Origin of the sequence: Escherichia sp. WS3063, from assembly GCF_046486595.1 — a bacterium.
GTDB classification, from domain to species: domain Bacteria; phylum Pseudomonadota; class Gammaproteobacteria; order Enterobacterales; family Enterobacteriaceae; genus Escherichia; species Escherichia coli.
This window is the reverse complement of record NZ_JBJQKY010000030.1, coordinates 1-57492: the sequence shown is the minus strand read 5'-3', so window position 1 is coordinate 57492 and position 57492 is coordinate 1. Positions and strand designations below refer to the sequence as shown.

The 57492-nt window shown below is 49.5% G+C and carries 55 protein-coding genes, 2 tRNA genes, 1 other RNA gene and 2 pseudogenes (1 of these 60 only partly in view); 36 read left to right on the top strand and 24 right to left on the bottom strand.

What is annotated here, in order from left to right; genetic code table 11:
• Positions 1-956, bottom strand: partial view of a 3-deoxy-7-phosphoheptulonate synthase AroF gene (aroF, locus tag ACJHYW_RS21660; RefSeq protein WP_001168045.1) — the 5' portion only. It extends 115 nt beyond the left edge of the window; only the first 956 of its 1071 coding nucleotides appear in the window; the start codon lies at positions 954-956; the stop codon falls past the left edge of the window.
• Positions 957-1165: 209 nt separating this feature from the next.
• On the opposite strand from aroF, the gene ACJHYW_RS21655 reads away from it, so the two are divergent.
• The 4 genes from ACJHYW_RS21655 to ACJHYW_RS21640 all read left to right on the top strand — a co-directional run bounded on the left by ACJHYW_RS21655 (position 1166) and on the right by ACJHYW_RS21640 (position 3913).
• Complete coding sequence (locus ACJHYW_RS21655; RefSeq protein ID WP_001353010.1) at positions 1166-1531, top strand: DUF2799 domain-containing protein; 366 nt, start codon at positions 1166-1168, stop codon at positions 1529-1531.
• 149 nt (positions 1532-1680) lie between these two features.
• Positions 1681-2199 carry a YfiR family protein gene (locus ACJHYW_RS21650; RefSeq protein ID WP_001212385.1) on the top strand — a complete coding sequence of 173 codons (519 nt, stop codon included), beginning with the start codon at positions 1681-1683 and terminating at the stop codon, positions 2197-2199.
• Positions 2189-3415 carry a diguanylate cyclase DgcN gene (gene dgcN / locus ACJHYW_RS21645; RefSeq protein ID WP_000969022.1) on the top strand — a complete coding sequence of 409 codons (1227 nt, stop codon included), beginning with the start codon at positions 2189-2191 and terminating at the stop codon, positions 3413-3415. Before ACJHYW_RS21650 ends, dgcN begins: the two co-directional genes overlap by 11 nt.
• A gap of 15 nt (positions 3416-3430) precedes the next feature.
• Positions 3431-3913, top strand: coding sequence for an OmpA family protein (locus ACJHYW_RS21640; RefSeq protein WP_000589828.1), 483 nt, complete (start codon positions 3431-3433; stop codon positions 3911-3913).
• Between the two features lie 75 nt (positions 3914-3988).
• Here the strand turns inward: ACJHYW_RS21640 and rplS are convergent, their stop codons facing one another.
• From rplS to ffh, 5 genes are all read right to left on the bottom strand, one after another.
• Entirely contained in the window at positions 3989-4336 is a 348-nt protein-coding gene (gene rplS, locus ACJHYW_RS21635; RefSeq protein WP_000065253.1) for a 50S ribosomal protein L19, read from the bottom strand.
• 41 nt (positions 4337-4377) lie between these two features.
• Positions 4378-5145, bottom strand: coding sequence for a tRNA (guanosine(37)-N1)-methyltransferase TrmD (gene trmD / locus ACJHYW_RS21630; protein WP_000264781.1), 768 nt, complete (start codon positions 5143-5145; stop codon positions 4378-4380).
• Positions 5146-5175: 30 nt separating this feature from the next.
• Positions 5176-5724, bottom strand: a complete 549-nt coding sequence (gene rimM, locus ACJHYW_RS21625) for a ribosome maturation factor RimM (protein WP_000043335.1) — start codon at positions 5722-5724, stop codon at positions 5176-5178.
• 18 nt (positions 5725-5742) lie between these two features.
• Complete coding sequence (rpsP, locus tag ACJHYW_RS21620) at positions 5743-5991, bottom strand: 30S ribosomal protein S16 (RefSeq protein ID WP_000256450.1); 249 nt, start codon at positions 5989-5991, stop codon at positions 5743-5745.
• A gap of 136 nt (positions 5992-6127) precedes the next feature.
• Entirely contained in the window at positions 6128-7489 is a 1362-nt protein-coding gene (gene ffh, locus ACJHYW_RS21615) for a signal recognition particle protein (RefSeq protein ID WP_000460035.1), read from the bottom strand.
• A 166-nt stretch (positions 7490-7655) separates the two neighbouring features.
• Between ffh and ACJHYW_RS21610 the strand changes: the two genes are divergently transcribed.
• Positions 7656-8447 (top strand): inner membrane protein YpjD, encoded by a 792-nt coding sequence (locus ACJHYW_RS21610; protein WP_001338897.1) that lies wholly within the window; start codon positions 7656-7658, stop codon positions 8445-8447.
• Between the two features lie 20 nt (positions 8448-8467).
• Positions 8468-9754: an HlyC/CorC family transporter gene (locus ACJHYW_RS21605; RefSeq protein WP_010723175.1), complete on the top strand. Its 1287-nt coding sequence runs from the start codon at positions 8468-8470 to the stop codon at positions 9752-9754.
• Positions 9755-9807: 53 nt separating this feature from the next.
• On the opposite strand, the gene grpE is transcribed toward ACJHYW_RS21605, so the two are convergent.
• Positions 9808-10401 (bottom strand): nucleotide exchange factor GrpE, encoded by a 594-nt coding sequence (gene grpE / locus ACJHYW_RS21600; RefSeq protein WP_001296310.1) that lies wholly within the window; start codon positions 10399-10401, stop codon positions 9808-9810.
• 122 nt (positions 10402-10523) lie between these two features.
• On the opposite strand from grpE, the gene nadK reads away from it, so the two are divergent.
• The 3 genes from nadK (at position 10524) to bamE (ending at position 13639) form a co-directional block, all read left to right on the top strand.
• Positions 10524-11402 (top strand): NAD(+) kinase, encoded by an 879-nt coding sequence (nadK, locus tag ACJHYW_RS21595; protein ID WP_094314816.1) that lies wholly within the window; start codon positions 10524-10526, stop codon positions 11400-11402.
• Positions 11403-11487: 85 nt separating this feature from the next.
• Positions 11488-13149, top strand: coding sequence for a DNA repair protein RecN (gene recN / locus ACJHYW_RS21590; protein ID WP_000880914.1), 1662 nt, complete (start codon positions 11488-11490; stop codon positions 13147-13149).
• A gap of 148 nt (positions 13150-13297) precedes the next feature.
• Positions 13298-13639: an outer membrane protein assembly factor BamE gene (gene bamE / locus ACJHYW_RS21585; protein WP_001203437.1), complete on the top strand. Its 342-nt coding sequence runs from the start codon at positions 13298-13300 to the stop codon at positions 13637-13639.
• 61 nt (positions 13640-13700) lie between these two features.
• Here the strand turns inward: bamE and ACJHYW_RS21580 are convergent, their stop codons facing one another.
• Positions 13701-13991, bottom strand: coding sequence for an RnfH family protein (locus ACJHYW_RS21580; RefSeq protein ID WP_001117840.1), 291 nt, complete (start codon positions 13989-13991; stop codon positions 13701-13703).
• The gene (ratA, locus tag ACJHYW_RS21575; RefSeq protein WP_001300750.1) at positions 13981-14418 is read right to left on the bottom strand and encodes a type II toxin-antitoxin system toxin RatA; all 438 of its coding nucleotides are present in this window, start codon (positions 14416-14418) and stop codon (positions 13981-13983) included. The genes ACJHYW_RS21580 and ratA overlap by 11 nt, the downstream gene beginning before the upstream one ends.
• Positions 14419-14588: 170 nt before the next feature.
• On the opposite strand from ratA, the gene smpB reads away from it, so the two are divergent.
• Positions 14589-15071: an SsrA-binding protein SmpB gene (gene smpB, locus ACJHYW_RS21570; protein ID WP_000162574.1), complete on the top strand. Its 483-nt coding sequence runs from the start codon at positions 14589-14591 to the stop codon at positions 15069-15071.
• Positions 15072-15285: 214 nt separating this feature from the next.
• Positions 15286-15648, top strand: a transfer-messenger RNA (tmRNA) gene (gene ssrA, locus ACJHYW_RS21565).
• Positions 15649-15808: 160 nt separating this feature from the next.
• Here ssrA and ypjA read toward each other — a convergent pair.
• The 5 genes and pseudogenes from ypjA to ACJHYW_RS21540 form a co-directional block, all read right to left on the bottom strand.
• Positions 15809-20377, bottom strand: coding sequence for an adhesin-like autotransporter YpjA/EhaD (gene ypjA / locus ACJHYW_RS21560; RefSeq protein WP_410233378.1), 4569 nt, complete (start codon positions 20375-20377; stop codon positions 15809-15811).
• 64 nt (positions 20378-20441) lie between these two features.
• On the bottom strand, positions 20442-20561 hold the full coding sequence (locus ACJHYW_RS21555) for a hypothetical protein (protein ID WP_001120794.1): 120 nt from the start codon (positions 20559-20561) through the stop codon (positions 20442-20444).
• A gap of 223 nt (positions 20562-20784) precedes the next feature.
• Positions 20785-20952 (bottom strand): annotated as a pseudogene (locus ACJHYW_RS21550) (recombinase family protein); the annotation flags it as partial.
• A gap of 359 nt (positions 20953-21311) precedes the next feature.
• Positions 21312-22751, bottom strand: a pseudogene (locus ACJHYW_RS21545) (DUF5507 domain-containing protein).
• A 756-nt stretch (positions 22752-23507) separates the two neighbouring features.
• A tRNA-Ile gene (locus ACJHYW_RS21540) sits at positions 23508-23583 on the bottom strand.
• A gap of 556 nt (positions 23584-24139) precedes the next feature.
• Between ACJHYW_RS21540 and ACJHYW_RS21535 the strand changes: the two genes are divergently transcribed.
• From ACJHYW_RS21535 to csiR, 7 genes are all read left to right on the top strand, one after another.
• Positions 24140-26392 (top strand): alpha-amylase family glycosyl hydrolase, encoded by a 2253-nt coding sequence (locus ACJHYW_RS21535; RefSeq protein ID WP_000491414.1) that lies wholly within the window; start codon positions 24140-24142, stop codon positions 26390-26392.
• A gap of 336 nt (positions 26393-26728) precedes the next feature.
• Positions 26729-27706, top strand: coding sequence for a glutarate dioxygenase GlaH (glaH, locus tag ACJHYW_RS21530; RefSeq protein ID WP_001361302.1), 978 nt, complete (start codon positions 26729-26731; stop codon positions 27704-27706).
• 19 nt (positions 27707-27725) lie between these two features.
• Positions 27726-28994 (top strand): L-2-hydroxyglutarate oxidase, encoded by a 1269-nt coding sequence (gene lhgO / locus ACJHYW_RS21525; protein WP_000272001.1) that lies wholly within the window; start codon positions 27726-27728, stop codon positions 28992-28994.
• A gap of 22 nt (positions 28995-29016) precedes the next feature.
• Positions 29017-30465, top strand: a complete 1449-nt coding sequence (gabD, locus tag ACJHYW_RS21520) for an NADP-dependent succinate-semialdehyde dehydrogenase (RefSeq protein ID WP_000772863.1) — start codon at positions 29017-29019, stop codon at positions 30463-30465.
• 13 nt (positions 30466-30478) lie between these two features.
• Positions 30479-31759 (top strand): 4-aminobutyrate--2-oxoglutarate transaminase, encoded by a 1281-nt coding sequence (gene gabT, locus ACJHYW_RS21515; RefSeq protein WP_000097676.1) that lies wholly within the window; start codon positions 30479-30481, stop codon positions 31757-31759.
• A gap of 236 nt (positions 31760-31995) precedes the next feature.
• On the top strand, positions 31996-33396 hold the full coding sequence (gene gabP, locus ACJHYW_RS21510) for a GABA permease (protein WP_001295173.1): 1401 nt from the start codon (positions 31996-31998) through the stop codon (positions 33394-33396).
• Positions 33397-33416: 20 nt separating this feature from the next.
• Positions 33417-34079 carry a DNA-binding transcriptional regulator CsiR gene (csiR, locus tag ACJHYW_RS21505; protein WP_000156811.1) on the top strand — a complete coding sequence of 221 codons (663 nt, stop codon included), beginning with the start codon at positions 33417-33419 and terminating at the stop codon, positions 34077-34079.
• Here csiR and kbp read toward each other — a convergent pair whose 3' ends face one another.
• Positions 34080-34529, bottom strand: coding sequence for a potassium binding protein Kbp (kbp, locus tag ACJHYW_RS21500; RefSeq protein ID WP_000522416.1), 450 nt, complete (start codon positions 34527-34529; stop codon positions 34080-34082). It abuts the gene before it with no gap.
• A gap of 83 nt (positions 34530-34612) precedes the next feature.
• The gene (locus ACJHYW_RS21495; protein WP_000508177.1) at positions 34613-34771 is read right to left on the bottom strand and encodes a YqaE/Pmp3 family membrane protein; all 159 of its coding nucleotides are present in this window, start codon (positions 34769-34771) and stop codon (positions 34613-34615) included.
• Between the two features lie 182 nt (positions 34772-34953).
• Between ACJHYW_RS21495 and ACJHYW_RS21490 the strand changes: the two genes are divergently transcribed.
• Both ACJHYW_RS21490 and ygaP read left to right on the top strand, forming a co-directional pair.
• Positions 34954-35253, top strand: coding sequence for an ArsR/SmtB family transcription factor (locus tag ACJHYW_RS21490; RefSeq protein ID WP_000137291.1), 300 nt, complete (start codon positions 34954-34956; stop codon positions 35251-35253).
• A gap of 9 nt (positions 35254-35262) precedes the next feature.
• Positions 35263-35787 (top strand): thiosulfate sulfurtransferase YgaP, encoded by a 525-nt coding sequence (ygaP, locus tag ACJHYW_RS21485; protein ID WP_001229455.1) that lies wholly within the window; start codon positions 35263-35265, stop codon positions 35785-35787.
• Between the two features lie 46 nt (positions 35788-35833).
• Here ygaP and stpA read toward each other — a convergent pair whose 3' ends face one another.
• Positions 35834-36238, bottom strand: a complete 405-nt coding sequence (gene stpA / locus ACJHYW_RS21480) for a DNA-binding protein StpA (RefSeq protein ID WP_000115379.1) — start codon at positions 36236-36238, stop codon at positions 35834-35836.
• A 666-nt stretch (positions 36239-36904) separates the two neighbouring features.
• Between stpA and alaE the strand changes: the two genes are divergently transcribed.
• Positions 36905-37354 (top strand): L-alanine exporter AlaE, encoded by a 450-nt coding sequence (alaE, locus tag ACJHYW_RS21475; protein WP_000492658.1) that lies wholly within the window; start codon positions 36905-36907, stop codon positions 37352-37354.
• 36 nt (positions 37355-37390) lie between these two features.
• Here alaE and ACJHYW_RS21470 read toward each other — a convergent pair whose 3' ends face one another.
• Positions 37391-37735: a DUF2002 family protein gene (locus ACJHYW_RS21470; protein ID WP_000281320.1), complete on the bottom strand. Its 345-nt coding sequence runs from the start codon at positions 37733-37735 to the stop codon at positions 37391-37393.
• Positions 37736-37886: 151 nt separating this feature from the next.
• On the opposite strand from ACJHYW_RS21470, the gene ACJHYW_RS21465 reads away from it, so the two are divergent.
• Positions 37887-38216: a DUF883 domain-containing protein gene (locus ACJHYW_RS21465; protein WP_001295174.1), complete on the top strand. Its 330-nt coding sequence runs from the start codon at positions 37887-37889 to the stop codon at positions 38214-38216.
• A gap of 56 nt (positions 38217-38272) precedes the next feature.
• On the opposite strand, the gene ACJHYW_RS21460 is transcribed toward ACJHYW_RS21465, so the two are convergent.
• Positions 38273-39607, bottom strand: coding sequence for a PLP-dependent aminotransferase family protein (locus tag ACJHYW_RS21460; protein ID WP_001138436.1), 1335 nt, complete (start codon positions 39605-39607; stop codon positions 38273-38275).
• A gap of 87 nt (positions 39608-39694) precedes the next feature.
• On the opposite strand from ACJHYW_RS21460, the gene ACJHYW_RS21455 reads away from it, so the two are divergent.
• The 14 genes from ACJHYW_RS21455 (at position 39695) to emrB (ending at position 53775) form a co-directional block, all read left to right on the top strand.
• On the top strand, positions 39695-40126 hold the full coding sequence (locus tag ACJHYW_RS21455; protein ID WP_000209794.1) for a carboxymuconolactone decarboxylase family protein: 432 nt from the start codon (positions 39695-39697) through the stop codon (positions 40124-40126).
• A 208-nt stretch (positions 40127-40334) separates the two neighbouring features.
• Positions 40335-40580: a glutaredoxin-like protein NrdH gene (gene nrdH / locus ACJHYW_RS21450; RefSeq protein ID WP_001223233.1), complete on the top strand. Its 246-nt coding sequence runs from the start codon at positions 40335-40337 to the stop codon at positions 40578-40580.
• A complete protein-coding gene (gene nrdI, locus ACJHYW_RS21445) occupies positions 40577-40987 on the top strand; it encodes a class Ib ribonucleoside-diphosphate reductase assembly flavoprotein NrdI (RefSeq protein WP_000080947.1) in 411 nt (136 codons plus the stop codon). Before nrdH ends, nrdI begins: the two co-directional genes overlap by 4 nt.
• Positions 40960-43104, top strand: coding sequence for a class 1b ribonucleoside-diphosphate reductase subunit alpha (nrdE, locus tag ACJHYW_RS21440; RefSeq protein ID WP_000246579.1), 2145 nt, complete (start codon positions 40960-40962; stop codon positions 43102-43104). Before nrdI ends, nrdE begins: the two co-directional genes overlap by 28 nt.
• Positions 43105-43113: 9 nt before the next feature.
• A complete protein-coding gene (nrdF, locus tag ACJHYW_RS21435; RefSeq protein ID WP_000777955.1) occupies positions 43114-44073 on the top strand; it encodes a class 1b ribonucleoside-diphosphate reductase subunit beta in 960 nt (319 codons plus the stop codon).
• A 355-nt stretch (positions 44074-44428) separates the two neighbouring features.
• Positions 44429-45631 (top strand): glycine betaine/L-proline ABC transporter ATP-binding protein ProV, encoded by a 1203-nt coding sequence (gene proV, locus ACJHYW_RS21430; RefSeq protein WP_000985486.1) that lies wholly within the window; start codon positions 44429-44431, stop codon positions 45629-45631.
• On the top strand, positions 45624-46688 hold the full coding sequence (gene proW, locus ACJHYW_RS21425; RefSeq protein ID WP_000774965.1) for a glycine betaine/L-proline ABC transporter permease ProW: 1065 nt from the start codon (positions 45624-45626) through the stop codon (positions 46686-46688). Before proV ends, proW begins: the two co-directional genes overlap by 8 nt.
• 57 nt (positions 46689-46745) lie before the next feature.
• Entirely contained in the window at positions 46746-47738 is a 993-nt protein-coding gene (proX, locus tag ACJHYW_RS21420; RefSeq protein ID WP_001216531.1) for a glycine betaine/L-proline ABC transporter substrate-binding protein ProX, read from the top strand.
• A gap of 191 nt (positions 47739-47929) precedes the next feature.
• On the top strand, positions 47930-49114 hold the full coding sequence (locus ACJHYW_RS21415; protein WP_000165718.1) for an MFS transporter: 1185 nt from the start codon (positions 47930-47932) through the stop codon (positions 49112-49114).
• 123 nt (positions 49115-49237) lie between these two features.
• On the top strand, positions 49238-49975 hold the full coding sequence (gene ygaZ, locus ACJHYW_RS21410) for an L-valine exporter subunit YgaZ (protein ID WP_000445648.1): 738 nt from the start codon (positions 49238-49240) through the stop codon (positions 49973-49975).
• The gene (gene ygaH, locus ACJHYW_RS21405) at positions 49965-50300 is read left to right on the top strand and encodes an L-valine transporter subunit YgaH (RefSeq protein ID WP_000119745.1); all 336 of its coding nucleotides are present in this window, start codon (positions 49965-49967) and stop codon (positions 50298-50300) included. The genes ygaZ and ygaH overlap by 11 nt, the downstream gene beginning before the upstream one ends.
• Before the next feature lie 90 nt (positions 50301-50390).
• The gene (gene emrR / locus ACJHYW_RS21400; RefSeq protein ID WP_000378442.1) at positions 50391-50921 is read left to right on the top strand and encodes a multidrug efflux transporter EmrAB transcriptional repressor EmrR; all 531 of its coding nucleotides are present in this window, start codon (positions 50391-50393) and stop codon (positions 50919-50921) included.
• Positions 50922-51047: 126 nt separating this feature from the next.
• Positions 51048-52220, top strand: a complete 1173-nt coding sequence (gene emrA, locus ACJHYW_RS21395; RefSeq protein ID WP_001295175.1) for a multidrug efflux MFS transporter periplasmic adaptor subunit EmrA — start codon at positions 51048-51050, stop codon at positions 52218-52220.
• A gap of 16 nt (positions 52221-52236) precedes the next feature.
• A complete protein-coding gene (gene emrB, locus ACJHYW_RS21390; RefSeq protein ID WP_001295176.1) occupies positions 52237-53775 on the top strand; it encodes a multidrug efflux MFS transporter permease subunit EmrB in 1539 nt (512 codons plus the stop codon).
• Between the two features lie 63 nt (positions 53776-53838).
• Here emrB and luxS read toward each other — a convergent pair whose 3' ends face one another.
• The 5 genes from luxS to ACJHYW_RS21365 form a co-directional block, all read right to left on the bottom strand.
• Positions 53839-54354: an S-ribosylhomocysteine lyase gene (gene luxS / locus ACJHYW_RS21385; protein WP_001130208.1), complete on the bottom strand. Its 516-nt coding sequence runs from the start codon at positions 54352-54354 to the stop codon at positions 53839-53841.
• Between the two features lie 149 nt (positions 54355-54503).
• Positions 54504-56060, bottom strand: a complete 1557-nt coding sequence (gshA, locus tag ACJHYW_RS21380) for a glutamate--cysteine ligase (RefSeq protein WP_000611781.1) — start codon at positions 56058-56060, stop codon at positions 54504-54506.
• Between the two features lie 72 nt (positions 56061-56132).
• Positions 56133-56561, bottom strand: coding sequence for a YqaA family protein (locus ACJHYW_RS21375; RefSeq protein WP_001287454.1), 429 nt, complete (start codon positions 56559-56561; stop codon positions 56133-56135).
• On the bottom strand, positions 56558-57124 hold the full coding sequence (gene yqaB / locus ACJHYW_RS21370; protein ID WP_000273309.1) for a fructose-1-phosphate/6-phosphogluconate phosphatase: 567 nt from the start codon (positions 57122-57124) through the stop codon (positions 56558-56560). Before yqaB ends, ACJHYW_RS21375 begins: the two co-directional genes overlap by 4 nt.
• 258 nt (positions 57125-57382) lie before the next feature.
• Positions 57383-57459: transfer RNA gene (locus ACJHYW_RS21365), tRNA-Arg, on the bottom strand.
• Positions 57460-57492: the final 33 nt, after the last annotated feature.

Below are 57492 nucleotides of genomic sequence, written 5' to 3'. Positions count from 1 at the left end.
TCACTGCGCGGTTGCTCGGAAGACTGATTGCCCTCGTGGATATTACTTTCAATCATCAGACCAATAATTGAGCGATTGCCATCTTTGATTTGAGCAACCACGGATTCTGCCACCGCAGGCTGACGGCGATAATCTTTATTGGAATTACCGTGGCTGCAATCTACCATCAGAGACGGGCGCAGTCCCGCCTGTTCCATCTCTTTTTCACATTGCGCAACATCCGCAGGGCTATAGTTCGGCGCTTTACCACCGCGCAGGATCACATGCCCGTCCGGATTCCCCTGAGTTTGTAGCAACGCCACCTGCCCTGCCTGGTTAATGCCAACAAAACGGTGCGGCTGGGCGGCGGCACGCATAGCGTTAATAGCCGTTGCAAGGCTGCCGTCGGTGCCGTTTTTAAAACCAACCGGCATGGAAAGCCCGGAGGCCATTTCACGGTGTGTTTGCGATTCCGTTGTACGAGCACCAATTGCTGACCAGCTAAACAGATCGCCCAGGTATTGCGGGCTATTAGGATCTAACGCTTCCGTCGCCAGTGGCAGTCCCATATTCACCAGCTCAAGCAGCAATTTACGCGCGATCTGCAGCCCGGCTTCTACATCAAAAGAGCCATCCATATGGGGATCGTTAATCAACCCTTTCCAACCGACAGTGGTACGGGGTTTTTCAAAATAGACGCGCATTACCAGATAGAGGCTATCGCTGACCTCTGCGGCAAGGGCTTTAAATCGGCGAGCATATTCCAGAGCAGTTTCCGGATCATGAATGGAACAAGGACCACATACTACCAACAGACGAGGATCGCGCCCGGCGATAATATCTGAAATGGTTTTACGCGAGTCAGCAATCTGGGCTTCCTGTTGCAGGCTTAATGGAAAAGCGGCCTTCAGTTGTTCCGGAGTCATTAAAACTTGTTCGTCGGTAATATGTACGTTATTCAGCGCGTCTTTTTGCATGATGGCGATCCTGTTTATGCTCGTTTGCGATAGTTGATCCTCAGCGAGGATGACGTAACGATAACACATAAAGTAAAGTTTTCAATCCATATTTCGTACATTTTTATTTACACAAGCAATTTATCCGCGCTTTTAACCCTTGTTTATGTATAAATAAATTTACACCGCCTTTGAAAACAATCCGCTATGCTTTGAAAAAGGAGAAAGAAATGATGAAAAAGTTTATCGCCCCCTTGTTGGCTTTACTGGTTAGCGGATGTCAGATTGATCCTTATACTCACGCGCCAACCTTGACCAGCACCGACTGGTATGATGTTGGTATGGAAGATGCGATATCGGGCAACGCCATAAAAGATGACGATGCATTTAGCGATTCACAGGCGGATCGCGGTCTATACCTTAAAGGATATGCCGAAGGACAAAAGAAAACTTGCCAGACCGATTTTACTTATGCCCGAGGACTTTCCGGTAAAAGCTTTCCTGCCAGCTGCAACAATGTTGAAAATGCCAGCCAACTGCATGAAGTATGGCAAAAAGGGGCTGATGAAAATGCCAGCACAATACGATTAAATTAATTAAACCCCCACAAATAAATTAAACATGAGATTCTACTCATTGTGTTTTATTTCTCACATTGATGACGACCGCATGAAAGAATGATATTTTAATGAGCATTCTGAAAAAATATCGATGCATTTCGAGCGAAGATGGTGAGGATCCCTGAATGCGTTTTTCTCACCGACTGTTCTTACTGCTGATTCTCCTGCTGACGGGAGCACCAATACTCGCTCAGGAACCTTCTGACGTTGCGAAAAACGTGCGTATGATGGTTTCCGGTATTGTCAGTTACACCCGCTGGCCTGCGCTATCAGGGCCACCAAAGTTATGTATCTTTTCATCTTCACATTTTAGTAACGCCCTACAAGAGAATGGCACGACATCTTTGCCTTATCTACCTGTCATCATTCACACTCAACAAGAGGCGATGATTTCAGGCTGCAATGGTTTTTATTTTGGCAACGAGTCACCGACATTCCAGATGGAATTAACCGAACATTATCCGTCAAAGGCGTTATTATTAATTGCCGAACAAAATACCGAGTGCATTATTGGTAGCGCCTTTTGTCTGATCATCCACAATAATGACGTCAGATTTGCCGTAAACCTGGATGCCTTATCGCGTAGCGGTGTAAAGGTCAACCCGGATGTCTTAATGCTCGCACGGAAGAAAAATGATGGATAACGATAATTCTCTTAATAAGCGCCCCACGTTTAAAAGAGCATTACGCAACATCAGTATGACCAGCATATTTATCACTATGATGCTGATCTGGTTGCTGCTTTCCGTGACCTCGGTGCTGACCCTGAAACAGTACGCGCAAAAAAACCTGGCACTGACAGCAGCAACAATGACTTACAGTCTGGAAGCAGCGGTCGTTTTTGCCGATGGCCCTGCAGCAACTGAAACACTGGCAGCGCTGGGGCAGCAAGGCCAATTTTCAACTGCAGAAGTGCGTGATAAGCAGCAAAATATTCTGGCATCCTGGCATTACACCCGTAAGGATCCAGGCGATACTTTCAGTAATTTCATAAGCCACTGGCTCTTCCCTGCCCCCATCATTCAGCCGATTCGTCACAATGGTGAAACCATTGGCGAAGTACGCTTAACCGCTCGCGACAGCTCGATCAGCCATTTTATCTGGTTTTCGCTCGCTGTCCTGACCGGTTGTATTCTGCTGGCATCAGGCATCGCAATTACCCTCACCCGCCATTTGCACAATGGTCTGGTTGAAGCGTTAAAAAACATCACCGATGTCGTACATGATGTGCGTTCCAACCGCAATTTTTCCCGACGAGTTTCGGAAGAACGTATCGCAGAGTTTCACCGCTTCGCTCTCGACTTCAACAGTCTGCTGGATGAAATGGAAGAGTGGCAGATTCGTTTACAGGCCAAAAATGCGCAGCTTCTACGTACCGCACTACATGACCCATTAACCGGGCTGGCTAACCGCGCAGCGTTTCGTAGCGGTATCAACACGTTGATGAACAGTTCCGATGCCCGAAAAACGTCGGCGTTACTATTTCTTGATGGCGATAATTTCAAATATATCAATGATACCTGGGGTCATGCGACGGGCGATAGAGTCTTGATTGAAATCGCAAAACGGTTAGCTGAATTTGGCGGGCTGCGACATAAAGCATACCGCCTGGGCGGCGATGAATTCGCGATGGTGCTCTATGATGTACAGTCGGAATCTGAAGTGCAGCAGATATGCTCAGCACTGACACAAATCTTTAATCGCCCGTTTGATCTTCATAATGGTCATCAGACCACCATGACATTAAGCATTGGTTACGCGATGACCATTGAGCATGCCTCTGCGGAAAAATTACAAGAGCTGGCCGATCACAATATGTATCAGGCCAAACACCAGCGTGCCGAAAAGCTGGTGAGATAACAAGGATATATCGATATGATAAAGCACCTGGTAGCACCCCTGATTTTCACCTCACTAATACTGACTGGCTGCCAGTCCCCTCAGGGAAAGTTTACTCCTGAGCAAGTCGCCGCTATGCAATCTTATGGATTTACTGAATCCGCCGGCGACTGGTCGCTGGGCTTATCAGATGCCATTCTGTTCGCAAAAAATGACTACAAATTGCTCCCGGAAAGCCAGCAACAGATCCAAACCATGGCAGCCAAATTGGCCTCGACAGGGCTAACGCATGCCCGTATGGATGGACACACCGATAACTATGGTGAAGATAGTTACAACGAAGGCTTATCATTGAAAAGGGCGAATGTCGTGGCCGATGCATGGGCTATGGGTGGACAAATTCCGCGCAGCAATCTCACCACACAGGGTTTAGGAAAAAAATATCCCATAGCCAGTAACAAGACCGCCCAGGGCCGCGCCGAGAACCGCCGCGTCGCAGTGGTGATTACTACCCCTTAAACACGAGCAAACAGATAAAAAAAGGGCCAGCCAATTGGCCAGCCCTTCTTAACAGGATGTCGCTTAAGCGAAATCTTAGTTAAGACGCTCTTTGATACGAGCAGCCTTACCAGTACGCTCACGCAGGTAGTACAGTTTAGCTTTACGAACAGCACCACGACGTTTGACAGAAATGCTGTCAACTACCGGAGAGTGAGTCTGGAAGACACGCTCAACGCCTTCGCCGTTGGAAATTTTACGAACAGTGAATGCAGAGTGCAGACCGCGGTTACGAATAGCGATAACCACGCCCTCGAATGCCTGCAGACGTTTTTTGGAACCTTCAACAACCCATACTTTCACTTCCACGGTATCACCCGGACGGAAGGAAGGTACGTCCTGCTTCATCTGCTCTTGTTCAAGTTGCTTAATAATGTTGCTCATAATTTAATCTCTTATCCTGGGTAAACTGATATCTCGGGGGCTTACGCCATCCCATCATGTTTATGTTGCTGTTGTGCGTGTTCCGTTTTGAACTCCGCCAGCAACCTTGCTTGCTCTTCAGTCAGAGCCAGGTTTTCCAGAAGTTCAGGTCTTCTAAGCCAGGTACGGCCCAGCGACTGTTTCAAACGCCAGCGACGTATCTCGGCATGGTTGCCCGACAGTAACACTGACGGAACTTCCATCCCTTCTAACACCTCAGGCCGCGTATAGTGCGGGCAATCCAGCAATCCTTCAGCAAAGGAATCTTCCGTTGCCGAAGCTTCATGTCCCAGTACTCCCGGAATAAACCGGGAAACGGAGTCAATCAGCGTCATTGCTGGTAACTCACCACCACTGAGAACGTAATCGCCGATTGACCATTCTTCGTCAATTTCGGTTTGGATCACGCGCTCATCTATACCTTCGTAGCGACCGCACACCAGAATCAATTTTTGATTCGTTGCCAGTTCGCTGACGCCCGCTTGATCAAGCTTGCGTCCCTGTGGTGAAAGATAAATCACCTTTGCGCCTTCACCCGCCGCGGCTTTTGCTGCATGAATGGCGTCCCGCAAGGGTTGCACCATCATTAACATCCCCGGTCCGCCGCCGTAAGGACGATCGTCCACGGTACGGTGCCGGTCATGCGTGAAGTCGCGAGGACTCCAGCTCTGGATGCTCAGCAGGCCATTTTTAACTGCCCGGCCAGTTACCCCGTAATCGGTAATTGCGCGGAACATTTCAGGAAACAGGCTAATTATGCCAATCCACATAGCGCCGTCTTTTACCGTTTATCCGGTGGTTTAAAAACCAGGATCCCAATCTACTTCGATTGAACGAGTAGTGAGATCGACTTTCTTGATAACCTGCCCATCGAGGAACGGTACGAGACGTTCCTTGATACCAAACGCATCTTTCAGGTTTGCCTTAATGACGAGAACGTCATTAGATCCGGTTTCCATCATATCGACGACTTTACCGAGATCGTAGCCTTCAGTGGTTACTACCTGGCAGCCCATCAGGTCTTTCCAGTAGTAGTCACCCTCTTCAAGCTGAGGCAACTGCGATGAATCCACGACAATTTCACAATTCGTCAGCAGGTTCGCCGCATCACGATCGTCAACGCCTTTCAGCTTGATGATCATGTCCTGATTGTGGTGCTTCCAGCTTTCCAGCTGGACTTGCTGCCACTGACCCGCCTTCTGGATAAACCAGGGCTGATAGTCAAAAATGCTTTCGGCGTCTTCGGTGGAAGAAAACACTCTGAGCCACCCACGAATACCGTAAGACGAACCCATTTTTCCCAAAACGATGGGATCAACAGGTGCTTGCGCGGTGAGTTGTTTGCTCATCATGACCACCGTGACAGATTAAGCTGCTTTGTTTACTTCTTTGATCAGCGCAGCAACGCGATCAGAAATAGTTGCGCCCTGGCCAACCCAGTGAGCGATGCGATCCAGATCCAGGCGAGTGCCTTCTTCTTTTTCGCTAGCGATTGGGTTGAAGAAACCAACGCGCTCGATGAAGCGACCGTTGCGTGCATTACGGCTGTCAGCGACAACAACCTGGTAGAACGGACGCTTTTTAGCGCCGTGACGTGCTAAACGAATAGTTACCATAACATCCTCTTGTGTGAATAAAACAACCGGACCCCATCGAGGAACGGAGTCCGGTGTCATATTAAAAGCCCGAAAATTTTACTGATTTCTGGAGAAAATGCAATCAGCAGTTAATAACTCTGTCGCATAAGGTCATTTAGCGACCAGGAAATCCCGGCGGCATCATCCCCTTCATGCTTCTCATCATCTTCGCCATTCCGCCCTTCTTCATTTTCTTCATCATGCGCTGCATGTCGTCGAACTGTTTCAGAAGACGGTTAACGTCCTGCACCTGCATACCGCAACCGGCGGCGATACGACGCTTACGCGAACCTTTGATGATTTCTGGCTTAGCGCGCTCTTTCATCGTCATCGAGTTGATGATGGCTTCCATACGCACCAGCACTTTATCGTCCATCTGCGACTTGACGTTATCCGGGATCTGCCCCATGCCCGGCAGTTTGCCCATCAGGCTGGCCATGCCGCCCATATTTTTCATCTGGCGCAGTTGCTCAAGGAAGTCATTGAGATCGAAGCCGTCGCCTTTTTTCAGCTTGCTGGCTAATTTCTCAGCTTGCGCGCGGTCAACTTTGCTTTCGATATCTTCGATCAGCGACAGTACGTCGCCCATGCCGAGAATACGGGAAGCGATGCGGTCCGGATGGAACGGCTCCAGCGCCTCGGTTTTCTCGCCAACACCGAGGAACTTGATCGGTTTGCCAGTGATGTGACGAATAGAGAGCGCCGCACCGCCACGAGCATCGCCGTCGACTTTAGTCAGTACCACACCGGTCAGCGGTAACGCTTCATTGAATGCTTTTGCCGTATTGGCCGCATCCTGACCAGTCATGGCATCAACCACAAACAGGGTTTCAACCGGATTAATCGATGCATGGACTTGTTTGATCTCGTCCATCATCGCTTCGTCAACGTGCAGACGACCGGCAGTATCCACCAGCAGCACGTCGTAGAATTTCAGTTTGGCTTCTTTCAGCGCCGCGTTAACGATATCTACCGGCTTCTGACCAACATCAGAAGGGAAGAAATCAACGCCCACCTGCTCTGCCAGCGTCTCAAGCTGTTTGATTGCCGCCGGACGATAAACGTCGGCAGAAACCACCAGCACTTTCTTCTTGTGCTTCTCGCGCAGGAACTTACCGAGTTTACCAACGCTGGTTGTTTTACCGGCACCTTGCAGGCCCGCCATCAGCACGACCGCAGGCGGTTGCGCAGCCAGGTTCAGGGTCTGGTTCTCTTCGCCCATCGCCGCAACCAGTTCGTTACGGACAATTTTGACGAACTCCTGCCCCGGCGTCAGGCTCTTATTAACTTCATGACCAACCGCTTTCTCTTTTACGCGATTGATAAACTCACGCACTACCGGCAGAGCGACGTCCGCCTCCAGCAGCGCCATGCGCACTTCGCGCAGCGTATCTTTTACGTTGTCTTCAGTGAGGCGTCCACGGCCACTGATATTGCGCAGCGTGCGCGACAAACGATCGGTTAAATTATCAAACATTGTCTCTCGCCTGGGGTGGAAACGGTTGGCCGCAATCGCGACACATCATCAGTATTTTGCCGCAGTATAACATGAAGGCGTCTTTGTTGTTATGCAACGGTTGGAGCAGCGTTCACCTGACGCTATACTGCTTCTCTTTCTTATTGCTCAAACTGTCGACATCACTATGCCCGTTTTTGCTCTGCTCGCGCTTGTCGCCTACTCCGTCAGTCTTGCGCTGATTGTTCCCGGTCTGCTGCAAAAAAACGGCGGCTGGCGGCGCATGGCTATTATTTCTGCGGTCATTGCGCTGGTCTGCCACGCAATCGCTCTGGAAGCCCGCATCCTGCCCGACGGTGATAGCGGACAAAACCTCAGCCTGCTGAACGTTGGTTCATTGGTCAGTTTGATGATCTGTACGGTAATGACCATTGTGGCTTCTCGCAATCGTGGCTGGTTGCTGCTACCCATTGTCTATGCCTTTGCGCTTATCAACCTGGCGCTGGCAACCTTCATGCCCAATGAATACATCACCCATCTGGAAGCTACGCCTGGGATGCTGGTGCACATTGGCTTATCGCTCTTTTCCTATGCCACGCTGATTATCGCCGCCCTGTACGCGCTGCAACTGGCGTGGATTGATTACCAACTGAAGAACAAGAAGCTGGCGTTTAACCAGGAAATGCCGCCATTGATGAGTATCGAGCGTAAAATGTTCCACATCACGCAGATTGGCGTGGTGCTGCTAACGCTCACGCTTTGCACTGGCCTGTTCTACATGCACAACTTATTTAGCATGGAAAATATCGACAAGGCCGTGCTCTCTATCGTGGCGTGGTTTGTCTATATTGTGCTGCTGTGGGGACATTATCATGAAGGATGGCGTGGACGCCGCGTCGTCTGGTTTAACGTTGCGGGTGCAGTCATCCTGACACTGGCCTACTTCGGCAGCCGAATTGTCCAGCAGTTAATCAGCTAAACCCAGAAAAGGAGTTTCCCCTGGAACACATTTCTACTACTACGTTGATCATTATTCTGATCATCATGGTGGTCATTTCAGCCTATTTTTCCGGGTCCGAAACCGGAATGATGACCCTCAACCGCTATCGTCTGCGACATATGGCGAAACAGGGTAATCGCTCGGCCAAACGCGTCGAAAAATTGCTGCGTAAGCCAGACCGCCTGATTAGCCTGGTGTTAATCGGCAATAACCTGGTCAATATTCTTGCCTCCGCGCTCGGCACTATTGTTGGGATGCGTTTGTACGGCGATGCGGGCGTGGCAATTGCAACTGGTGTGCTGACTTTTGTCGTACTGGTATTTGCTGAGGTATTGCCGAAAACCATTGCCGCGCTGTACCCGGAAAAAGTCGCTTATCCGAGTAGTTTTCTGCTGGCTCCGCTGCAAATTTTGATGATGCCGCTGGTCTGGTTGCTGAATGCTATCACCCGTATGCTGATGCGCATGATGGGTATCAAAACCGATATCGTGGTTAGCGGCTCTTTGAGCAAAGAAGAGTTGCGCACCATCGTGCACGAATCGCGCTCACAAATTTCCCGTCGCAATCAGGATATGCTGCTTTCGGTACTCGATCTGGAAAAGATGACCGTCGATGACATCATGGTGCCGCGCAGTGAAATTATCGGTATTGATATCAACGATGACTGGAAATCGATTCTGCGCCAACTCTCCCACTCACCTCACGGGCGCATCGTGCTCTACCGTGATTCGCTGGACGACGCCATCAGTATGCTGCGTGTGCGTGAAGCCTGGCGACTCATGTCGGAGAAAAAAGAGTTCACCAAAGAAACCATGCTACGCGCCGCGGACGAGATCTATTTTGTCCCGGAAGGTACGCCGCTCAGCACGCAGTTGGTGAAGTTTCAGCGCAACAAAAAGAAAGTCGGCCTGGTCGTCAACGAGTATGGAGACATTCAGGGGCTGGTGACGGTTGAAGATATTCTGGAAGAGATTGTCGGCGATTTCACTACCTCGATGTCGCCAACACTTGCCGAAGAGGTCACGCCGCAAAACGACGGTTCGGTGATTATCGATGGCACCGCCAACGTGCGAGAAATCAACAAAGCCTTTAACTGGCATCTACCTGAAGACGATGCCCGCACGGTTAATGGCGTCATTCTTGAAGCTCTGGAAGAGATCCCTGTCGCTGGCACCCGCGTGCGTATTGGCGAGTACGATATCGATATTCTCGACGTACAGGATAATATGATTAAGCAGGTAAAAGTTTTTCCTGTGAAACCGCTGCGCGAGAGTGTGGCGGAGTAAAAAAACGGCCCGGCATTCGCATGCTGGGCCGTGATTTATTACGAAAGCAGAAATTAAGCTTTTGCCTTCGCTACAGTCACCATCGCCGCACGAATCGTACGACCGTTCAGCGTATAACCTTTCTGCATAATGCCCAGTACGTTACCTGGCGCAACGTCATCAGATTCCACCATTGCGATGGCCTGATGCACATTTGGGTCCAGTGGGACGTTGGTTTCGGCGATCACTTCAACGCCAAACTTACGCACAACATCCAGCATCGACTTCAGCGTCAGCTCAATACCTTCAACCATCGCGGACATATCCGGGTTAGCTTTATCAGCCACTTCCAGCGCACGATCCAGGCTATCAATCACCGGCAGCAATTCGTTGATGAATTTCTCCAGCGCGAATTTGTGAGCTTTTTCAATATCCAGTTCAGTACGACGACGCAGGTTTTCCATTTCGGCTTTTACGCGCAAAATGCCGTCACGTTCACGGGTCTGGGCTTCAGCCAGCTGAGCTTCGAGATTCGCAATTTTTTCATCGCGCGGATCCACCTGCTCAGCAGAAGCTTCTGGCTCAACTGCCTCAATCTCTTCGTGCTGATCCATGATAATTTCTTCCGGGGCTTGCCCCTCAGGCGTTTTCTGTTCTTTACTACTCATGAATTTCTCCGCGTTTTTTTCGCATTCATCTCGCTAACTTCGCTTATTATGGGGATCAGTTTCAGGGTTTCAAGGGAAGCACTCACATTGTCATCAATCTTCGCAACAAGGACCTCGGAAAAATGAATAATCATTTCAAGTGTATTGGCATTGTGGGACACCCACGGCACCCCACTGCACTGACAACACATGAAATGCTCTACCGCTGGCTGTGCACAAAAGGTTACGAGGTCATCGTTGAGCAACAAATCGCTCACGAACTGCAACTGAAGAATGTGAAAACTGGCACGCTCGCGGAGATTGGGCAACTGGCAGATCTCGCGGTAGTCGTTGGTGGCGACGGTAATATGCTGGGCGCGGCGCGCACACTCGCCCGTTACGATATTAAAGTTATTGGAATCAACCGTGGCAACCTGGGTTTCCTGACTGACCTTGACCCCGATAACGCCCAGCAACAATTAGCCGATGTGCTGGAAGGCCACTACATCAGCGAGAAACGTTTTTTGCTGGAAGCGCAAGTTTGTCAGCAAGATTGCCAGAAACGCATCAGCACCGCGATTAACGAAGTGGTACTTCATCCTGGCAAAGTGGCGCATATGATTGAGTTCGAAGTGTATATCGACGAGATCTTTGCGTTTTCTCAGCGTTCCGATGGACTGATTATTTCGACGCCAACAGGCTCCACCGCCTATTCCCTCTCTGCGGGCGGTCCTATTCTCACACCCTCTCTGGATGCGATTACCCTGGTGCCCATGTTCCCGCATACGTTGTCAGCACGACCACTGGTCATAAACAGCAGCAGCACGATCCGTCTGCGTTTTTCGCATCGCCGTAACGACCTGGAAATCAGTTGCGACAGCCAGATAGCACTGCCGATTCAGGAAGGTGAAGATGTCCTGATTCGTCGCTGTGATTACCATCTGAATCTGATTCATCCGAAAGATTACAGTTATTTCAATACATTAAGCACCAAGCTCAGCTGGTCAAAAAAATTATTCTAATTTTACGCCAGCCTCTTTACTGTATATAAAACCAGTTTATACTGTACACAATAACAGTAATGGTTTTTCATACAGGAAAACAACTATGTTGGCACAACTGACCATCAGCAACTTTGCTATCGTTCGTGAGCTTGAGATTGATTTTCATAGCGGCATGACCGTAATAACTGGCGAGACCGGCGCGGGTAAATCTATTGCAATAGATGCCCTCGGCCTTTGTCTCGGTGGTCGCGCTGAAGCCGACATGGTGCGTACCGGCGCTGCTCGTGCCGACCTGTGCGCCCGTTTTTCTCTGAAAGATACGCCAGCGGCCCTGCGCTGGCTGGAAGAAAACCAGCTTGAAGACGGGCATGAATGTTTGCTTCGTCGCGTAATCAGCAGCGATGGTCGCTCCCGTGGTTTCATCAACGGTACAGCGGTTCCTCTGTCACAACTGCGCGAACTGGGTCAGTTGCTGATTCAGATCCATGGTCAGCACGCTCATCAATTACTCACCAAACCTGAGCACCAAAAATTCCTGCTTGATGGCTATGCCAATGAAACCTCTCTACTTCAGGAAATGACCGCACGTTATCAGTTGTGGCATCAAAGCTGCCGTGACCTCGCGCATCATCAACAGTTAAGTCAGGAACGTGCTGCCCGTGCGGAGCTGCTGCAATACCAATTAAAAGAACTTAACGAATTTAATCCGCAGCCCGGAGAGTTTGAGCAAATCGACGAAGAGTACAAACGTCTGGCGAACAGCGGTCAATTGCTGACCACCAGCCAGAATGCATTGGCATTAATGGCCGATGGTGAAGACGCAAACCTGCAAAGTCAGCTTTACACGGCTAAACAACTGGTAAGCGAATTGATTGGCATGGACAGCAAACTGTCCGGCGTACTTGATATGCTGGAAGAAGCTACCATCCAGATTGCTGAAGCCAGCGATGAACTGCGCCACTACTGCGATCGTCTGGACCTCGATCCTAACCGACTGTTTGAACTTGAACAGCGCATCTCAAAACAGATTTCGCTGGCACGTAAACATCACGTCAGCCCTGAGGCATTGCCACAGTATTACCAGTCGCTACTGGAAGAACAGCAGCAACTGGACGATCAGGCCGACTCACAAGAAACGCTCGCGCTGGCGGTAACGAAACATCATCAGCAGGCACTAGAAACCGCGAACGCATTACACCAGCAACGCCAGCACTATGCAGAAGAACTTGCACAGCTGATCACCGACAGTATGCATGCACTCTCTATGCCGCATGGGCAGTTTACGATTGATGTTAAATTTGACGAGCATCACCTGGGCGCTGACGGCGCCGATCGTATTGAATTTCGGGTAACCACCAACCCAGGTCAGCCAATGCAGCCTATTGCCAAAGTCGCATCCGGTGGTGAATTGTCACGCATCGCATTGGCAATTCAGGTCATCACGGCGCGTAAAATGGAAACCCCGGCACTGATTTTTGATGAAGTGGATGTAGGGATTAGCGGCCCAACAGCGGCAGTTGTTGGCAAACTGCTGCGTCAACTCGGCGAATCAACTCAGGTGATGTGTGTTACCCACCTGCCACAAGTCGCGGGATGTGGTCATCAACACTATTTTGTCAGCAAAGAAACCGATGGTGCGATGACAGAAACGCATATGGAGTCGCTGGACAAAAAAGCGCGGTTACAAGAGCTGGCGCGCCTGCTTGGTGGCAGTGAAGTCACACGTAACACACTGGCGAATGCGAAAGAACTGCTTGCGGCGTAAACTTTTTTCCTGCTTCACGGTCAGAGTAAACAGCAAAACGCCGTAGGACCGGAAAGCAAAAGGTTTTAAAGTGATGAAAGGTCTATTATCATCGGCATATTACAGATGAGCCACGTACTGCTCGGGCCCGAAAAGGAATCAAATCACTATGCGCTGTAAAACGCTGACTGCTGCAGCAGCAGTACTATTGATGTTGACCGCAGGCTGTTCCACTCTGGAGCGAGTGGTTTACCGTCCTGACATCAACCAGGGGAATTATCTGACCGCTAACGACGTATCCAAAATACGTGTTGGCATGACGCAACAACAAGTTGCGTACGCATTGGGTACACCGCTGATGTCCGATCCATTTGGTACGAATACCTGGTTCTATGTCTTCCGCCAGCAACCTGGTCATGAAGGTGTAACGCAGCAAACGCTGACGCTGACCTTTAACAGTAGCGGTGTGTTGACCAACATTGATAACAAACCTGCGCTGAGTGGTAACTAATAATAAAGTTGCTCTCAAAGAGGTTAAAAAAGGTGCTCAATGAGCACCTTTTTTCTGTCTGTTATTTATTCGCTGATTTTTCTGCTCGTTGCCTGCGAAGCTCTTTCGGATCGGCAATGAGAGGACGATAAATCTCCACCCGATCGCCATCATGCACCGTATCGCTCAGTTTGGCCGGACGGCTGTAAATGCCGACTTTGTTTTTAGTTAAATCGATATCGGTACGCAATTCCAGCAAGCCACTGGCGCGAATAGCTTCTTCAACCGTCGCACCCTCCTGCAGCGTCACACGCTGCAGGTACTGCTTCTCAGGTAGCGCATAAGCCACCTCAACGGCAATTTTACCTGGCACTGTAAACCTCTTTCGCACGAACCGTAAAAGCCTGGACCATATTAGCCGCCAGCTCTTTAAACACGCGACCAAAGGCGAGTTCAATCAACTTATTGGTAAACTCAAAGTCGAGATGAAACTCGATACGACACGCCTCCTGGCTCAGCGGCGTAAACTTCCATCCACCGATCAATTTCTTGAACGGCCCATCCACCAGATTCATAAGAATACTTTGGTTACTGGTCAACTGGTTGCGGGTAGTAAACGTTTTGCTGATCCCAGCCTTAGAGACATCTACCGCCGCAGTCATCTGCCCAGGAGTGGACTCCAGAATCCGACTTCCGGTACAACCCGGCAAAAACTGAGGATAAGACTGAACGTCATTCACTAACTGATACATTTGCTCCGCGCTGTAGGGTACCAGTGCGGTCCGGCTAATCTGAGGCATAACAATTTCCATCAACAAAAATCCAACAAATAATATCATTTATCCTGCTGTAAAAAAAACGCTATCCCGGCGCTGGGTAACATCGGGTTCATGCTAAGATAGAGCCTTGTCCCCCGCAGGATTGATATGGGGTGTTTTCGATTTCAGATTACCGATGATTCACGACGCTTATGACGAAGAAAAAAGCACATAAACCTGGTTCAGCGACCATCGCGCTTAACAAGCGCGCCCGTCACGAATACTTTATCGAAGAAGAGTTCGAGGCGGGACTTGCCCTGCAAGGCTGGGAGGTTAAATCCCTGCGCGCAGGAAAAGCCAATATCAGCGACAGCTACGTCCTTCTGCGTGACGGAGAGGCATTTCTGTTTGGCGCTAACATCACGCCAATGGCTGTGGCCTCCACGCATGTGGTGTGCGATCCTACCCGTACCCGCAAGTTACTTCTCAACCAGCGCGAACTGGACTCATTGTACGGTCGCGTCAATCGAGAAGGCTATACCGTAGTGGCGCTCTCCCTGTACTGGAAAAATGCCTGGTGCAAAGTGAAAATCGGCGTCGCCAAAGGTAAGAAACAGCATGATAAACGTTCAGATATCAAAGAACGCGAATGGCAGGTGGATAAAGCGCGTATCATGAAAAACGCCCACCGTTAAACCTGCACTGCAATTATTGACCAGTTCCTCACCGCGCCTCCCTCTCCGGCGGCGCGAATGAACATCTTATTGGCTATCACTTCCGACACAAATGTTGCCATCCCATTGCTTAATCGAATGAAAATCAGGCTACATGGGTGCTAAATCTTTAATGATAACGCCATTGAGGCTGGTCATGGCACTCATGAATCTGGTATACTTACCGTTACACATTGGGGCTGATTCTGGATTCGACGGGATTTGCGAAACCCAAGGTGCATGCCGAGGGGCGGTTGGCCTCGTAAAAAGCCGCAAAAAATAGTCGCAAACGACGAAAACTACGCTTTAGCAGCTTAATAACCTGCTTAGAGCCCTCTCTCCCTAGCCTCAGCTCTTAGGACGGGGATCAAGAGAGGTCAAACCCAAAAGAGATCGCGTGGAAGCCCTGCCTGGGGTTGAAGCGTTAAAACTTAATCAGGCTAGTTTGTTAGTGGCGTGTCCGTCCGCAGCTGGCAAGCGAATGTAAAGACTGACTAAGCATGTAGTACCGAGGATGTAGGAATTTCGGACGCGGGTTCAACTCCCGCCAGCTCCACCAATCATGATTGGACGGTGTAAGGACAACACCAATAAAAACAGGAAGTTAGCAGTCTCAGCAGGACACCGACCAGACGGTGAGGAGACATAAAAGGATACGCAAAGGAGCCGCAGCTCCTGGTGATATGAAAGCCCACAGATGTGGGCTTTTTCGTTGATGGTCAGAACGACCAGTTCACACCAGCCACTGCGTTCCACGGGGATTCCACACCGGCACCATGGCTATACCCCACCCCGAGATGCCCGCTTAACGAACTGCTGAATGAGGCTTTAATACCTGCCTGGTATATTCCACGTCTGCCCGACAAATCATTGACAAAATTACCGTCATTATTCACTTTCACCCGGTTATCATCGACAAATTCTTTGCGCACAGCCGCCTTCAGCCACGGCTCAACTTCCATGCCGTTCCCCAGACGCATGTTGTAACTCAGCGTTGCGCCCAGTTCACGATATATACTGCGGGTATCGACTGGTTTCGATTCCATACCATTGGATAAATGATATTCGGGGTTATCAGCGGTGACCCCCGTTAACGATGCATACGGCGTCAGGTTCCAGTTACCATCGGTAAATCGCATCCCGGTTTCAATGTGACCGCCCAGCCCGTTGCTGCGATAACTGCCGTTGGCGGCTCCACCGCTGCTCATTTTACCGGCTACGTTACTTTCAAAGCGGTTCAGCTTCACGATACCGTCCAGATAGAAACCACTTTCATGTTCCCAGCTGGCATAGCCCCCCAGAGAATAACTGCCCACACTGCCATGTCCTCCACGATCAAAACCGATATGTGAATGGGAATAACCCATAAAAGCGCCCAGCGTCGCAATCCCCTCAGGAATATCATTACGGCTATCGATCCCCACCGTCATTCCGGTCAGCGTCTGCTCAAACCCGGCACCCGCATCGGTGGTAACATTATTACGGGTGTTATACGTCGTCCCCCAGACATTATTGTTGTGTGGACTCGCTTTCATCATGTTCAACCGCTCGCGAATACTGTTTAGCTCAGCATCAAAGACCAACGGTAATGTTGCTGCCATATTGAGTACGGCTGCCGTAGAAGGCGTGATGCGTTTCTCCGGGACGGGTGTCGGCGTTGGATCGGGAGTCGGGTCTGGTTTCGGATCCGGTTTTGGGTCTGGTTTTGGATCCGGCTTCGGATTTGGGTTGGGGTCCGGGTTGGGTTTGACATCATTGGTCAGGTTCCAGTTGCTGTTGCCGTCGCTTTTCAGGACATACTCATAGGTCCCAAGATCAACGAAACCGCCGGTATTACCCAGCGTAAACGAAGCATCCCCTCCCCCTGTTTTCACCAGCGTCATCGCGTCGTCAGACTGAGGGCTGACGCCGGTATCCTGAACAAAGATTTTAAAATTACCAGTGGCGTTGTTGTTGACGACCAGTTGATCGCCCCGGGAGCCTGCAACGTTGGTATGCAGGTAGAAATTACCGCTGCCGGAAAGTTCACTGGTTGTCAGCGTATTGTAGATACCGTTAGTTGTGGCAGGCGCTGCTGTTTGTGCTGATAAATAAACATCACCGTCGTTGAGGAGCAAACTGTTTACTCTATATTCGCAGTTGCTGGTACCTGCACAGGAATTATTGCTGTTAAGCCAGACACTGCCCCGGCTGGCAGCCGTCAGGTCGGTAAGCGTCGTATCGACGCCATTTCCGATAGTTAATGTCGCGCTATCGGTAATCCGGATCGCCCCTTCGAGTTTAACTGGCGTAACATTATCCCGTGGCGTCATTAACGACAGGCTTCCTGTCGCGCCACTGACCGATGCATCCGCCAGCGTACCTGCATAGACGATTGCCGTCCCGCCAGCGACCTGGAGATCTTCTGCCCGGGCCAGAGCCTGAAACTCATCTTTTGACCGCCCAAGGGTATATTGCCCGCCAGAGTTAACCTTTGTGGCGGAGTCCTGACCCAGGTTTTGCATTGCACCACCCTTGCCAACCTTGGAGTCACGGGCTTCGGTACCTGCTAATACCAATAAATTACCGCCATTTTCCAGCAACATATTGGTCGCTAAATTGCCGGCAATGGAAAAGGTACCGTACTGGTGAGTACCGCTGATTTCAATACCGTTAGCCGTGCTCGTATGGAGAGCGGCACCGCTGTTCTGGACGATATCTGTCGCTTTGCCATTATCGTTGACTGTCAGCGTACCGCCTTCATTGATCGTTGTTTTTATTGCCTCTCCGTTAGCCGAAACTGTTTGTATTCCGCCGTCGTTAATCGTTGTCTCATTCGCCACACCCTCGACGATTTGTTCACCGCCGGTAAGCATCGTGCCAATCGCAGTGGCTTTTGTTTTGACGATCTCCCGCCCGCCCGCATTGACCTGTGTTTTGGCGGAAGAGGTGTCTGACTCCACGGTTAACACGCCGCCATTTGTCAGCAGGATATTGTTCGCCGCACCCTGCTCGATGCTGAACGCGACGCCATCAGCGCGTGTCCCTGTGACCCGCGTCGCCCTGGTGGTTGCAACCAACGCGCCCTGGCTACTTTGCTGTATCCCCGTTGCGCTGCCTTTCTCCCGCACATCGAGTGTGCCGCCGTCATTAAGCACCGAGTTTTCAGCCAGCCCCCCCTCATTAACTACCTGTGAACCGCCATTAATAATGGAACCTTCCGCTGTCCCGTTTGCCATAATTTGTTGTAGGCCAGAGACGATATCGGTATTGATTGCCTTACCATAATTCTGAACGGTTTGCGTGCCGCCATTGATGTGCGTTTTGTCTGTTGACCCACCATCAACAATTTGTTCACCACTTTCGATATTTGCCTCAGTGGCTAAACCATATACCGTTTGCTTGCCACCTTTGATATTTGCTTTATCAGAAGTGGCACTGGCATATATTGTTTGGGTGCCCGCACTATTGAGTACAGTGCCAACATCTTTTCCATAAACATCCATTTTGCCGTTGGCGTTAATAATCGTATCAACTGCCCGGGAACCAGTAACGACTGTTAATGAGCCAGCGTTTTCCAGCACTACATTTTTAGCTTCTGAATTCCTGATGTAGAAAACATCACCATAACTGTTGGTTCCTTCGATAAGTGTTCCGGAGGTCGTGGAAGCAATTAATGCGCCGCCGGATTGTTGCTCAACATGCTTAGCCTCACCACCGTCCTGAACCTCCAGAACGCCACCATTATTAAGTCTGGTGCTATCTGTTTTAGCCTCCTTCTGGACAATCAGCTTACCGCCAGCATCAATGGTAGTATTTTTCGCCGAGGTTTTAGCCACTACCGTCAGTTCGCCGGTATTTTCCAGCACAACATAATTAGCCTCCCCTCCGATAATAGTGAAGCGAGAGAGCTTGTTGTATCCTTCAATATCAGTCCCTGCGCCCGTGTTGGCAACTAAAGCACTACCCGTCTCCTGGTTAACCCCATGTGCAATACCACCGGTATAGACAATCAGCGAGCCTCCGGCGCTAATATTGCTGCCAATTGCCGTACCATCTTTCTCAACAACCTGCCGGCTCCCGGAGGAGATATTTGTCGTGTCAGCTTTCCCGCCGCTCTTGATATTTTGCGTTCCACTGTTGATATTGGTGCCAGTGGCAATACCATGATTATTAATATTCTGTGTACCACCATTGATTATGGTATTGGTCGCGTTTCCGGCGACATCCATAACCCCGCCATTATCTATTCGGGTCGCATCAGCTTTAGCATTCGTTAAAACTGACATTGTTCCTTTATCTTTAATTATCGTCCTGGTTGCCGAACCATATACGTCTAAATGACCACCGTTTTCCAGCAACACATTGTCTGCCACGTTATTGTGGATGGAGAATGCCCCTTCACTATTCGTACCGCTCACCGTCAAATCGTAAGTCGTTACTTTTAAAGCGGCTCCATCGTGCTGAGTAACATTTGTTGCCATACCACCTCTAACATCAAGCACGCCACCGGAATAAATTTCAATAACATCCGAGGTGCTGGTGTAATCAACAATTTGCGTACCACCAGAATAGATCTGCGTATTTTTTGCCGTTGAATTACTATTCAGAGACTGAGTTCCGCCTTCAATCGTAGTGTCCAGCGCACGGCTCTCATATACTCTTTGCTCACCGCCATTTTTGATGGTGGTTGTTTCTACTGTGCTCTGTTCAACATACTGTCGACCACCATTTATGGTTGTGTTCGTTGCCAGACTTCCTTGTACTACGTCCTGAGAGCCAGACTTATTTATCGTTGTACTGTCGACATGCCCCTGAGTTGTTACTCGTTGGCTGCCACCATCAATGATTGTTCCATTCGCAGTCCCCCCACTTATGTGTGAATTACCCCCCTTAATTGTCGTTCCATTGCTGATACCACCTGTATAAACGTCCTGATTGCCACTCTCGATTATTGTACCTGTGGAAATACCCCCGTCATGAATTGTCTGTCTGCCCCCGTTAATGGTTGTATTATTAGCCTGCCCCACATAATTGTTATGACGTCCTATATCTTGATATCCACCAGATTCAATAAGACTTTCATTAGATATCCCACCATAAACATTCTGCTGGCCATGGTTGATAATATGAGTGTTATTTGTTGTACCTCGTTCATCTACTTTTTGGCTGCCATCTACAGTCTCATCGTTTACCACACCAATAACATCAGGAGTGAAGGCCGCCATCCCGGGCGGGGCATATATCAAGGCAGATATCAATAAGGAAAGTACTGAGCGGCGACAATAATGGAGACTGGTCCTGTTCATAAATTTCATCCTCTGAAAAGTGAATACTGAGTAGCGTTTAAGCGACCTTAGCTTTGCTGCAACATCAGCCCACAGGCACCAGACCAGGGGATTCATCCTGAAGAGACAGCGCAAGTGTATTGTGTTCACCGCTCATCAAAGACATCATGATGAAATGATGATATTCCGCATAAGAATGAGGCATTTTTTAAACGCAGTGCGCTGAAGTGTGGTTGGATAAAAAAGTGAATCTATTCAGGAAACACGGGCGTATTCTTTTCTTTCGACAATCAGGCAGTCGGCAAAATAAAATGATTTACATAATCGTTTCTGATGAATATCTTCTGCTCACATAAAAATCACACAATAACTCTGAGATCGCAGATTGTTTTACTTTTACAGCTTCCGTCCCCCCATTGTTGGGCAAATATAGATTGGGCCAGAGCACGAAAGTTAATACCACGTTTGCACAGCTCCTCCAACAGCACGACAAGATGCCACATACTGCGCCCCAGTCGGTTCAGTTTACAGACTAGCAGTGCGTCCCCTACCGATAATGTCCTGAGCCGTTTGTTCTGTCCGGGCCTGCTGCCACGGTTATGCGCTGCAGTGGTAACTCTAAGCACGCAGTTATTCAGTCAGGCGTGGTGCACCGTAACGCTGGTATTGCTGGGTAAGATCAAAAAACTTTCAAGCAGCTAAGGAAAGTTGAACCAGACATTAGATGAAATATTTCAACCAATTACAGCACCAGTTCAGACACCGCCAACTCATCAAATAAATCAAGGGGTTACGTGAAAGCGCAGCCCCTTTTACTTTGGTAGTGGCAGCAAAAGGGTTGTAGTGTAAAGGATAATTCCGTTTAATCAGCCAACAATATATATTATTTCAATCTACGTTATTATCTCTTTTAAAAATAGCCATTTATTTATCATTGAAAACTGCTTTTAGAACTTTATACAAGGGGACTATTCTCCACGGGATCATCCTTAGTGGAAGGATCATCAAAGTCATCATCCATAAATAAAATATCATCGAATGGTGCCACGCCCGTGATGAGTTTTATTTTTTTATTACGATCAGACAAGACTCCACTTAAACCGTTTTCGCTGACGCGTTCTAATGATTTTTCATAACTCTCATTGTTAGCAGGCGTATTAAAAATACACGGAGTATCAACATCAAACAATGACGTCCCCCAGTTCACATATTTAATATCATAGTTACTGAAGTTCTGTCCAGAAAAGAAGCACCCCTTAAAGTCCAATCCACCTAAATTGTATAAACCACCCTCTTCTTTTGGGAGAGTAATTTTAATTCTGGCTATCTCCCAGACAAAATTGCCATTTTTGTATTTGAATACCGTTTCAAGATCTCCTCCAGACAGCTTGACTTCTGGAAATAATTTGAAATTAAACCCTACATTATTATGTGTCAACGTAGATGAACAAAAGATGGAAAAAGCTTGCAGTGCTGAATTATAGCTATCGATTTTATCTTGAGGCTGCGCTCTTGGTAAAAACTTATAGCAACACTCATAAAAATTAAGTAGAAACTCTGATGACCTTCCATTTTTATCAAATAATACCCGCTGAAAATGCTGCACAAACTTATTCGTTTTTTCTTGAATATCTACGGTGTGTTCCTTTGACTCTGACAAAGATGGAGCCTGTTGAAGTGCATTGCTCATCTGGTTAATGAACATGTGCATTTCTTTAAATTTATCTCCATAGTGACCTTTAACTTGCTGCGAGTTTTTAGCTACAGGTGAAATCTTATCTATTTGGTTGTCATATAAATTATGTGATTCCATACAGTCATTTGGCGGCGTTTCTGAAATAACACTACGTGTTCTACCTGGCTGAAGTGAAGCAACATGAAAATCACTTTTTATTATATTATCGAAAAGGGCCTGTTCATTTCTTTTAGCGGATTGAACATACTGATCAATATTATTTTCTCTCGATAATTTGTTATTTTCAGAAAACACATTTTCTTTAATCTCCGGTTTTAATTTAATGAGAAGATCTTCCCACTCCTACTTGCTTAAACATACTACGTCAGGCTCACCATCAGTAACTAACTCTTCATTATTATCAAAGTGTACGTTGAATACTTTTAAGTTATTTTCATCAACATCATATTTAATACGTTTTAATTGTTCTCCAGCTCCCATAATGACAAAGGCGTTGCCTTCTTGATATATACATTCAGACATTATTTTTTGTAAAGTTTCAAGAGCACCGCGATACATCCCTGAGGCAGCTTCCTTACAAATTAAATTTATAATACTATAAGCTAGTAGCTCCATGGGGTTGGAAGAATTGTTTTCATTACAACTTCCACTACCCAAAACTGTATTAACGTTATGACCATTACTTTTACTAACTAACATTGTCTATTCCTCAGTTAATGTCTACATGGCTATGTTTAACGTTATTACTGTTTGTCACTATAAAAAACCGCTCATTTGAGACAATTGCTGACATTAACTGTTTCACTTGCTACGCATGGACTTTTTAATTAAATTAGCACAAGAATGTTAAATTTAATAAACAAAAAGTTATTTCGCTGTATGATAAAAACCAACCGTTATGATTTATTAGTGGAATTCGTTTTTCGAGTGTTAGAAATTTATATCTAAATAGCGTTAATTAATGAGCAAAGCCAGACTCCTGTAACGCTCATAAGACTCATCTGCCTGCGACGGGTGGTCTGGTCAGTAGTAGATGTTTAAGGCGTGGCAGAGACATTTCATCCTTACTCTACGGCATTGGTCCACATACAAATCGTGGTTGTGACACTTCACTTATCATCAGTGAGCGAACAGAGAATAGTTCAGTGATTTGAGTAATTAACCTGATTAAATGAAAAGGCATGATAAATGATAATACTCTGGCTTTATCGTTAATTACTTAATTCCACATGTAAGCAATTTGCCCGCTTGGCATAGCGGGCATTTTTTCCAGGTACTTTTGAATGAGTACTGATGGATAAATACATTGCAGTGGCGTGCCACGTACCAAAACACCAGCCCTCATTCGAAACCACCTACCGCACTGCTTCTTTAAAATGGCGTTAGTCGTGAAATATTGACCGCCATCGAGTCCCCCTTGTAACCTTAACTCTTCCTGATACATGAATGATGATTTGGTGGCCCCTGCTGGACTTGAACCAGCGACCAGGCGATTATGAGTCGCCTGCTCTAACCACTGAGCTAAAGGGCCTTGAGTATGCAATAACAATACTTATAAACCAAGCAATAAACATGATGATTATATGATGTAAATAAGAGATTTTATGCGTTCTCATCCATCCTGGGTCGTAATTACACGCGACATAAATCCCGACACCGCTTCCATTCGCAAAGTCGATACTCGCAGTCAACAAGCATGTTAATAATAAGCACTATCTATAGTTATCATCGATTCAATGATAGTTTGTAATGATTTTGTATCTAATAATATAACTTTATTACATTAGCTGAAGAGTTTTCGCATCATGATGATATCTGTTACTTTTCACTCCATAAAAATAAACTTCATATAGCAATATATTCTTTTATAGAACTTATTCTGCTAATCATTAGTTTCGTATGAGCGATTTTTGACAGTTGCCTCTCCAGACCACATCGATAATTAAAAAAACAGATTTAAGCATTATCCTTTTCCATATGAATATTGGATAAAAGTAGGACATCTGTTTGCAATTACTTTCACAACAATTAAACATTTTTATGTTTCCGTATACACCTTATTACTCTACCATTAGAGGAACTTTATTATGTTTTCTATAAAACCAGGACCAGGAAATTTACCTATCGACAACCCCACATTGTTATCATGGAACATTACTGACGGGGATCTAAATTCCAAATTAAATACATTAGAATATCTAAACTGTATAACAAATATTATTAATGCTTGTGGAGTTTATCCTCAGGATTTAAAAGACAGAGAAATTATATCAACTTTTCACGCAGAAAAAGTCATTAATGATCTGTTAAAAAACGATTATAAAATTTCCCTTTCTCCAGATACAACTTACCGAGAGCTGAATAAAGCTGCACAGCGTAGCATTACAGCGCCAGACAGGATAGGAGAAGGGAAAACATGGGTTTATCAACGAGATACAATGGTTGAAAGAGGTGATAACAGCGGCGTTCATCAGTATGGTCCAGCTGAACATTTCACTCACATTATATCTGACAAACCATCCCCAAAAGATAAGTATGTTGCATATGCTATTAACATTCCTGACTATGAGCTAGCAGCCGATGTATATAATATTAACGTGACGTCACCTTCCGGACAGCAAGAAACATTTAAAATACTAATCAATCCAGAACATCTACGGCAAACACTTGAGCGTAAATCTCTTACTGCTGTTCAGAAATCACAATGTGAAATCATCACCCCCAAAAAACCTGGCGAAGCGATTCTTCATGCTTTTAATGCCACCTATCAGCAAATCAGGAAAAATATATCTGAGTTTGCACGTTGTCATTATGGGTATATACAAATCCCTCCCGTAACCACTTTCCGCGCCGACGGACCAGAAACTCCCGAAGAAGAAAAAGGTTACTGGTTTCACGCTTATCAACCCGAAGATCTTTGTACCATCCATAATCCAATGGGAGATTTGCAGGATTTTATCGCATTGGTTAAAGATGCTAAAAAATTTGGTATCGATATCATTCCTGATTATACATTTAACTTTATGGGAATCGGGGGTAGTGGTAAAAATGATCTGGATTATCCCTCTGCCGATATACGAGCGAAGATTAGTAAAGATATAGAAAGTGGTATCCCTGGCTATTGGCAAGGTCAGGTTTTGATTCCATTTACTATAGATCCAGTAACAAAAGAACGTGACCAAATCCATCCAGAAGATATACATCTCACTGCAAAAGACTTTGAAACAAGTAAAGATAACATCTCTAAGGATGAATGGGAAAACCTCCATGCATTAAAAGAAAAGCGTTTAAATGGAATGCCTAAAACAACCCCCAAAAGTGACCAGGTTATTATGTTGCAAAATCAATACGTTCGTGAAATGCGAAAATATGGCGTACGAGGTTTACGTTACGATGCAGCAAAACACTCAAAACATGAACAAATAGAAAGATCAATAACCCCACCGCTTACAATTTATAATGAGCGATTACACAATACTAACTTATTTAACCCAATATATCATGAAAAAGCCGTTATGAATTACATGGAATACCTGGTAACTTGTCAGTTGGATGAAGAACAAATGTCATCGCTGCTTTATGAAAGAGATGATTTAAGCGCCATTGATTTTTCATTGCTCATGAAGACGATAAAAGCCTTTTCATTTGGTGGCGATCTCCAAACCCTTGCATCAAAACCGGGTTCAACAATCTCAAGCATCCCGTCAAAAAGACGGATATTGATTAACATTAACCACGATTTTCCTAACAATGGCAATCTTTTCAATGACTTTCTATTTAACCATCAACAAGATGAACAATTAGCAATGGCATATATGGCCGCTCTCCCGTTCAGCAGGCCTTTAGTTTACTGGGATGGCCAAGTATTAAAATCAACGACTGAAATTAAAAATTATGATGGGTCGACGCGTGTCGGCGGTGAGGCGTGGCTTAATAAAGGTTGCTCTACCTATCAGCAGCTCTACAATGAATTCCACGCATTATATATAGATAAAGCAGGAATATGGAGCGCATTTGAGGGTGTATTTGCAACTAAAAACGTTCTGGCCTTTAGTCGTGGGGATTCTGTGAACATTAATCACTCTCCTCATGATGGACTAGTTATAATAAATAAAGGAAACGAAGAAGTTGAAGGTACCTGGCCTAACAAATTGCAACCTGGAGTATATAAAAACATGGGGAGTAATAGCGTTAACATTATTATTAATAATACCCGAAAAATTATCCCCCCTGGTAAAGCATTTATGCTTAGAGGCGGAACTCTAAATATCAATATTCCTGGGCGTAGCGCTCTTCTTTTAGGGAAAACTGGAGAACCGCCGAACTATCTCTATTTGTAATTTAATGTTATATCTGCCCCGCTAAAACGGGGCAGATAATGTGTTTAGTTTACTAACGGTCATTTTGCAGTGAAGCCATTTACCGTTTTTTATCGACCAGAAAATCTGTTCTCTGATGGTAATCCACCCCTAACCTGTTGCTTTAGTTATTCATTTCCTGTCTCACTTTGCCTTAATACCCTACGTTAAATGTTACCAATTTGTTGCTTTTGATCACAATAAGAAAACAATATGGCGCATTTGTGCGCATTTTTCAGAAATGTAGATATTTTTAGATTATGGCTACGAAATGAGCATCGCCATGTCACCCTACATCTCATAAGAGGATCGCTTCTGATGAATGCACTGACCGCCGTACAAAATAACGCTGTCGATTCAGGCCAGGACTATAGCGGATTCACTCTCATCCCGTCGGCGCAATCCCCGCGTCTGCTGGAACTCACCTTCACCGAACAGACGACCAAACAGTTTCTCGAACAGGTTGCCGAATGGCCCGTGCAGGCGCTGGAGTACAAATCTTTTCTGCGTTTTCGGATAGGCAAAATTCTTGACGATCTGTGTGCGAACCAGCTGCAACCATTGCTGTTGAAGACCCTGCTAAACCGTGCTGAAGGTGCGCTGTTGATCAATGCGGTGGGTGTCGATGATGTGAAGCAAGCGGATGAGATGGTGAAGCTGGCAACGGCGGTAGCGCATCTGATTGGCCGTTCCAATTTCGATGCGATGAGCGGTCAGTATTACGCGCGTTTTGTAGTGAAAAATGTCGATAACTCAGACAGCTATCTGCGTCAGCCGCACCGCGTAATGGAGCTGCATAACGACGGCACCTACGTCGAAGAGATCACTGACTATGTGCTGATGATGAAAATCGACGAGCAGAACATGCAGGGTGGAAATTCGTTGCTGCTGCATCTCGATGACTGGGAACATCTGGACCACTATTTCCGCCACCCGCTGGCGCGTCGCCCGATGCGCTTTGCCGCGCCGCCGAGCAAAAACGTCAGCAAAGATGTTTTCCATCCGGTGTTCGACGTTGATCAACAGGGTCGCCCGGTGATGCGTTATATCGACCAGTTCGTCCAGCCAAAAGACTTCGAAGAAGGCGTGTGGCTGAGCGAGCTTTCCGATGCCATTGAAACCAGCAAAGGCATTCTTTCTGTGCCCGTTCCCGTTGGCAAATTCCTGTTGATTAACAATCTATTCTGGCTGCACGGTCGCGACCGCTTTACTCCGCACCCGGATCTGCGCCGTGAACTGATGCGTCAGCGTGGCTATTTCGCTTACGCCACTAACCACTACCAGACGCATCAGTAAGCGCAAAGGAATTGAGCGGATGTATGATTTTGTGATTATTGGCGGCGGCATCATCGGCATGTCGACCGCCATGCAACTGATTGATGTTTATCCGGATGCCCGCATTGCGTTGCTGGAAAAAGAGTCCGGCCCGGCCTTTCATCAGACGGGCCACAACAGCGGCGTGATCCATGCCGGGGTCTATTACACGCCCGGTAGCCTGAAGGCACAGTTTTGCCTGGCGGGAAACCGCGCCACCAAAGCCTTTTGCGATCAAAACGGCATTCGCTATGACAACTGCGGCAAGATGCTGGTCGCCACCTCTGAACTCGAAATGGAACGGATGCGCGCGTTGTGGGAACGCACGGCGGCGAACGGTATCGAGCGCGAGTGGTTAAACGCCGAGGAACTGCGCGAGCGCGAACCGAATATCACCGGGCTTGGCGGCATTTTTGTGCCGTCCAGCGGCATTGTCAGCTATCGCGAAGTGACGGCGGCGATGGCAAAAATCTTCCAGGCCAGAGGCGGCGAGATTATTTATAACGCCGAAGTCAGCGCCCTCAGTGAGCATAAAAACGGCGTGGTGATACGTACCCGTCAGGGCGGTGAATATGAAGCATCGACGCTGATTAGCTGTTCCGGGCTGATGGCTGACCGGCTGGTGAAAATGCTCGGCCTCGAACCGGGCTTTATTATCTGCCCGTTCCGTGGCGAGTATTTCCGCCTTGCCCCGGAGCATAACCAGATTGTTAACCACCTGATTTACCCCATTCCCGACCCCGCGATGCCATTTTTGGGCGTGCATCTCACCCGCATGATCGATGGCAGCGTGACCGTCGGGCCAAACGCGGTGCTGGCTTTTAAACGCGAAGGCTATCGCAAGCGCGATTTCTCGTTTAGTGACACGCTGGAGATTTTAGGCTCGTCGGGGATTCGCCGGGTGCTGCAAAACCATCTACGCTCAGGATTGGGCGAGATGAAAAACTCGCTGTGCAAAAGCGGCTATCTGCGGCTGGTGCAAAAGTATTGTCCCCGGCTTTCTTTAAGCGATCTCCAGCCCTGGCCCGCAGGTGTGCGGGCGCAGGCGGTATCGCCGGACGGCAAGCTGATTGACGATTTTCTGTTTGTCACCACCCCGCGCACGATCCACACCTGCAATGCGCCCTCCCCGGCAGCGACATCAGCAATTCCTATTGGTGCGCATATTGTCAGCAAGGTACAAACGCTGTTGGCAAGCCAGAGTAACCCCGGACGCACGCTGCGAGCGGTACGTAGTGTGGATGCCTTACACGCCGCATTTAATCAATAACCTTTGAAAACAGGACGTAACAATGAAACTTAACGACAGTAACTTATTCCGCCAGCAGGCGTTGATTAACGGGGAATGGCTGGACGCCAACAATGGCGAGGTCATCGACGTCACCAATCCGGCGAACGGCGACAAGCTGGGTAGCGTACCCAAAATGGGCGCTGATGAAACCCGCGCCGCTATCGACGCCGCCAACCGCGCTCTGCCCGCCTGGCGTGCGCTCACCGCCAAAGAACGCGCCAACATTCTGCGCAACTGGTTCAATTTGATGATGGAGCATCAGGACGATTTAGCGCGCCTGATGACCCTCGAACAGGGAAAACCGCTGGCGGAAGCGAAAGGCGAAATCAGCTACGCAGCCTCTTTTATTGAGTGGTTTGCCGAAGAAGGCAAACGTATTTATGGCGATACCATTCCCGGTCATCAGGCCGACAAACGCCTGATTGTTATCAAACAGCCGATTGGCGTTACCGCCGCCATCACGCCGTGGAACTTCCCAGCGGCGATGATTACCCGTAAAGCCGGTCCGGCGCTGGCGGCAGGCTGCACGATGGTGCTGAAACCTGCCAGTCAGACGCCGTTCTCTGCGCTGGCGCTGGCGGAACTGGCGATTCGCGCAGGCGTTCCGGCTGGCGTATTTAACGTGGTCACCGGTTCGGCGGGCGCGGTCGGTAACGAACTGACCAGCAATCCGCTGGTGCGCAAGCTGTCGTTTACCGGCTCGACCGAAATTGGCCGCCAGTTAATGGAACAGTGCGCGAAAGACATCAAGAAAGTGTCGCTGGAGCTGGGCGGCAACGCGCCGTTTATCGTCTTTGACGATGCCGACCTCGACAAAGCCGTGGAAGGCGCACTGGCCTCGAAATTCCGCAACGCCGGGCAAACCTGCGTCTGCGCCAACCGTTTATACGTGCAGGACGGCGTGTATGACCGCTTTGCCGAAAAATTACAGCAGGCGGTGAGCAAACTGCACATCGGCGACGGGCTGGAGAATGGCGTCACCATCGGGCCGCTGATTGATGAAAAAGCGGTAGCAAAAGTGGAAGAGCATATTGCCGATGCGCTGGAGAAAGGTGCGCGTGTGGTTTGCGGCGGTAAAGCGGATGAACGCGGCGGCAACTTCTTCCAGCCGACCATTCTGGTGGACGTTCCGGCCAACGCCAAAGTGTCGAAAGAAGAGACGTTCGGCCCCCTTGCCCCGCTATTCCGCTTTAAAGATGAAGCCGATGTGATTGCGCAGGCCAATGACACCGAGTTTGGCCTTGCCGCCTATTTCTACGCCCGTGATTTAAGCCGCGTCTTCCGCGTGGGCGAGGCGCTGGAGTACGGCATCGTCGGCATTAATACTGGCATTATTTCCAATGAAGTGGCCCCGTTCGGCGGCATTAAAGCCTCGGGTCTGGGTCGTGAAGGTTCGAAGTATGGCATCGAAGATTACTTAGAAATCAAATATATGTGCATCGGTCTTTAACTGGAGAACGCGAATGAGCAGCAATAAAGAGTTAATGCAGCGCCGTAGTCAGGCAGTTCCTCGTGGCGTTGGGCAAATTCACCCCATTTTCGCTGACCGCGCGGAAAACTGCCGGGTGTGGGACGTTGAAGGCCGTGAGTATCTTGATTTCGCGGGCGGCATTGCGGTGCTCAATACCGGGCACCTGCATCCGAAAGTGGTTGCGGCGGTGGAAGCGCAGTTGAAAAAGCTGTCGCACACCTGCTTCCAGGTGCTGGCTTACGAACCGTATCTGGAGCTGTGCGAGATTATGAATCAGAAGGTGCCGGGAGATTTCGCCAAAAAAACGCTGCTGGTAACGACCGGTTCTGAAGCGGTGGAGAACGCGGTGAAAATCGCCCGCGCCGCCACCAAACGCAGCGGGACCATCGCCTTTAGCGGTGCGTATCACGGGCGCACGCATTACACGCTGGCGCTGACCGGCAAGGTGAATCCGTACTCTGCGGGCATGGGGCTGATGCCGGGTCATGTTTATCGCGCGCTTTATCCTTGCCCGCTGCACGGCATAAGCGAGGATGACGCTATCGCCAGCATCCACCGGATCTTCAAAAATGATGCCGCGCCGGAAGATATCGCCGCCATCGTAATTGAGCCCGTTCAGGGCGAAGGCGGTTTCTACGCCGCGACGCCAGCCTTTATGCAGCGTTTACGCGCGCTGTGTGACGAGCACGGGATCATGCTGATTGCCGATGAAGTGCAGAGCGGCGCAGGGCGTACCGGCACGCTGTTTGCGATGGAGCAAATGGGCGTGGCACCAGATCTCACCACCTTTGCGAAATCGATCGCAGGCGGTTTCCCGCTGGCGGGCGTCACCGGGCGCGCGGAAGTGATGGACGCCGTCGCACCGGGCGGACTGGGTGGCACCTATGCCGGTAACCCGATTGCCTGCGTAGCGGCGCTGGAAGTGTTAAAAGTGTTTGAGCAGGAAAATCTGCTGCAAAAAGCCAACGATCTGGGGCAGAAACTGAAAGACGGATTGCTGGCGATAGCCGAAAAACATACTGAGATCGGCGACGTACGCGGGCTGGGAGCGATGATTGCCATCGAGCTGTTTGAAGATGGCGATCACAGCAAACCAGACGCAAAACTCACCGCCGAGATCGTGGCGCGTGCTCGCGATAAGGGTCTGATTCTTCTCTCCTGCGGCCCGTATTACAACGTGCTGCGCATCCTTGTACCGCTCACCATTGAAGACGCTCAGATCCGTCAGGGTCTGGAGATCATCAGCCAGTGTTTTGCTGAGGCGAAGCTGTAGCACCGCACCATGCCGGAGGCGACGCTTTGCGGCTTGTCCGGCCTACGAGAATCCAGGTCGGATAAGGCGTTTACGCCGCATCCGACAATCTGTACGTGAACAGGAATAAATCTATGTCGGCCGGATAAGGCGGAGCCGCTCTCCGGCAAAAAGAACCAATAACAATTAAACGCGTGACCCGACGCGGGAAATGTCGGGGCGCTCTCCCAAGTGACACACTTTCGAGAGGATTCAGGATGGGGCAATCATCGCAACCACATGAGTTAGGCGGCGGGCTGAAGTCACGCCACGTCACCATGTTGTCTATTGCCGGTGTTATCGGCGCAAGTCTGTTTGTCGGTTCCAGCGTCGCCATCGCCGAAGCGGGCCCGGCGGTATTACTGGCCTATCTGTTCGCCGGATTACTGGTGGTTATGATTATGCGGATGTTGGCGGAAATGGCGGTTGCCACGCCCGATACCGGTTCGTTTTCCACCTATGCCGATAAAGCCATTGGCCGTTGGGCGGGCTATACCATCGGCTGGTTGTACTGGTGGTTTTGGGTACTGGTTATCCCACTGGAAGCCAACATCGCCGCCATGATCCTGCACTCGTGGGTTCCAGGCATTCCCATCTGGTTATTTTCCCTGGTCATTACCCTCGCCTTGACTGGCAGTAATTTATTAAGCGTTAAAAACTACGGCGAATTTGAGTTCTGGCTGGCGCTGTGCAAAGTCATCGCTATCCTGGCCTTTATTTTCCTTGGTGCAGTCGCAATTAGCGGTTTTTACCCTTATGCCGAAGTGAGCGGGATCTCAAGATTGTGGGATAGCGGCGGCTTTATGCCCAACGGCTTCGGTGCGGTATTAAGCGCGATGTTGATCACCATGTTCTCGTTTATGGGCGCAGAAATTGTCACTATTGCCGCCGCGGAATCTGACACGCCGGAAAAACATATTGTCCGCGCCACCAACTCGGTTATCTGGCGTATTTCTATCTTCTATTTGTGCTCTATTTTTGTCGTCGTGGCATTAATACCGTGGAATATGCCGGGGCTGAAAGCCGTTGGATCTTATCGCTCGGTTCTGGAGTTGCTCAATATTCCCCATGCGAAATTAATCATGGACTGCGTGATATTACTTTCCGTAACCAGTTGCCTGAACTCGGCGCTGTATACCGCTTCCAGAATGCTCTACTCCTTAAGCCGTCGCGGTGATGCTCCCGCGGTAATGGGTAAAATCAACCGCAGTAAAACCCCGTATGTGGCGGTATTACTCTCCACCGGCGCGGCATTTTTAACGGTGGTGGTGAATTATTACGCGCCTGCGAAAGTGTTTAAATTTCTGATCGACAGCTCCGGTGCTATCGCCCTGCTGGTTTATTTAGTCATCGCCGTTTCACAATTGCGGATGCGCAAAATTCTGCGAGCAGAAGGAAGCGAAATTCGCTTGCGCATGTGGCTTTATCCGTGGCTCACCTGGCTGGTCATCGGCTTTATTACCTTTGTGTTAGTAGTGATGCTATTCCGACCGGCGCAACAGTTAGAAGTGATCTCCACCGGCTTATTAGCTATAGGGATTATCTGTACCGTGCCAATTATGGCTCGCTGGAAAAAGCTGGTATTGTGGCAAAAAACACCCGTTCATAATACGCGCTAATAATGATCAGGAGTCACACCATGACCATTACGTCTCTGGATGGCTATCGCTGGCTGAAGAACGATATTATTCGCGGAAACTTTCAACCGGATGAAAAATTACGGATGAGTTTGCTGACATCGCGTTATGCACTTGGCGTTGGGCCGTTGCGGGAAGCGCTTTCGCAACTGGTAGCAGAACGACTGGTCACGGTGGTGAATCAAAAAGGGTATCGGGTGGCGTCTATGTCAGAGCAGGAGCTGCTCGATATTTTCGACGCCCGCGCCAATATGGAAGCGATGCTGGTCAGTCTGGCGATTGCCCGCGGTGGCGATGAATGGGAGGCAGACGTTCTCGCAAAAGCGCATCTGCTCAGTAAGCTGGAGGCCTGTGACGCCAGTGAGAAAATGCTTGATGAGTGGGATCTTCGTCATCAGGCGTTTCATACTGCAATTGTGGCGGGCTGTGGTTCTCACTATTTGCTGCAAATGCGTGAACGGTTGTTTGATCTGGCGGCGCGCTATCGATTTATCTGGCTGCGGCGAACAGTGCTTTCGGTGGAAATGCTGGAGGATAAACACGATCAGCACCAGACCCTGACTGCGGCGGTACTGGCGCGAGATACCGCGCGCGCCAGTGAGTTAATGCGCCAGCATTTACTGACGCCAATTCCCATTATCCAGCAGGCGATGGCTGGCAATTAACTACTCTTCAGGAATACGCAACACTTGCCCCGGGTAAATTTTATCCGGGCTTTTTAGCATCGGTTTATTCGCTTCGAAGATTTTATTGTACAGATTGGCGTTACCGTAGACCTGTTTGGAAATGGCACTCAGAGTGTCGCCAGACTTAACGGTATAAAACTGGCTGGCAGTGGCTGGTGTCGTCGTTTTCACCTGATCATCGACACTGGCAATACCGGAAATATTCCCCACCGCAACAAGGATTTTCTCCTTCGCCTCCTGACTCAGGCCGTCACCCGTGACCGTCGCTTTGCCGTCGGCAATTTGAATATTCACTTTATCGGCATCAGGTATACCGGTTTTGTTCAGATGCTCCTGCACCTTCTTCGCCTGATCGTCTTTATCGTGCTGACCTGTAACCGCGTCCCAGAGTTTTTCTCCGGCATCTTTCACAAAATTGAACAGACCCATAGCTACCTCATTCGTTAACGGAAACACTCAGAAAGTGTAGCAGAGGAACGCGGCGCGTTAACGCCGCGGGGGTGAACACAGGTTTAATCGCGGGTTTGCACCCAAAACGCGTGAATCAAACCGGGGATATACCCAAGCAGTGTCAGCAGAATATTAATAATGAACGCCCAACCGAACCCTTTACCGAGCAGCACGCCGAGCGGCGGCAGAATGATGGTGATGACGATTCTCCAGAAACCCATATGTACTCCCTATAAGAAAATTACTCATTGTTTAAAAAGAGATTTTATCTCTTAAGCGTAGTAATTTTAGCGGAGCCTGCCAGTTTCAGCCTACGCTTTTACTCTCATTTACGCTGCTGAGGCTGGTATATGTTGCATTTTTAGTTTAGAGTTTGCTTAATTTAGAAAACACTTAAATAACTATGACTGAACTCGCGCAATTACAGGCCAGTGCCGAACAGGCAGCGGCCTTATTGAAAGTAATGAGCCACCCTAAACGGTTGCTGATTCTGTGCATGCTTAGCGGTTCCCCCGGCACCAGCGCGGGAGAGCTGACTCGCATTACCGGACTGAGTGCCTCTGCGACATCACAGCATCTCGCTCGTATGCGGGACGAAGGGCTTATCGACAGCCAACGGGATGCCCAACGCATTCTATATTCCATTAAAAATGAGGCGGTAAATGCCATTATCGCCACCCTGAAAAATGTCTATTGTCCGTAAGGAGTCACTATGGCTTTGACAACCATTTCGCCGCATGATGCACAAGAATTAATCGCACGCGGCGCAAAGTTAATCGATATTCGTGACGCTGATGAATATCTTCGTGAACATATTCCTGAAGCAGATCTGGCTCCATTATCCGTGCTGGAACAGTCAGGTCTTCCGGCTAAATTACGTCGCGAGCAAATTATATTCCACTGCCAGGCAGGTAAACGCACCAGTAATAACGCCGATAAATTAGCAGCGATTGCCGCCCCCGCAGAAATCTTTTTACTCGAAGATGGGATTGATGGCTGGAAAAAAGCAGGATTACCAGTAGCGGTAAATAAATATCAACCCTTGCCGTTAATGCGCCAGGTGCAGATCGCTGCGGGTGGTTTAATATTAATCGGCGTTATACTGGGTTATACCGTAAATAGCGGTTTCTTCTTATTAAGCGGCTTTGTTGGTGCCGGGTTACTGTTTGCAGGAATTAGCGGTTTTTGTGGGATGGCAAGGTTGTTAGATAAGATGCCGTGGAACCAACGAGCTTGAGAAGAGACGCCGGACGCGCCATAGCGGCGGCATCCGGCCTCAGTAATTAGATCAGGAAATCGTCGAGAGATTTACCTTCTGCCAGCGCCTGAGCGATTGGCTTCGGTGTACGGCCCTGACCGGTCCAGGTTTTAGTTTCACCGTTAACATCGGTGAATTTATATTTCGCCGGACGCGGCTGGCGTTTTTTACCAGCGCGTGGGGCAGCCGCAGAGTTATTACCCAATAACTCTTCCGGGTTAATTCCGTCAGCTTTCATCAGCTCCAGCCAGGTGCTAATTTTTTCCTGGCGCTCTGCCAGCTCACGCTGCTGCTGTTCTTCTTCTTCACGTCTTTCTTTAGTGACAACCCTGAATTTTTCGAGCATTTCTTCAAGAACGTCAATGGAGAATTCGCGAGCCATCGCACGGAGAGTGCGAATGTTATTTAAACTTTGTAACATTACGGACATAATAAAGAAAACCTTTTAACGCCAAAACAAAAAAGTATTTCGTCGCGTAGTGTAAGCGATCACTTATTATATTTCCACAAAATTTAATCTATTTACAGTCCTGCACGAGATTATTTCAGCTGTTATTTTCTGAAACTCTCAGAATAATTTCAAGATTATATATTAGCCATTTTGATGAGTAATTTCGGTTATTGGTGAACAGAGCGGCGCTCTCTGCTCGCTAATTCCGCAAGCCTGACAAAACCAAAGTGAATAAAAATGCAACTCAACAGAATAAAAGAAAACATCACTCACTGGTGCTTTCTGCTGTCAATGTACGTTATCTGGCATAAAAAATGCTGAAAATGACCCGGTCACGACATACACCGAATTCTCTACGCTTATAGCGTTACCTCCCCCCAAACCTTCATGAGTGAAAATAAAGGTAAACACATATCCAATTGATTTAATTAAAAATAAATCATATCGGCATGTAAAAATCCACAATGTACAAAAAACGCGCCGTTACGGAATATTTTATCTACAAAAACAGATTAAATAAAAATTTTTCACTAATTGATTAGTCATAGCCAGCGATATACGCTATGCGAAAATGCAGATGGCAATGAGATCCACTGCTTTCACCTCCATTAACATCCCATTACGCTTTTATTAAGGAGCATTAGCATGTTCTCACCGCAGTCACGCTTGCGTCATGCAGTTGCAGATACGTTCGCGATGGTTGTTTACTGTTCTGTCGTGAACATGTGTATTGAAGTTTTCCTCTCCGGAATGAGCTTCGAACAGTCTTTTTATTCCAGATTGGTAGCGATTCCGGTGAACATCTTAATTGCATGGCCATACGGTATGTACCGCGATCTGTTTATGCGCGCAGCACGCAAAGTTAGCCCGTCGGGCTGGATAAAAAATCTGGCGGATATCATGGCTTATGTGACGTTCCAGTCACCGGTGTATGTGGCGATCTTGTTAGTGGTGGGCGCAGACTGGCATCAGATTATGGCGGCAGTCAGTTCAAACATCGTTGTTTCGATGTTGATGGGGGCGGTTTATGGCTACTTCCTCGATTATTGCCGCCGACTGTTTAAAGTCAGCCGTTACCAGCAGGTAAAAGCCTGACCCTTCTTTTCGCGACTGGCATCGCCAGTCGCGTCTTTAACTGGCTTCGCCAAATAAACCATTCAAATAACGTTCAAGCGCAACACGCGAACTAAAGCCATGTGGGATACCGTAATGCTCATGACGTTCACCCGCTAAATAGAGCGGAAATTGCTGGTAATGATCGCAAGTTTTAATATCGGAAGCGGGTTCAGCCAGTGTTGAACTACGTTCTTTTAATGTTGGATGAATCACCAGGGCGGTACGTCCCATTCGCGCTTCGCGATTAACATAGACATAATTTTCCCCACGGCGGTAACCATACGCTTTCTGGGTTACCACATCGACAGTAAAACCGACTTTTTCAAGTACGCGCGCCACCTCGTCTGGTCGTAAATACATATTTGATCCTCGTTATTATCAACCGCGGGCCTACCTTACCTGATTGCGCATTCACAACGCTTTCAGAAAAGTCCATAAAGCCGCGATGAACCTCAGTTAAGAAAATTATGGTCTACACTGAAAATTACATCGAATTCTAATGGGGGATCATATGTTTAACCGACCGAACCGCAACGACGTTGATGATGGCGTGCAGGATATCCAGAATGATGTCAATCAATTAGCTGACAGTCTCGAATCTGTATTGAAGTCCTGGGGCAGCGACGCCAAAGGGGAAGCCGAAGCCGCTCGTAGTAAAGCGCAGGCTCTACTGAAAGAAACCAGGGCGCGGATGCATGGTCGTACTCGCGTCCAGCAAGCCGCGCGCGATGCCGTTGGCTGCGCGGATTCTTTTGTTCGTGAAAGACCCTGGTGTAGTGTGGGTACAGCGGCAGCGGTGGGTATTTTTATCGGCGCACTGTTAAGCATGCGCAAATCGTAGTGCAAAAATGATAATAAATACGCGTCTTTGACCCCGAAGCCTGGCTTCGGGGTTTTTTAGCTTAAGGCTTTACGTAATTGTTGTGCTACCTGTCGCGCCATACCTTCGTTAACGATATTAGTAAACGAAAGCAGTAATCCACCTTCCCCACTTGAACGGATACGCCAGTCGCTAAGTGCCTGCACCGCAAGGCCTGCAGCATTGGCTTTACGCGCATGGGCAATATCATCGCCTATCATTCTGATCACCATCTGGATACCACCTTTCTGCGGCACAACCTGAAATCCTTGCTGCGTCAACGCTTGCTCAATCCATTGCCGACGTTGAGCATAATGCTGACGCATTTTCTTCAGATGCCGCCAGAAATGCCCCTCGCGAAGAAAGTCTGCCAGTGTGTTCTGCCATAGAACAGGTACCGCACATGGAGCCAGTGACGCCTGGTGGCGGAATTGTGCAATTTGCTTCACCGGCACCACCAGCCACGCACAGCGCAATGCAGGAAATAGCGCTTTGCTGAATGTTCCGGCATAAATTACCCGCTGCGGTGCGTCGAGACTTTTCAACGCCGGTAACGGCTTACCGTGATAGCGAAACTCACTGTCATAATCATCTTCAATAATCCATGCCTGACTACGATCTGCCCATTCCAGTATCTGATGCCTGCGCGCTAAAGAGAGCGCCACACCCAGCGGACTTTGGTGTGCTGGTGTTATCAGGGCAAAACGCGCATCAGGATAATTTTGTATTCCGCTTGTGATATCCAGTCCATTGTCATCAACCGGCACAGGCAAAATTTCCACATCATGGCGAGTGACAATCGGGCGAATCAGTGGAAAGCCGGGATCTTCTATCCACATCCCGTTTCCCGGTTTCGCCAGCGCGTGCAGAATTAAAGCTATTGAGGCCGCATAACCGTGAGTGATAAAGACCTGCTCTGGCTGACAATCAATCCCACGTGAAACGCGTAAGTAATCAACTATTGCCTCGCGCAACGCCACCTCACCGCAAACATCGCCTAACGCCAAATCAAAGCGCGTCTGGGTACGAAGGCGACGCCCCATCACCCGCGCCCACAGCTCTCGCGGAAAGAGATCGAGTGCGGGTAATCCCATTTGAAATGGCAACGGTTGCTGACTTTCACCGGCAAAAGCTACAACTTGTACAGTAGATTGTTGCGGATATATCCGCTCACTGACAAATGTGCCAGCCTGTCCCCGCCTGATCAGCCATCCTTGCGCCACCAGCTCAGCATACGCATTTTCGACAGTGGATCGAGACACCCCCAGCTCCTGCGACCAGGTACGACTTGAAGGCAGCCTTGCGCCGGGTTTCAGTTCCCCTTGCTCAATAGCCGTTTTTAACTGACGGGCGATATCCTGATAGCGCGGCATATGGTCTGCTTTTTTAGGTAATTTATGGCTCTCTTTAGCAGTCCATTATAGTGCTACATTGCGGGCGTTAATAAGAGGAGAAACTGTATGACTACATTACGTCAGCCTTACTACGAACTTAGCCCGGCAGTGTATAACGCACTAGTGCAGGCCAAAACGGCACTGGAAAATAGCACGCTGGATACCACGTTGATGGAGTTAGTTTATTTGCGCGTCTCGCAAATCAACGGCTGCGCATTTTGTCTGGAGATGCACAGCAAAGCATTGCGCAAATCCGGCGTGCCACAGCACAAACTGGACGCCCTGGCAGGTTGGCTCGTAAGCCATCATTTTGATGAACGCGAGCGGGCGGCGCTGGCATGGGCGGAATCGGTAACCGAAATTGCCAGAACCCATGCGGAAGACGAGGTTTATCAGCCTTTGCTTGAGCATTTCAGCGCAGCAGAGATCAGCGACTTAACGTTTGCCATCGGGCTGATGAATTGTTTTAACCGTCTGGCCGTTTCCATGCGGATGTAACTTCTTGATGCCGGGTATTCGCCCGGCAAAAAAACACAAAATCCCCTACCCCGTTGAGCCATTCATCGGTGGCGTAATCAATCTAAAATTCCCATATCTTGTATGGTTGAATCTTTTTTCAACTACATCTAGTATCTCTGTATCAACAGAGAGACAACCCGACGCGTATCATCGCGCCGTATCTTCATTTTAAACGGAAATACGAATCATGCGCATTACTATTTACACTCGTAACGATTGCGTTCAGTGCCACGCCACCAAACGGGCGATGGAAAACCGGGGCTTTGATTTTGAAATGATTAATGTCGATCGCGTTCCTGAAGCGGCAGAAACGCTGCGTGCTCAGGGCTTTCGTCAGTTGCCGGTTGTGATTGCAGGCGATCTTAGCTGGTCTGGTTTCCGCCCGGACATGATCAATCGTCTGCATCCAGCGCCACACGCGGCCAGTGCATGAGCCAGCTCGTCTACTTTTCCAGCAGCTCCGAAAATACGCAGCGTTTTATCGAACGTTTAGGGCTGCCCGCGGTGCGCATCCCGCTCAATGAGCGGGAACGGATTCAGGTAGACGAGCCTTACATCCTGATCGTGCCCTCTTACGGCGGTGGCGGTACGGCTGGCGCGGTGCCACGACAGGTCATTCGCTTTTTAAACGACGAGCATAACCGGGCGTTGCTGCGCGGCGTTATTGCTTCGGGTAATCGCAACTTTGGTGAGGCATATGGCCGCGCCGGAGATGTGATTGCCCGGAAATGCGGCGTGCCGTGGCTGTACCGCTTTGAACTCATGGGTACGCAAAGCGATATCGAAAACGTTCGTAAAGGAGTAACCGAATTTTGGCAACGACAACCGCAGAACGCCTGACGCAGGAAACGATGGATTATCACGCTCTGAATGCGATGCTTAACCTTTACGATAGCGCAGGTCGCATTCAGTTCGATAAAGATCGCCAGGCAGTAGACGCCTTTATGACAACGCATGTGCGTCCGAACAGTGTGGCCTTCAGTAGCCAGCAGCAGCGCCTGAACTGGCTGGTTAACGAAGGTTACTATGATGAAAGCGTCCTTAATCGCTACTCTCGCGATTTTGTCATTACGCTGTTTGCCCACGCGCACGCCAGCGGTTTTCGTTTCCAGACATTCCTCGGAGCATGGAAGTTTTACACCAGCTATACGTTGAAGACATTCGACGGTAAGCGTTATCTGGAAGATTTTGCCGATCGCGTCACGATGGTGGCGCTGACGCTGGCACAAGGCGATGAAACACTGGCGACGCAGCTCACTGATGAGATGCTGTCAGGACGCTTTCAGCCAGCCACGCCAACATTCCTCAACTGCGGTAAGCAGCAGCGCGGCGAACTGGTTTCCTGTTTTCTGCTGCGTATTGAAGACAATATGGAGTCGATTGGCCGGGCAGTAAATTCCGCACTACAACTGTCGAAACGCGGCGGCGGCGTAGCATTTTTGCTGTCGAATCTGCGGGAAGCGGGCGCGCCAATTAAACGTATTGAAAATCAATCTTCTGGCGTGATTCCGGTGATGAAAATGCTGGAAGACGCATTTTCCTATGCCAACCAACTCGGCGCGCGTCAGGGGGCTGGGGCAGTCTATTTACATGCTCATCATCCCGATATTCTGCGTTTTCTCGATACAAAACGGGAAAATGCCGACGAAAAAATCCGCATTAAAACACTGTCGCTGGGCGTGGTGATCCCAGATATCACTTTCCATCTGGCAAAAGAGAATGCGCAGATGGCGCTGTTTTCGCCTTATGACGTAGAGCGAGTTTATGGCAAGCCATTTGCCGATGTCGCCATCAGTGAACACTATGACGAACTGGTTGCCGATGAACGCATTCGCAAAAAATACCTCAACGCCCGTGATTTCTTCCAGCGACTGGCAGAGATCCAGTTTGAGTCTGGCTATCCGTACATCATGTATGAAGACACGGTTAACCGTGCTAACCCTATCGCCGGGCGCATAAATATGAGCAATCTCTGCTCAGAAATTTTGCAGGTTAACAGCGCCTCAGAGTATGACGAGAATCTCGACTATGCCCGTACAGGCCATGATATTTCCTGCAATCTAGGGTCGTTGAATATTGCCCACACCATGGATTCCCCCGACTTTGCCCGCACGGTAGAGACTGCCGTACGCGGTTTAACGGCGGTGTCAGATATGAGTCATATCCGCAGCGTGCCGTCCATCGAAGCCGGAAATGCCGCCTCACACGCCATCGGTCTGGGGCAGATGAATTTACACGGTTATCTGGCGCGAGAAGGCATCGCTTATGGGTCGCCGGAAGCACTGGATTTCACCAATCTCTATTTCTATACCATCACCTGGCACGCACTGCGTACCTCGATGTTGCTGGCGCGCGAACGCGGTGAAACCTTCGCCGGGTTCAAACAGTCACGCTATGCCAGTGGTGAATATTTCAGCCAATATCTGCAAGGTAACTGGCAGCCGAAAACAGCGAAAGTTGGCGAACTGTTTGCCCGTAGTGGTATTACGTTACCTACCCGTGAGATGTGGGCGCAGCTGCGCGACGACGTGATGCGCTATGGCATATACAACCAGAATCTCCAGGCGGTGCCGCCAACTGGTTCTATCTCTTATATCAACCATGCCACGTCGAGTATTCATCCGATTGTGGCGAAAGTCGAGATACGCAAAGAGGGCAAAACAGGACGCGTTTACTACCCTGCCCCGTTTATGACTAACGAAAATCTGGCGCTGTATCAGGACGCTTACGAAATCGGCGCAGAAAAGATCATCGACACCTACGCGGAAGCGACTCGCCATGTCGATCAGGGGCTGTCGCTGACGCTGTTTTTCCCCGATACCGCCACCACTCGCGATATCAACAAAGCGCAGATTTACGCCTGGCGCAAAGGTATCAAAACGCTCTACTACATCCGCCTGCGTCAGATGGCGCTGGAAGGCACTGAAATTGAAGGCTGCGTCTCCTGTGCACTTTAAGGAATATCTATGAAACTCTCACGTATCAGCGCCATCAACTGGAACAAGATATCTGACGATAAAGATCTGGAGGTGTGGAACCGCCTGACCAGCAATTTCTGGCTCCCGGAAAAGGTGCCGCTGTCGAACGATATTCCTGCATGGCAGACATTAAGTGTCGTAGAACAACAACTGACGATGCGCGTTTTTACTGGCCTGACGCTGCTCGACACGCTGCAAAATGTTATCGGCGCGCCTTCGCTGATGCCCGATGCGCTCACGCCCCATGAAGAGGCGGTATTAACGAATATCAGCTTTATGGAAGCGGTTCATGCCCGCTCTTACAGTTCGATTTTCTCGACGCTGTGCCAGACCAAAGATGTCGATGCCGCCTACGCCTGGAGTGAAGAAAACGCACCGTTGCAGCGAAAAGCTCAGATTATTCAGCAACATTATCGCGGGGATGATCCGCTGAAAAAGAAAATCGCCAGTGTGTTTCTTGAATCTTTTTTGTTCTATTCCGGTTTCTGGCTGCCGATGTATTTTTCCAGCCGCGGAAAGCTAACCAATACCGCAGACCTGATCCGTCTGATTATCCGCGATGAAGCAGTCCACGGTTATTACATCGGCTATAAATATCAGAAAAACATGGAAAAGATCTCCCAGGCACAACGTGAAGAGTTGAAGAGTTTCGCCTTCGATTTATTGCTGGAACTCTACGACAACGAGTTGCAATACACCGATGAGCTGTACGCCGAAACCCCGTGGGCTGACGATGTGAAAGCGTTTCTCTGTTACAACGCCAATAAGGCGTTGATGAATCTGGGCTACGAACCGTTATTTCCCGCAGAAATGGCGGAAGTGAATCCGGCAATCCTCGCCGCGCTTTCGCCGAATGCCGATGAAAATCACGATTTCTTTTCCGGTTCAGGCTCCTCTTATGTGATGGGAAAAGCGGTCGAAACAGAAGATGAAGACTGGAATTTCTGAGGGGGTTATTTTCAAAAATATCACTACCCGCGACAGGGAAATAATTCCCACCAAATAGCTTTTTATCACGCAAATATTTTGTGGTGATCTACACTGACACTCTGTTGCATTATTCGCCTGAAACCACAATATTCAGGCGTTTTTTCGCTATCTTTGACAAAAAATATCAACTTTTCTCGATTTGCTCTCAGCCCTTATATCATGGGAAATTCCGGCGATTTGCTCACATCAATATTCATGCCACATTTGCCATCAGGGGTTGCCTCAGATTCTCAGTATGTTAGGGTAGAAAAAAGTGACTATTTCCATTGGGTAATGTATCGACATAAACAAATAACAGGAATCTTTCTATTGCATGGCAATTAAATTAGAAATTAAAAATCTTTATAAAATATTTGGTGAGCATCCACAGCGAGCTTTCAAATATATCGAACAAGGACTTTCAAAAGAACAAATTCTGGAAAAAACTGGGCTATCGCTTGGCGTAAAAGACGCCAGTCTGGCCATTGAAGAAGGCGAGATATTTGTCATCATGGGATTATCCGGTTCGGGTAAATCCACAATGGTACGCCTTCTCAATCGCCTGATTGAACCCACCCGCGGGCAAGTGCTGATTGATGGTGTGGATATTGCCAAAATATCCGACGCCGAACTCCGTGAGGTGCGCAGAAAAAAGATTGCGATGGTATTCCAGTCCTTTGCCTTAATGCCGCATATGACCGTGCTGGACAATACTGCGTTCGGTATGGAACTGGCCGGAATTAATGCCGAAGAACGCAGGGAAAAAGCCCTTGATGCACTGCATCAGGTCGGGCTGGAAAATTATGCCCACAGCTACCCGGATGAACTCTCTGGCGGGATGCGTCAACGTGTGGGATTAGCCCGCGCGTTAGCGATTAATCCGGATATATTATTAATGGACGAAGCCTTCTCAGCACTCGATCCATTAATTCGCACCGAGATGCAGGATGAGCTGGTAAAATTACAGGCAAAACATCAGCGCACCATTGTCTTTATTTCCCACGATCTCGATGAAGCTATGCGTATTGGTGACCGAATTGCCATTATGCAAAATGGTGAAGTGGTGCAGGTTGGTACACCGGATGAAATTCTTAATAATCCGGCGAATGATTATGTTCGTACCTTCTTCCGTGGCGTCGATATTAGCCAGGTATTCAGTGCGAAAGATATTGCCCGTCGTACACCGAACGGCTTAATTCGTAAAACCCCCGGCTTCGGCCCGCGTTCGGCACTGAAATTATTGCAGGATGAAGATCGCGAATATGGCTACGTCATCGAACGCGGTAATAAGTTTGTCGGCGCTGTATCTATCGATTCGCTTAAAGCCGCGTTAACGCAGCAGCAAGGTCTTGATGCGGCGCTGATTGATGCGCCGTTAGCGGTCGATGCACAAACGCCTCTTAGCGAGTTGCTCTCTCATGTCGGACAGGCACCCTGTGCGGTGCCCGTGGTCGACGAGGACCAACAGTATGTCGGCATCATTTCGAAAGGAATGCTGCTGCGCGCTTTAGATCGTGAGGGGGTAAATAATGGCTGATCAAAATAATCCGTGGGATACCACGCCAGCGGCGGACAGTGCCGCACAATCCGCAGACGCCTGGGGTACACCGGCTGCTGCACCGACTGACGGCGGTGGTGCTGACTGGCTGACCAGTACGCCTGCGCCAAACGTCGAGCATTTTAATATTCTCGATCCGTTCCATAAAACGCTAATCCCGCTCGACAGTTGGGTCACTGAAGGGATCGACTGGGTCGTTACCCATTTTCGTCCCGTCTTTCAGGGCGTGCGCGTTCCGGTTGATTACATCCTCAACGGTTTCCAGCAATTGCTGCTGGGTATGCCCGCGCCGGTGGCGATTATCGTTTTCGCTCTCATCGCCTGGCAGATTTCCGGGGTCGGAATGGGTGTGGCGACGCTGGTTTCGCTGATTGCCATCGGCGCAATCGGTGCCTGGTCGCAGGCCATGGTTACCCTGGCGCTGGTGTTAACCGCCCTGCTGTTCTGTATCGTCATCGGTTTGCCGTTGGGGATCTGGCTGGCGAGAAGTCCGCGAGCGGCGAAAATTATTCGTCCACTGCTTGATGCCATGCAGACCACGCCCGCGTTTGTTTATCTGGTGCCAATCGTCATGCTGTTTGGTATCGGCAACGTGCCGGGCGTGGTGGTGACGATCATCTTTGCGCTGCCGCCGATTATCCGTCTGACGATTCTGGGAATTAACCAGGTTCCGGCGGATCTGATTGAAGCCTCGCGCTCATTCGGTGCCAGCCCGCGCCAGATGCTGTTCAAAGTTCAGTTACCGCTGGCGATGCCAACCATTATGGCGGGCGTTAACCAGACGCTGATGCTGGCCCTTTCTATGGTGGTCATCGCCTCGATGATTGCCGTCGGCGGGCTGGGTCAGATGGTACTTCGCGGTATCGGTCGTCTGGATATGGGGCTTGCCACCGTTGGCGGCGTCGGGATTGTGATCCTCGCCATTATCCTCGACCGCCTGACGCAGGCCGTTGGGCGCGACTCACGCAGTCGCGGCAACCGTCGCTGGTACACCACTGGCCCTGTCGGTCTGCTGACCCGCCCATTCATTAAGTAACTCTGCACTTGCCCGGTGACGCCGGGCATTATCACCCTGCCAAAAAAAGGAATAACAATGCGACATAGCGTACTTTTTGCGACAGCGTTTGCCACGCTTATCTCTACACAAACTTTTGCTGCCGATCTGCCGGGCAAAGGCATTACTGTTAATCCAGTTCAGAGTACCATCACTGAAGAAACCTTCCAGACGCTGCTGGTCAGTCGTGCACTGGAGAAATTAGGTTATACCGTCAATAAACCCAGCGAAGTGGATTACAACGTTGGCTACACCTCACTTGCTTCCGGCGATGCAACCTTCACCGCCGTGAACTGGACGCCGCTGCATGACAACATGTATGAAGCTGCCGGTGGCGATAAGAAATTTTATCGTGAAGGAGTATTTGTTAACGGCGCGGCACAGGGTTATCTGATCGATAAGAAAACCGCCGACCAGTACAAAATCACCAACATCGCGCAACTTAAAGATCCGAAGATCGCCAAACTGTTCGATACCAACGGCGACGGTAAAGCGGATTTAACCGGCTGTAACCCAGGCTGGGGCTGCGAAGGTGCGATCAACCACCAGCTTGCCGCGTATGGACTGACCAATACCGTGACGCATAATCAGGGGAACTACGCAGCGATGATGGCTGACACCATCAGTCGTTACAAAGAGGGTAAGCCGGTGTTTTACTACACCTGGACGCCGTACTGGGTGAGTAACGAACTGAAACCGGGGAAAGATGTGGTCTGGTTGCAGGTGCCGTTCTCCGCACTGCCGGGCGATAAAAATGCCGATACCAAACTGCCGAATGGCGCGAATTACGGCTTCCCGGTCAGTACCATGCATATCGTTGCCAACAAAGCCTGGGCCGAGAAAAATCCGGCGGCAGCGAAACTGTTTGCCATTATGCAGTTGCCAGTGGCAGATATTAACGCCCAGAACGCCATTATGCATGACGGCAAAGCCTCAGAAGGCGATATTCAGGGCCACGTTGATGGCTGGATCAAAGCCCACCAGCAGCAGTTCGATGGCTGGGTGAATGAAGCGCTGGCAGCGCAGAAGTAATTTTTATTCGGGCGGATAAGGCGTTTTTGCCTCATCCGCCGCTCTGTACACAATGCCTGATGCGACGCTGGCGCGTCTTATCATACCTACAAACCACACCGCACATTTCAACAATCTATCTTTCATCCCATATTCATCAACATCCGCTATTATTGATTTCCAGCTTAATCATCACCTGATGAACAAAAATAATGACTAAACCTAATCATGAGCTTAGCCCGGCGCTGATCGTGCTGATGTCTATCGCCACCGGTCTGGCGGTAGCCAGTAACTATTACGCCCAGCCATTGCTCGACACCATCGCGCGTAACTTTTCCCTTTCCGCCAGTTCGGCAGGCTTTATTGTTACCGCCGCGCAGTTGGGCTATGCCGCAGGTCTGCTGTTTCTTGTTCCCCTCGGTGATATGTTTGAACGCCGCCGCCTGATTGTCTCGATGACCTTACTGGCGGCAGGCGGCATGTTAATCACTGCCAGCAGTCAGTCGCTGGCGATGATGATCCTCGGTACGGCATTAACCGGTTTATTCTCAGTCGTGGCACAAATTCTGGTTCCGCTGGCAGCGACGCTGGCTTCACCGGACAAACGCGGCAAAGTGGTCGGCACCATTATGAGCGGGCTGCTGTTGGGGATCTTGCTGGCACGGACCGTTGCCGGATTGCTGGCGAGTCTCGGTGGCTGGCGAACTGTCTTTTGGGTCGCTTCGGTATTAATGGCACTGATGGCGCTGGCATTATGGCGTGGTCTGCCACAAATGAAATCAGAAACCCACCTCAACTACCCACAGTTGCTAGGTTCTGTTTTCAGCATGTTTATCAGCGATAAAATCCTGCGCACCCGCGCGTTGCTGGGCTGCCTGACCTTTGCCAACTTCAGCATTCTCTGGACCTCAATGGCCTTTTTGCTTGCCGCTCCACCTTTTAACTACAGCGATGGCGTAATTGGTCTGTTCGGACTTGCAGGAGCTGCCGGGGCGTTAGGCGCTCGTCCGGCGGGCGGTTTTGCCGATAAGGGCAAATCACACCTCACCACAACTTTCGGCCTGCTGCTGCTGTTACTTTCATGGCTGGCTATCTGGTTTGGACACACTTCTGTACTGGCGCTGGTTATCGGCATCCTGGTGCTGGATCTCACCGTACAGGGGGTGCACATCACTAACCAGACGGTAATTTATCGAATTTACCCCGATGCGCGTAATCGCCTGACTGCAGGTTACATGACCAGCTACTTTATTGGCGGTGCTGCCGGTTCGCTAATTTCAGCCTCAGCCTGGCAACATGGCGGTTGGGCAGGCGTTTGTCTGGCTGGCGCGACGATTGCCCTGGTTAACTTACTAGTCTGGTGGCGAGGTTTTCATCGTCAGGAAGCCGCAAATTAAGCAATCAGCAACCGTTTTCGTGGCTTTACACTTATAAGGGTGTTAAGAAGCCCATCAGTCTGATAAGGTTAAGATATTCATTCAGTCTATTTATAATATTAACAATCGTTAAGCGTACACTCTATGGAAAGCCCTACTCCACAGCCTGCTCCTGGTTCGGCGACCTTCATGGAAGGATGCAAAGACAGTTTACCGATTGTTATTAGTTATATTCCGGTGGCCTTTGCGTTCGGTCTGAATGCGACCCGTCTGGGATTCTCTCCTCTCGAAAGCATTTTTTTCTCCTGCATCATTTATGCAGGCGCGAGCCAGTTCGTCATTACCGCGATGCTGGCAGCCGGGAGTAGTTTGTGGGTTGCTGCACTGACCGTCATGGCAATGGATGTTCGCCATGTTTTGTATGGCCCGTCACTGCGTAGCCGTATTATTCAGCGTCTGCAAAAATCGAAAACCGCCCTGTGGGCATTTGGCCTGACGGATGAGGTTTTTGCCGCCGCAACCGCAAAACTGGTACGCAATAATCGCCGCTGGAGCGAGAACTGGATGATCGGCATTGCCTTCAGTTCATGGTCATCGTGGGTATTTGGTACGGTAATAGGGGCATTCTCCGGCAGCGGCTTGCTGCAAGGTTATCCCGCCGTTGAAGCAGCATTAGGTTTTATGCTTCCGGCACTCTTTATGAGTTTCCTGCTCGCCTCTTTCCAGCGCAAACAATCTCTTTGCGTTACCGCAGCGTTAGTTGGTGCCCTTGCAGGCGTAACGCTATTTTCTATTCCCGTCGCCATTCTGGCAGGCATTGTCTGTGGCTGCCTCACTGCGTTAATCCAGGCATTCTGGCAAGGAGCGCCCGATGAGCTATGAGGTTTTGCTGCTTGGGTTACTGGTTGGCGCGGCGAATTATTGCTTCCGCTATTTGCCGCTGCGCCTGCGTGTGGGTAATGCCCGCCCAACCAAACGTGGCGCGATAGGCATATTGCTCGACACCATTGGCATCGCCTCGATATGCGCTCTGCTGGTTGTCTCTACCGCACCAGAAGTGATGCACGATACACGCCGTTTCGTGCCCACGCTGGTCGGCTTCGCGGTACTGGGTGCCAGTTTCTATAAAACACGCAGCATTATCATCCCAACACTGCTTAGTGCGCTGGCCTATGGGCTCGCCTGGAAAGTGATGGCGATTATATAACCCACAAGAATCATTTTTCTAAAACAATACATTTACTTTATTTGTCACTGTCGTTACTATATCGGCTGAAATTAATGAGGTCATACCCAAATGGATAGTTCGTTTACGCCCATTGAACAAATGCTAAAATTTCGCGCCAGCCGCCACGAAGATTTTCCTTATCAGGAGATCCTTCTGACTCGTCTTTGCATGCACATGCAAAGCAAGCTGCTGGAGAACCGCAATAAAATGCTGAAGGCTCAGGGGATTAACGAGACGTTGTTTATGGCGTTGATTACGCTGGAGTCTCAGGAAAACCACAGTATTCAGCCTTCTGAATTGAGTTGTGCTCTTGGATCATCCCGTACCAACGCGACGCGTATTGCCGATGAACTGGAAAAACGCGGTTGGATCGAACGTCGTGAAAGCGATAACGATCGCCGCTGCCTGCATCTGCAATTAACGGAAAAAGGTCACGAGTTTTTGCGCGAGGTTTTACCGCCGCAGCATAACTGCCTGCATCAACTCTGGTCCGCGCTCAGCACAACAGAAAAAGACCAGCTCGAGCAAATCACCCGCAAATTGCTCTCCCGTCTCGACCAGATGGAACAAGACGGTGTGGTTCTCGAAGCGATGAGCTAACGCGTCATCTCGCTCAAAAATCCAGATTTATAAAAGAAAAAATAACCGGCCAGCATCGCAACATGCTGGCCTTTTTGGCAAGCAGGTCGGCTCAGCCGATGAGTTAAGAAGATCGTGGAGAACAATATGAGCGCAAATGCGGAGACTCAAACCCCGCAGCAACCGGTAAAGAAGAGCGGCAAACGTAAGCGTCTGCTCCTCCTTCTCACCTTGCTCTTTATAATTATTGCCGTAGCGATAGGGATTTATTGGTTTTTGGTACTGCGTCATTTCGAAGAAACCGATGACGCATACGTGGCAGGGAATCAGATTCAAATTATGTCTCAGGTGTCTGGCAGCGTGACGAAAGTCTGGGCCGATAACACCGATTTTGTAAAAGAAGGCGACGTGCTGGTCACTCTCGACCCGACAGATGCTCGCCAGGCGTTTGAAAAAGCCAAAACTGCACTGGCTTCCAGCGTTCGCCAAACCCACCAGCTGATGATTAACAGCAAACAGTTGCAGGCGAATATTGAGGTGCAAAAAATCGCCCTCGCGAAAGCACAAAGCGACTACAACCGCCGTGTGCCGCTGGGCAATGCCAACCTGATTGGTCGCGAAGAGCTGCAACACGCCCGCGACGCCGTTACCAGTGCCCAGGCACAACTGGACGTCGCTATTCAACAATACAATGCCAATCAGGCGATGATTCTGGGGACTAAACTGGAAGATCAGCCTGCCGTGCAACAGGCTGCCACCGAAGTACGTAACGCCTGGCTGGCGCTGGAGCGTACCCGTATTGTCAGTCCGATGACCGGTTATGTCTCCCGCCGCGCGGTACAGCCTGGGGCGCAAATTAGCCCAACGACGCCGCTGATGGCGGTCGTTCCAGCCACCAATATGTGGGTGGATGCCAACTTTAAAGAGACGCAGATTGCCAATATGCGTATCGGTCAACCGGTCACCATCACCACCGATATTTACGGCGATGATGTGAAATACACCGGTAAAGTGGTTGGTCTGGATATGGGCACAGGTAGCGCGTTCTCACTGCTTCCGGCGCAAAACGCCACCGGTAACTGGATCAAAGTCGTTCAGCGTCTGCCTGTGCGTATTGAACTGGACCAGAAACAGCTGGAGCAATACCCGCTGCGTATCGGTTTATCCACGCTGGTGAGCGTCAATACCACTAACCGTGACGGTCAGGTACTGGCAAATAAAGTACGTTCCACACCGGTAGCGGTAAGCACCGCGCGTGAAATCAGCCTGGCACCTGTCAATAAACTGATCGACGATATCGTAAAAGCTAACGCTGGCTAATCCAGAGGTGCGTGTGATGCAACAGCAAAAACCGCTGGAAGGCGCGCAACTGGTCATTATGACGATTGCGCTGTCACTGGCGACATTCATGCAGGTGCTGGACTCCACCATTGCTAACGTGGCGATCCCCACTATCGCCGGGAATCTGGGCTCATCGCTCAGCCAGGGAACGTGGGTAATCACTTCTTTCGGGGTGGCGAATGCCATCTCGATCCCGCTTACCGGCTGGCTGGCAAAGCGCGTCGGGGAAGTGAAACTGTTCCTCTGGTCCACCATCGCCTTCGCTATTGCGTCGTGGGCATGTGGTGTCTCCAGCAGCCTGAATATGCTGATCTTCTTCCGCGTGATTCAGGGGATTGTCGCCGGGCCGCTGATCCCGCTTTCGCAAAGTCTATTGCTGAATAACTACCCGCCAGCCAAACGCTCGATCGCGCTGGCGTTGTGGTCGATGACGGTGATTGTTGCGCCAATTTGCGGCCCGATCCTCGGCGGTTATATCAGTGATAATTACCACTGGGGCTGGATATTCTTCATCAACGTGCCGATTGGCGTGGCGGTGGTGTTGATGACACTGCAAACTCTGCGCGGACGTGAAACCCGCACCGAACGGCGGCGGATTGATGCCGTGGGGCTGGCACTGCTGGTTATTGGTATCGGCAGCCTGCAGATTATGCTCGACCGCGGTAAAGAGCTGGACTGGTTCTCATCACAGGAAATTATCATCCTCACCGTGGTGGCGGTGGTGGCTATCTGCTTCCTGATTGTCTGGGAGCTGACCGACGATAACCCGATAGTCGATCTGTCGTTGTTTAAGTCGCGCAACTTCACCATCGGCTGCTTGTGTATCAGCCTCGCGTATATGCTCTACTTCGGCGCGATTGTTCTGCTGCCGCAGTTGTTGCAGGAGGTCTACGGTTACACGGCGACGTGGGCAGGGCTGGCCTCTGCGCCGGTAGGAATTATTCCGGTGATCCTGTCGCCGATTATCGGCCGCTTCGCGCATAAACTGGATATGCGCCGACTGGTAACCTTCAGCTTTATTATGTATGCCGTCTGCTTCTACTGGCGTGCCTATACCTTTGAACCGGGTATGGATTTTGGCGCGTCGGCCTGGCCACAGTTTATCCAGGGTTTTGCGGTGGCCTGCTTCTTTATGCCGCTGACCACCATTACGCTGTCCGGTTTGCCACCGGAACGACTGGCGGCAGCATCGAGCCTCTCCAACTTTACGCGAACGCTGGCGGGGTCTATCGGCACATCGATAACCACGACTATGTGGACCAACCGCGAGTCGATGCACCATGCGCAGTTGACTGAGTCGGTAAACCCGTTCAACCCGAATGCCCAGGCGATGTATAGTCAACTGGAAGGGCTTGGGATGACGCAACAGCAGGCATCAGGCTGGATTGCCCAGCAGATCACCAATCAGGGGCTGATTATTTCCGCCAATGAGATCTTCTGGATGTCAGCCGGGATATTCCTCGTCCTGCTGGGGCTGGTGTGGTTTGCTAAACCGCCATTTGGCGCAGGTGGCGGCGGAGGCGGTGCGCACTAAGTACAACTAAGCCAGTTCATTTGAACTGGCTTTTTTCAATTAATTGTGAAGATAGTTTACTGACTAGATGTGCAGTTCCTGCAACTTCTCTTTCGGCAGCGCCAGTTCTTCGTTGCTGTTGATGCGCACGTCACGTTCCAGAATGTTACGCGCAATATCCTGCGCTTCCTGCAACGAGTGCATCTGGTAAGTGCCACACTGGTAGACGTTCAGTTCCGGGATCTGATTCTGATCCTGCACTTTCAGCACGTCTTCCATTGCCGCTTTCCAGGCATCAGCGACACGCTGCTCATCTGGCGTACCAATCAGACTCATATAAAAACCGGTGCGGCAGCCCATTGGCGAGATATCGATAATCTCTACGCCATTACCGTTAAGATGGTTACGCATAAAACCAGCAAACAGGTGCTCCAGGGTATGGATCCCTCTTTCTGGCATCACTTCTTTGTTCGGCACGCAGAAGCGCAGATCGAACACGGTGATTGCGTCGCCATGCGGGGTGTTCATTGTTTTCGCCACCCGAACTGCAGGCGCTTCCATCCGGGTATGATCGACTGTGAAGCTATCTAACAACGGCATTTAGCCACCTCCGGTAATTTTTTTAAAAATTTTCTGAACTCTTTCTTCCCAGGCGAGTCTGAGTATATGAAAGACGCGCATTTGTTATCATCATCCCTGAATTCAGAGATGAAATTTTGGCCACTCACGAGTGGCCTTTTTCTTTTCTGTCAGGCGTGTTTTTCCAGCCACACCGCAAACGGTTCGGTATCAGCGGCTTCCATTTCCTGCTGACGGCGTTCAGACGCCTCGCGCTCGGCGACAAAATCCTCTTCGCGCAGAATTTCCAACGGCTCTTCACGCAGCAGATTACGGTACGCTTCAGCAAACGCTTTGCCTGTTCCGCCAATACCAGTATCAATCATAGACCTTAAGATACGGGCAGAGAAAGTCAGATCGGGATTATCGAAGCAGGCGACCAGTTCATCACACACTTTCTGATACGCTTCGCCGCCGTTAATGCTATCCAGCGTTTGCGCGACGCGTTTCAGATCGCGGAACAGATCTTTACCCACCTGCGGTAACGGGAACTGCGCGGTTTCGCAGCCGATACCCAGCGTCAGGCCCGGTTTGCGACCTTCGAGGATCACCCGGTTCCAGTTAACGCGTGTACAGGCAAGTTCGCTACTGCTCATTTCCGGTGCATCAGCCAGCGCACACCAGACCATAAACAGGTCGAGGAATCGCACCTGTTGTTCATCTACACCAATCGGCGAGAACGGGTTGATGTCCAGCGAACGCACTTCAATATATTCAATACCGCCACGTAACAGCGCATCAGAAGGCGACTCGCCGCTGCGGGTAACGCGTTTTGGACGAATCGGCGCGTACAGTTCGTTTTCAATCTGCAGCACGTTGCTGTTGATTTGCAGCCGCTTACCGTCTTTCTCAATACCAATCTTCGCGTACTCTTCCGATGGCGTTTTGATTGCCTGTTTAAGGCCCGCCACGTACTCGTAGAGATCATTGAAGGTGATACCAAGATTGCTTTGCGATTTATTGGTATAGCCAAGATCGCTCAAACGAAGAGAGGTCGCATACGGCAGGTAATACATACCGCACTCGGTTTTCTCAAACGGCAGCGACGTTGGTTTTCCTTGCAGGAAAGAAGAACAAATCGCTGGAGACGCACCAAACAGATAAGGAATGACCCAACCGAAACGATAGTAATTGCGGATAACGCGGAAATAGCCCGCAGAAATTTTCTCTTTGGCATCAGCGCCCGCGATATCACCGCACTTCGCTTGCCAGAATGCCATTGGCAAAGAGAAATTGTAGTGCACGCCGGAAATGGTTTGCATCAGCGCGCCGTAGCGATTTTTCAGCCCTTCACGGTACAGCGTTTTAAAGCGTCCGGTGTTAGAAGTGCCGTACTGTGCCAGTTCGATGTCCTGACCTTCTGCGATGTAGCATGGCATACTTAACGGCCACATCCGCTCATCGCCCATATTGCGCGCCGTATAACGATGCAGATCACGCATAAAGGTCAGCATATGTTCGATATCACCATCCACTGGTGTAATGAATTCCAGCAATGCTTCCGCAAAATCGGTAGTAATCCATTTGTGCGTCAGTGCGGAACCTAATGCTTCAGGATGACCTGTTGTTGCCAATGTGCCATCAGCATTAACACGCAAAGTTTCGCGCTCCAGCCCACGCTGTATCCCCTTTAACGCCTGAGGATGTTTTTCCAGCCAGGCCAGCGCCTGTGATACGTCCGGGATCAAATTGACCTCCCGCCTGTCAAAATCGTTTTAATTAGCATAACTGTAATGGTGACCATATGTGCAGGCCTACAATTAGTGCCACCACATCATGCCCTGAACGGTAGCTGCTGCAACTGCAACATAGCGTAACGCTTTACCAAGGCACAAAAAAAAGATTACCGGTCCCCACGAGATGCGCATCCATCCCGCTAACAGACACAGTAAATCGCCAACCACGGGCATCCAGCTTAATAATAGCGTGACTGCACCATAGCGTTTCAGCCAGCCGGTAGCTTTCTCTTGCCAGCGCGATGTTTTACGCAATGGAAAGAAACGCCCAAGGATAACGTTAGTTAACCCTCCAAGGCTATTACCCATTGTTGCTGTTAAAACTAAAACCCAGGGATGACTGATCCCGGAAAGCAACATTGCCACCAGCACGACTTCGGAGTTGCCGGGTAATAGTGTAGCGCTGAGAAAACTACTGGCAAACAACGAGAAAAGCGATAACGCTTCACTCACAGCAAGCGAACATCCACAGCGTCCATGCCTGCTGCACGGGCCGCCTGAATACCGAAATCGGCATCTTCAAAGACCACACACTGTGTCGGTTGCACGCCCATACGCTGCGCGCACAACAAAAATGTGTCTGGCGCGGGTTTATGGTGTTTGACGTGATCGGCAGCGACGACGGCGTCAAAATAACGGCGTAATCCCAGGTGCGCCAGCAATGCCTCAGCGATGGCGCTTTCACTCCCCGTTCCTACAGCCATTGGGCGACGACCATGCCAACTTTTCACCACTTCAACAAGAGGAAGCGGCTCGACACTATCCAGCAGCATACTTCTTACTGCTTCTGTTTTTTCACGCGCTAACGCATGCGGGTCGAGATCGGCCTGATTCAGCTCAATAATTGCCTGAGCAATACGCCAGGTGGGCGAGCCATTAAGCGCAATCATCGCCTGAACATCGTACTGAAGACCGTAGTGCCCTAATACTTCGCGCCACGCTTTACGGTGCGTAGGCTCGGTATCCAGGATGGTGCCATCCATATCAAAAATTAAACCTGCATAACGCTCGTACATGGTCTTCTCGCAAGTCGAAAAATATGACGCTACTTTAGCGTAATTGCTTGATTTTGTCGCTGATGGCGAAGGAGAAGAAAATTCAGGAAATGGATAAAGTAGTTATTTAGAAATGAGATATTTTTGAAGGAAATTTTTTGGATAATATGGTGCATCCGGGAGGATGACTCACTGGCGTTCGCCCTTCGGGCCGCTGCTGGCGTGCGGTTAATATCGCTACCTCTTCGATACCTTCATTGCTGAAGGTTACGGAGAATATGGTGCATCCGGGAGGATTCGAACCTCCGACCGCTCGGTTCGTAGCCGAGTACTCTATCCAGCTGAGCTACGGATGCATCGGGAAATTTATTTTACTGCTGATATTGATA

Coding starts and splice junctions, on each gene's coding strand:
- ACJHYW_RS21655 (WP_001353010.1), top strand. CDS start 1,166: ATGATGAAAAAGTTTATCGCCCCCTTGTTGGCTTTACTGGTTAGCGGA.
- ACJHYW_RS21650 (WP_001212385.1), top strand. CDS start 1,681: ATGCGTTTTTCTCACCGACTGTTCTTACTGCTGATTCTCCTGCTGACG.
- dgcN (WP_000969022.1), top strand. CDS start 2,189: ATGATGGATAACGATAATTCTCTTAATAAGCGCCCCACGTTTAAAAGA.
- ACJHYW_RS21640 (WP_000589828.1), top strand. CDS start 3,431: ATGATAAAGCACCTGGTAGCACCCCTGATTTTCACCTCACTAATACTG.
- rplS (WP_000065253.1), bottom strand. CDS start 4,336: ATGAGCAACATTATTAAGCAACTTGAACAAGAGCAGATGAAGCAGGAC.
- trmD (WP_000264781.1), bottom strand. CDS start 5,145: ATGTGGATTGGCATAATTAGCCTGTTTCCTGAAATGTTCCGCGCAATT.
- rimM (WP_000043335.1), bottom strand. CDS start 5,724: ATGAGCAAACAACTCACCGCGCAAGCACCTGTTGATCCCATCGTTTTG.
- rpsP (WP_000256450.1), bottom strand. CDS start 5,991: ATGGTAACTATTCGTTTAGCACGTCACGGCGCTAAAAAGCGTCCGTTC.
- ffh (WP_000460035.1), bottom strand. CDS start 7,489: ATGTTTGATAATTTAACCGATCGTTTGTCGCGCACGCTGCGCAATATC.
- ACJHYW_RS21610 (WP_001338897.1), top strand. CDS start 7,656: ATGCCCGTTTTTGCTCTGCTCGCGCTTGTCGCCTACTCCGTCAGTCTT.
- grpE (WP_001296310.1), bottom strand. CDS start 10,401: ATGAGTAGTAAAGAACAGAAAACGCCTGAGGGGCAAGCCCCGGAAGAA.
- nadK (WP_094314816.1), top strand. CDS start 10,524: ATGAATAATCATTTCAAGTGTATTGGCATTGTGGGACACCCACGGCAC.
- recN (WP_000880914.1), top strand. CDS start 11,488: ATGTTGGCACAACTGACCATCAGCAACTTTGCTATCGTTCGTGAGCTT.
- bamE (WP_001203437.1), top strand. CDS start 13,298: ATGCGCTGTAAAACGCTGACTGCTGCAGCAGCAGTACTATTGATGTTG.
- ratA (WP_001300750.1), bottom strand. CDS start 14,418: ATGCCTCAGATTAGCCGGACCGCACTGGTACCCTACAGCGCGGAGCAA.
- smpB (WP_000162574.1), top strand. CDS start 14,589: ATGACGAAGAAAAAAGCACATAAACCTGGTTCAGCGACCATCGCGCTT.
- ypjA (WP_410233378.1), bottom strand. CDS start 20,377: ATGAACAGGACCAGTCTCCATTATTGTCGCCGCTCAGTACTTTCCTTA.
- ACJHYW_RS21555 (WP_001120794.1), bottom strand. CDS start 20,561: ATGCCTCATTCTTATGCGGAATATCATCATTTCATCATGATGTCTTTG.
- ACJHYW_RS21535 (WP_000491414.1), top strand. CDS start 24,140: ATGTTTTCTATAAAACCAGGACCAGGAAATTTACCTATCGACAACCCC.
- glaH (WP_001361302.1), top strand. CDS start 26,729: ATGAATGCACTGACCGCCGTACAAAATAACGCTGTCGATTCAGGCCAG.
- lhgO (WP_000272001.1), top strand. CDS start 27,726: ATGTATGATTTTGTGATTATTGGCGGCGGCATCATCGGCATGTCGACC.
- gabD (WP_000772863.1), top strand. CDS start 29,017: ATGAAACTTAACGACAGTAACTTATTCCGCCAGCAGGCGTTGATTAAC.
- gabT (WP_000097676.1), top strand. CDS start 30,479: ATGAGCAGCAATAAAGAGTTAATGCAGCGCCGTAGTCAGGCAGTTCCT.
- gabP (WP_001295173.1), top strand. CDS start 31,996: ATGGGGCAATCATCGCAACCACATGAGTTAGGCGGCGGGCTGAAGTCA.
- csiR (WP_000156811.1), top strand. CDS start 33,417: ATGACCATTACGTCTCTGGATGGCTATCGCTGGCTGAAGAACGATATT.
- kbp (WP_000522416.1), bottom strand. CDS start 34,529: ATGGGTCTGTTCAATTTTGTGAAAGATGCCGGAGAAAAACTCTGGGAC.
- ACJHYW_RS21495 (WP_000508177.1), bottom strand. CDS start 34,771: ATGGGTTTCTGGAGAATCGTCATCACCATCATTCTGCCGCCGCTCGGC.
- ACJHYW_RS21490 (WP_000137291.1), top strand. CDS start 34,954: ATGACTGAACTCGCGCAATTACAGGCCAGTGCCGAACAGGCAGCGGCC.
- ygaP (WP_001229455.1), top strand. CDS start 35,263: ATGGCTTTGACAACCATTTCGCCGCATGATGCACAAGAATTAATCGCA.
- stpA (WP_000115379.1), bottom strand. CDS start 36,238: ATGTCCGTAATGTTACAAAGTTTAAATAACATTCGCACTCTCCGTGCG.
- alaE (WP_000492658.1), top strand. CDS start 36,905: ATGTTCTCACCGCAGTCACGCTTGCGTCATGCAGTTGCAGATACGTTC.
- ACJHYW_RS21470 (WP_000281320.1), bottom strand. CDS start 37,735: ATGTATTTACGACCAGACGAGGTGGCGCGCGTACTTGAAAAAGTCGGT.
- ACJHYW_RS21465 (WP_001295174.1), top strand. CDS start 37,887: ATGTTTAACCGACCGAACCGCAACGACGTTGATGATGGCGTGCAGGAT.
- ACJHYW_RS21460 (WP_001138436.1), bottom strand. CDS start 39,607: ATGCCGCGCTATCAGGATATCGCCCGTCAGTTAAAAACGGCTATTGAG.
- ACJHYW_RS21455 (WP_000209794.1), top strand. CDS start 39,695: ATGACTACATTACGTCAGCCTTACTACGAACTTAGCCCGGCAGTGTAT.
- nrdH (WP_001223233.1), top strand. CDS start 40,335: ATGCGCATTACTATTTACACTCGTAACGATTGCGTTCAGTGCCACGCC.
- nrdI (WP_000080947.1), top strand. CDS start 40,577: ATGAGCCAGCTCGTCTACTTTTCCAGCAGCTCCGAAAATACGCAGCGT.
- nrdF (WP_000777955.1), top strand. CDS start 43,114: ATGAAACTCTCACGTATCAGCGCCATCAACTGGAACAAGATATCTGAC.
- proV (WP_000985486.1), top strand. CDS start 44,429: ATGGCAATTAAATTAGAAATTAAAAATCTTTATAAAATATTTGGTGAG.
- proW (WP_000774965.1), top strand. CDS start 45,624: ATGGCTGATCAAAATAATCCGTGGGATACCACGCCAGCGGCGGACAGT.
- proX (WP_001216531.1), top strand. CDS start 46,746: ATGCGACATAGCGTACTTTTTGCGACAGCGTTTGCCACGCTTATCTCT.
- ACJHYW_RS21415 (WP_000165718.1), top strand. CDS start 47,930: ATGACTAAACCTAATCATGAGCTTAGCCCGGCGCTGATCGTGCTGATG.
- ygaZ (WP_000445648.1), top strand. CDS start 49,238: ATGGAAAGCCCTACTCCACAGCCTGCTCCTGGTTCGGCGACCTTCATG.
- ygaH (WP_000119745.1), top strand. CDS start 49,965: ATGAGCTATGAGGTTTTGCTGCTTGGGTTACTGGTTGGCGCGGCGAAT.
- emrR (WP_000378442.1), top strand. CDS start 50,391: ATGGATAGTTCGTTTACGCCCATTGAACAAATGCTAAAATTTCGCGCC.
- emrA (WP_001295175.1), top strand. CDS start 51,048: ATGAGCGCAAATGCGGAGACTCAAACCCCGCAGCAACCGGTAAAGAAG.
- emrB (WP_001295176.1), top strand. CDS start 52,237: ATGCAACAGCAAAAACCGCTGGAAGGCGCGCAACTGGTCATTATGACG.
- luxS (WP_001130208.1), bottom strand. CDS start 54,354: ATGCCGTTGTTAGATAGCTTCACAGTCGATCATACCCGGATGGAAGCG.
- yqaB (WP_000273309.1), bottom strand. CDS start 57,124: ATGTACGAGCGTTATGCAGGTTTAATTTTTGATATGGATGGCACCATC.